Genomic DNA, 55,740 nt, shown 5'->3' on the forward strand with positions numbered 1-55,740 from the left:
CCTAAGTACATCGCATCTGGCATGGTGACTACTCACCACGATGATCCGCTTCGTGGTGAGTACAGGTCATCCGGAAATCCGACGGAGCAGGATGAGGATGCAGGCGAGCTGGACGAAGCCCAGGAAGTTCTGGGCTTTGCGCTCATCTCGTGTCCGAACACGCCTAAAGGATTGCAGCCAATAAGGTCGTGCGTTCCACCTTCCAGCGTCGCTTGTAACGACGCAGTGGTCGTCCATCCTGCGTCTTTTTCTTCCGGTTCTTGCGATTCGGCGCGGGTCATCTCGATCCCCAGGGCAGCAAATTCAGCATCCAGAGGATCACTGTCATACGCCTTATCCCCGATGAGTCGTTTGGGGAAGTCCATGCCACAAGAGGCTTCCAGGGTGTCGTGCACCAGGGTCACTTCGGCAGGACTCGCACTTTCAGTATGAACAGCGAGCGGTATACCGCTCGCGTCCACCATGATCATGATCTTGGTGCCTTTGCCTTTCTTCGTGGGACCGACATCAGCGCCCCCTTTTTCGCGGCACTGAAGGTACCGTCGATAAAAGCTTCGCGGAGATCAAGCAGCGCTTGATCCTCCAATAATTCGTATAAACGGCCCAATACATTGGGAAACACGCCACGTTCATTTAAACGGCCCAATACATTGGGAAACACGCCACGTTCATTCCATTCTTGAAAGCGCTCAAAACACGTGGACTTCGGAGGGTAATCGGGGCGAGGAAGTTCTGCCCACTGCGCTCCTGTTCTTAGCACCCACAACATGTCTTCAAGCAGTTCTTTATCTCCCCGACGCGGACGGCCGCTTCGGGTTTTCTTTTCGGGTGGAGCTCAGTACCTGACAGGTTGATGTAAATGTCGTCTAGGACGTAGAAAAGCCAGAAAAAGGGCGGCAAATGGAGGTGTGATCCGTCCCAGTGCCGCCCTTTCGCATGTTGACACGTTCGCCGCGTACCTCAAAGAACGCCTCCCGCATCACCGTTCCGACACCCTCCGTCGCCTGACGGAGGTCCTGTTCGGCATCCTTCAGGCCGAGTCCACGCTGCACCGTAAGATCGCCGTTCATATCCACCGTGACGCGACGCCGAGCTCCATTCTCCGCCTAGTCGCTCGGACGTTCCACGAAACGGACCTCACGCCGCAGGACGTCACGGACGTCCTGCTTCCACTGCTCCCGACGGGCAAGCTCACCTTCGTTCTGGACCGCACGAACTGGAAGTTGGGTCAGCGCGACCTCAATCTCCTGGTGCTAGGCGTTGCCCTCGGGGATGTGGTCCTCCCCCTCATGTGGAAGGTGTTGCCGCACGGCGGTAACAGTGACATGCGGGTCCGGATGCTCCTGGTCGGTCTGCTTCTGAAGCGTCTTCCCGCTCGACGTTGGGCGGTCCTGATCGCCGACCGGGAGTTCGTCGGGCAGGAGTGGTTCAGTTTTTTGCGAGCGAGGCAGATCAAGCGATGTATCCGTATCCGGGAAAACACTGTATTGGACGAAGATCCTGCACGCCACTACTTCCAGAATCTCAAGCCGGGAGAGGTTCGTGAACTGCTCGAACGGGTCTGGGTGTACGGCAGTTGGATGCGCGTAGTGGCGACGCTCTCCCCACAGGGAGAGCGCCTCCTCGTCGCCTCGGATTTGTCCCTCTGGAACACACTGACGACCTATCGTTTGAGGTGGGGCATCGAATGTGCGTTCTCAGCCATGAAAACTCGGGGTTTGAACCTCGAGCAGACCCACATGACCCAGCCAGATCGCCTCTCCCGCCTCTTTGGGCTGCTCAGCTTGGCACTGGCCTGGATGGTCCGCGTTGGGGCATGGCGGGCGGGGCAGCAGCCTATATCTACCAAGAAGCATGCTCGCCCGGCGATCAGCCGGGCGAGCTACGGGCGGGAACTCCTGTGCCCTGCCCTTCGGTGGGGAAAAACCACGTTCTACACGTACCTTGACCTGCTTAAGTCCCCTTTTCCCGCTCCTGAACGGCAAAAAACCTAACATGTCAGGTACTGAGCGGGTGGAGGTAACAAGGGAGCGAGGATGGACCATTGCTCGTCTGTCAGTCGCACCTTTTTAGCGTGCCACACGGTCCTCAGCCAAAACAGTGACCTATTTCCGGATGACCTGTAGTAGGTTTTTTTCATACACAATACCCATCTCATGACACCAAGCTATAAAATCAGTATCATTTGAAGAAAACAAACCTTGTAAGTCCAGAACTTCAGATACTTGAAATCTATCATCTACCGTTACGCTAGATTCAATCCAAGTTGGCCCTTTCGAATCCATGAATAAGCATAAGTTTCGATCATGCACTTGGTACGCACCATACTCTTCTGGTGGATACACAGTGTAATCACCAGGATACAAAGTCCTAATCTCATCAAGACTTGTTGCTCTGTGAACCCTACAATCGTTTGTCAAGAAGTCCGATAGTTTTAGCTTCATTCCTCACTCCATTCTATCTCCCAGAAATTATTGAGTCGTGCCCTTCGAGATATGCCGCCTTCCCAACCGAGAGGGTGGGCTGTGTGCTGTGCCGGTACGGCCACAGCTCCCCTCTCGGCTCTTATTGATCTCGGCTGAAGTTTAGGACGGAAGGTAGCTGTGGAGGAGGCGAGCAGGGAGTCGGACATACCGGACGCGCGCCCATCTAACCTTGAGGCGCGCCTTCAATTCCTTCAGTGTCCGTGCACAGAAGTTCCCCAGGACGTTGCGCTTGACATAGGCCCACACCAGTTCAATGGGATTGAGTTCCGGAGCGTACGGCGGGAGATATTGCAGAGACAGCCGTGCTTCACCTGTTGCGAAGGCCGTGACGGCCTTCGATTTGTGGATGCCGGCGTTGTCGAGGACGACCATGACCTCTCCTGGAACGTGCGTCAACACGTGCTGCAGGAAGCGAATCACGTCCGGACTCTTGAACGCGCCGTGTTGCGTGTGTTGCAGGAACTGGCCGGCAGTGGTGAGTGCACCGATAGTCGACACCTTGTCCCAGCTGGCTTTGCCATACACCACGGGCGTGTGGCCGCGCAGCGCCCAGGTGTGCTTCACCGTGCCTTTCAGGCTGAACCCCACCTCATCCAGGAAGACCAGGGTCGCTCCCGCCGTTACTTTTTTTTGATCTCGGGCAGGACGGTCTGAATCCAGGTGGCCACCGCTTCGGGATTCTGTTCCAGCGCGCGTTGATCGGGCTTCTGGCGGGAGAAGCCCAACTGGTGCAGGATTCTCCGCACGTGGTCGCGATGATGCCAGATGTCGAAGTGACGACCGATGACCTCCCGGACGCGCGGGGTCGTCCAGCTCGCGTCGGGGAAGCCATGCACCTGTGCGCCTTCGTTGAGCAGTCGCTTCAGGGTCTCTCGCTGCTCTCCGGAGAGTGCTGGCACTCTCCCCGTGGTGATGGTGGCCTGCAGTGCACCTGGACCCTGGTGCCGCAGGAGGTGCCTCCAGGTGCGCAGAGTACTCATGGAGACACCCAGAAGCTCCGCGAGTTCCTTGCTGCTGTATTGCCCAGTTTCGAGCAGCTTGAGGAAGTGCAGTCGACGTTCTTCAAGTTGAGCTCGCGTCAGGCGCGAGGGCAGCCAACGGTCCGTCATCCACCCATTCTAACGTCCGCAACTTCAGCCGGTATCAATAACCGCTTGACGACCAACACAATTGCTGAGTAGTCACCTATAAAGGTAAGCTATGCGGTGGCAATTTGCCATCTTTTCGAGTCAATATGGTGGCAGGAGGGTGTATGCCGACCAAAGCCTTGTCCCGTGTTCAAGCCCTGATTCAAGGCGTCCTCGAAGAGCGCGCCGCCCGTGGTCTGGGGAATGAACTCCCCGAAACCAAAGTGACCCTGCGATTGAATGCCGCCGACGCCTTCTGGCTTTCTCAACTCGCCGAGTTGATGGACGCCAGCCGCACCCGTGCCGCCTCGCAACTGCTGTCCGCCGCTGTCCGCGACGCGGCCCACGCTGCCGGGCTTCCTACCGAAGGGGAGGCGTTCAAGACTCAATTGAAAGCCTTCCTCGACGCCGAACTCCCTCAGGAGACCCCGCCGATTCACGATAACTGACCTCAGGAGGTTCCATGCTCTACTCCGCGCCCGACCTGATTTTCTTTCCTAACCTCCCCTGGCCTGGACCAGGTTTGCCGCTGTATCGGAAAGGTCCGGGATGAACCACGCCAACCCCATTGACCTACCCATCCTGATCGTCTCGGCCCTGCTGCTGCTGGGCCTACTCGCCAGCAAAGTCGGTGGTCGTCTCGGGGTCCCTGGACTGGTGCTGTTCCTCGTCATCGGAATGCTGGCGGGCAGTGAGGGTCCCGGCGGGATTGAATTCGAGAACTACGGCCTCACCCAAGCGGTGGGCATCATCACCCTCGCCTTCATCTTGTACTCCGGGGGGCTGGAGACGAACTGGAAGCACACCCGCCCCGCCCTACGCGGCGGCCTGGCCCTTGCTACCCTGGGCGTGCTGCTTACCACTTCGCTGGTCGCCGCCGTAGCCCACGTGTTGCTCGATCTGCCCTGGCTGACAAGCTTCCTGTTGGGGGCGGTGGTCTCCAGCACGGACGCCAGCGCAGTCTTCTCGGTGCTCAAGGAGCGCGCTTTGGGCCTGAAGGGCCAGATCAAGCCCCTGTTGGAGTTCGAGTCCGGCGTAAACGACCCAATGGCGATCTTCCTCGTCATCGGGCTCACGTCCCTGATCGGGCATCCGGAGACTCCGTGGTCGGAGATGCTGCTGCTGTTCGTCAAACAGATGCTGTTGGGAGCCGCCTTCGGAGCGGGCCTGGGCTGGTTGGCGGTGCGGAGCTTCAACCGGATTGATCTCCCCTCCGAGGGGCTCTACACCGTCCTGTCCGTCGCGTTGGTCGGCCTGGTTTATGCCGTGACGGCGCTGGTGGGCGGCAGCGGCTTTCTGGCGGTGTACATCGCGGGTGTGGTCCTCGGGAACAGTACTTTCGTTCACAAGCGCTCCCTGCGCCACTGGCATGAGGGACTCACCTACCTGCTGGAGATCGGGATGTTCCTGCTCCTGGGGCTGCTGGTCTTTCCTTCCCAAGTGGTGGGGATCGCCGGTCCGGCCCTCTTGATTTCGCTGTTCCTGATGTTCGTGGCCCGCCCGGTCGCGGTCTTCGTGAGCCTGGCTCTGACCCGGATGCCGGTCCAGCACCGGGGCATGGTCGCCTGGGTAGGGCTGCGTGGCGCGGTCCCGATCATCCTGGCAACCTTTCCGCTGTTGGAGCATCTGCCAGGCTCGCAGACGATCTTCAACGTGGCGTTCTTCATCATGTTGACCAGCCTGTTGATTCAGGGCACCACCCTGCCGTCGGTCGCGCGCTGGCTGAGGGTGGAGGAGCAGGCTTCCGGCCCAAACACCCAGCGCCTGCTGTTCACGCCGACCGGGGCGGGTAAGAACGACTTGGTGGAGGTGGTGGTGCCGCCACAGTCCCGGGTGGTGGGTCAGCGCATTGTCGACTTGCGCTTTCCGGCCGAAGCGCTGATCCTGCTAATCCACCGGGCAGGGGAGTACATCGTGCCGAATGGCTCGACGATCATCCAGGCGGGAGATGAACTGCAAGTGCTGGGGAGTCGCGAATTCTTCGATGAGGTCCGGTCCCGAATTGAACAGCAGGGCGCTCAATCTGCCTGATGGACTCCCTGGGCCTGATGACTCCCGGCTGCATCTCAGCCCGGAGTATCTTTTTCTACGGGTGTACATTAGACCTCTTGCGAAAGTCCTGGGCTAAGGTGGGAGTGTGGAGCGAGACCGTCTGACACGCACGCCAGGGATGAGTCGCAAGCAATTTCGTTGACGCACCGGGGTCTACCCGGAGACCTTAGCCGAGATGGAAGAGGTGCTGACGCGACGCGCAGGAAGGAAGAAGTCTGGCCGCCACGCTGAATGCGGCGTGGCGGAACAACTGCTGCTGACGCTGGAGTTATGGCGCGAGTACCGGACCTTCGCGCACTCGGGTGACGACTGGGGCGTGCATGAGACCACCGTGCGATGCACGGTGGAACGCGTGGGCGAGTCACCTGGACCACACGCACCTGGACGGGACACTTTAAGGCTGGCAGATCACCATGCCTTGGGCAGCTCGGAGTGTGACTTCACAGCTGCGGGTATTGTCATCCGACTTCAAAGTGGCCGGAGTATCGTCGGGAACCCGAGCAATCAGCCCATTGCCCTGGTCGTCGAGAATAGATTAGATCGGCGACACGCAGCCTCCCATAAGCTGCAGGTTCACCAAGTTTCCAGAAGAACTGCACGTGGGGGGTCCCCTTTCAGCTCGGAATGCACCACCAGCCGCGTCCAAGACCAGGGAATGAGTGCAGAAGTCACGCTTGACCCAGCCACGGGGTTTTCAAAACTCTCACCTTTCCTGCCCAATATTTGGACACATCAGTATCAACAACGGTCCGTCCAGGCATGGTGCTACAAGGACGTCATGGATACCTCTTGGCGAACGACCCGTGTGGAAACAGGGCAAGTGCGCATGTCGTACAGCACCACCAACTGGGGCAGTCTGACGTTGCGCGTGGGTTCGAGCGAAGGCGTCGAGGCTACGACGCTCCAGCAGTGGCGGGAACAGACAGGAGCGGAGGTCACTGAAACCTATCCCCTCAGCATGCGCTGAGTCCCTGTCCTGGAAAGGCAAGAGCAGCGTGTTTGTGTCTGGATACTTCCGGTGTTGCTAAGTCAGCGTGGGCGCGCTTCGATTCCTATAAAACGAGTTGGCGTGATGCCGCATCATCGTCGGGCCTTGGGGAGGGTGGAGACGCCTTGGTCAGATCGAATGCCAGATGGTCCAGCCTAGAGTATTTGACATAATAAGAGGATGAAGAAGCGGGTAGGGGCACGCGGGTACAGCGTCGATCTTCGAGAACGGATTGTCGCAGCGGCGCTGAAGGAGAAGGACCATCAGCGGGTGGCCGAAACGTTCGGGGTGGATGTGCGAACCGTTGGGTTGTATCTGAAGAAACACGAGGCGGGCACCTTGACGCACGTCAAGCGTCCAACAGGGCGTCGCCCACGGGTGCAGAGCGAGCATGAGCAAGTCCTCCTCCAGCAACTGGAGGAGGACTTGGATGCCACACTCGAAGAACATGCCCGCAAGTTGGAAGCCGCGACGGGACTGAAGATTAGCTACCGAACGGTAGACCGAATCTTCCGTCGGCATGGCATCACCTACAAAAAAAACGCGGGTCGCGTGCGAACAGAAGGAGGAACTGCGTCAGCAGTTCCTGAACGACCTGAAGCCTTACCTCCAGACCCCAGCCCGTCTGGTCTTTCTTGACGAGAGCGGCTTCCACACTGCCATGACTCGAGGATATGGTCGCGCGCACCGGACACGGCGTGCGCTCGCTTCCGTGCCCCGAAACTGGGGACGGAACCAAACGCTCGTCTGCGCGCTGCAGGTGAGTGGTCCCTTCGCTCCCCTGATCCTGGACGGTGCAGTCAACGGCGTGAGTTTCGAGTGGTACGTGCAAAACATTCTGTGCCCTGCACTGACCCCAGGACAGGTCGTGGTGCTCGACAACCTCTCGGCACATCACCGTGCGTCCGTTCGGACGCACATCGAAGCCCGCGGTTGTATGGTCCTGTTTCTGCCTCCCTACAGTCCCGATTTCAACCCGATTGAAGGCATGTTCTCTAAAGTCAAAGCCCTCGTCCGCGCAGGTGAATGGCGAGACCGGACCGCTCTGCTACAGGGGATTGGGGACGCTCTGAACGCCGTTTCGGTACGAGACGTTTTCGGCTGGTTCACCCACGCCTTCCCAGACATCTTCTTATGTCAAATGCTCTAGGCGTACGCGACGGGCCATGAAGTTGTTCCTGGCTCTCGTTATCGTGGCGCTGCTTGCCCTCGGCTTGACCGGCTGCGTGAACAGCTCTTCTTCACCTTTTTCTCCGCCTGGTACCAACAGTGGTGGGGTCAATGGCAGCATGGTTGAGCTCGCTGTGCCGCAGGGAACCACCCGCACGGGCACGGTTACCATCAACTACGGTCCGGTACCCACGGGCACGCCGCTGATCTGGAGCAAATCCAACGAAGCCGCGGCCCAGAACCCTGATCCCAACGTCATCTTCGTCTCCCCCGAAGGCATCACCTACACCGTTCCAGCACGGACCTTTACCACCGGCCCTTCCCACACCACCACCGTGAACGTGATGGTGCCCTCCACTGTTGCCGCTGGCATGCGCTCCACGGTCATTCTGGACCTGACGCGCACCGACGTGCCTGCAGTCCCCCGACCTGTCGCTTTCGTCATCACCGTGACGGGCTCCTAAAGCATTTGTCATAATAATAGCATGATTCCTGCAGGGAAGACGCCTGCGGACTACAAGCGGGTCACGACCACCAACGCCAGAATTGGGACGTTGGAGAGCAGACAGGCGTACCGCGCCGCCTTTATGAGAGGCTGCCGTTGTGTCGTGCCCCTGTCGGCGTTCTACGAGCCGGACGGCACCCACACTGCCAAGAAGGGCGAGCGTAAACGGTGGCACCGCCTGACACGTCCGTATGGACTGCCCCTCCTCGCTGCTGGCCGCTGGGAACTCACCCAGACCGATGACGGTCCATTGGAAACCGTGACGGTGGTGACGCGAGATCCGGTGCCGGGCCTTGAAGGGGTGCATGACCGGATGCCCGCCCTCCTCATGACCGAGGACCTGCAGACCTGGCTGCACGGCCATGCGCAAGAGGCCCGGGAGGTTGCGATGACGAGCTGGCCGACGGGCTTTCTTTAGTGGACGACCTCCTGAGCCATAAGTCAGGGACGGAGTAGCTCTATTGTGACTTCTCAGCACAACAATGGTTTTGCCACGGGTGTGCTCAGCGCCCCTTGCCTACCCTGACCACACCCGTGGCCGTCCATTCACCTATCGAGCGCACGGTTGGATGGGAGGTGGGCGAGGGGCGGAACCGGGAAGTTGTTTCCCAGTTCCGCCCCTGCCTGTTCGCCGCTTCTCGTGCCCGGTGAGGGTCAGGGGGTGGGCTGGGCCACACCGGAGATGGAGACGGCGACCGGCGTGGTGCTGATGTTGGTGGTTCCGTTGCCCAGTTGTCCAACGATGTTAAAGCCCCAGGCCTGGACCGTCCCGTCGGCCTTCAGGGCCAAGCTGTGATTGCTCCCGGCCTGGAGGCTGACCACATCCGTGAGGCCGGAGACGGTGACCGGCGTGCTGCGGTTGGTGATGGTTCCGTTGCCCAGTTGCCCGGAACTGTTGGAGCCCTATGCCCGCACGGTTCCGTCCGCTTGCAGCGCCAGGCTGTGGGAGGTGCCCCCGCGAGGCTGACCACGTTCGTGAGGCCGGAAACGGTGACGGGCGTGCTGCGGCTGGTGGTGGTGCCGTCGCCCAGTTGTCCGGTGCGGTTGTCGCCCCAGGCCCGCACCGTGCCGTCTGTCTTCAAGGCCAGGCTGTGGCCCCCTCCCCCGGCGATACTGGCTGGTGGGGCGGAATCTGGACGATGATGCCTGGCTTTCGTACTTCCAACTCTGTGCCCGACATGCCCTGTGTAACACGCACCTGCTCCGGGAGTTACGCTTCCTCCACGAACAGCTGGAACAAGGCTGGGCTGGGGAACTGCGGACCGCACTCCAAGGTGTCTGCCATCAACACAAGGCGGCCACTCTCACTCCAGCGGAGAAAGCCGCGTTCCTGGTTCGCTTTGATGCACTCGTGGAAGCGGGGTTGGTTTCCAACCCCGCAGCGGAGCCGGTTCCGAAGCAGCGGGGACGGATGAAGCAGTCCCCGGGGCGTAACCTTGCGCTTCGTTGTCAGAAGCACCGAGACAAGGTGTTACGCTTTCTCCTCGAGGAAGGTGTCCCATTTGACAACAATCAAGCCGGCCTTCAGGTACTTGCGGCCCAGCTGGCGCGGATCGACACGGATCGGCAGGAGTGGTCAGAGCTGCACAATCCGGCAGCGCTGCTCACGGCCCGCTGTCGGCCCGCGTGACCTTCGGCGCAAAAAACGCACCGAAGGCCCCACAGTCCTCCACCGGCCTTGAAGCGAAGGGACCAAGTTAGAGTGACTGCTATTAAAAAAACAGCCCTTTTCTTTGTAATGTGCTTGTCTTATTATTTCGTAATGTATGCACTTCCTCAATTATTTAAAGTGAGTGACTCTGAAATAAGGGAGGTGATTGATAGATCTACAAAAATACAATTGAAAAATTGTATAGCTCTAATAGAAAAAGTGGAATCTGAATCATCTGGTTGCCGAGTGCCAGAATCATATAGTAATATAGGAATTTTTGTAGAATTATATCATAGGGGTGATGATTATTACTTTGTATATCCCAAATCCAACAAACTAGAATTACTCCATTTAAATAGAGGTGATTTTCTTGAGTATCTCAATAAGTAGAATAATCATAACAATTATAGTCGGGATAGTCTGTGTAGTTTCGTCTGTTGAAATTTCTAGAAAAATCGGACTTTACTTAATCGCCTATATGGAAAAAAATGAAATCAATAGAATAAAAATACTTATGGTCCAATGCCTTAAAGAAGAGGAATGTAGAAACAATGATATAACATACTTCCACGATGATAATATTAAAATCGCTTATACCACCTGGAAATCAAAAGCGATTATATATAATGGGGAAGAGTTCAAAATACATAAAATCAGATAGTGAATTCAATTCATAAAAACTATTATTTTTTCATACATAAACCGACTTAGGTAAGATGACTTTTGTAAAAGTTAAATCCGTCTAGATTGATGATCTTGTTAATGCTTGATAATCGCAATCAGGATTTAGCACTAGAAGCTTCTCAACGCATCTACGCACATCGCTAATTAATTGCATGACATCTATAAATCGATATCTTTCAAGATTGTCTTCTCTGTCAAAATAGGGTCCAGCGCTAAATAGATCTAGGACATCTTCGCTGGTTCTCCTAAATACGTCATAATTAAAACTATATGTGCTGCCGACCGATAAATTTTCGAGTTCTTGCTGAAGTTCATCTAATCCATCTGGCATAAAAGGTTCAAATAGGATTGGAAACATATGCGAATATTTTACGTACAAAGAGATGAATGAGTTGGCGATTTCATGGGTAGTTAAATCATATCGACGCTCTATACTAACAAAAGCTTCAATATCTCTGACTTTCATTTTGATCTCCTAAGGCTGCTCGGATGTAATTGACCTGATGACTAATAATGGATTTTATCCAGGAGAGCAGAGGCAAATGACTAATTCTACCCGGATAAAACCCTCTAATTTTGTCTTACCTAACTCCAATTAGAGAAGAAAAATTGGTGGTGGAAAGGTCGAACTATCACTACCTGAGCACGAATCTTGATCTGGGCAAGGAGCCCTGTCGGTGGGGGCTCATAGACTGGTAGGTATGGAGCCACCGTATCCCCGAGTGGTTATTCGCGTTGAGCGCTATGACCCAGAGGAAGTAGGGACCATTCAAGCTTCCACGCATCCCGACACTCCTGAGGGAGCCATAGTGCGAGCCGTCTACTATCAAGAGCTTGAGGCGACTGGGGAATTGGACGTGTACAAGCTTGAAATTGGCTCTAAGGGCTATAAAGGAGAACCTGATGAGCAGGATTCACAATGGTCGCGGTCCTGCCTAGTGCTCCGTATCGTCCACCTCTGGCCAAAACAATGGGACGAAGACGGCGAGACCTTGCTCGATAGGGTAGGTATTTAAGTAGTGCTAGGACGCTGGGCTCCCTTCTTCTCTAAGCCCAGTTAGGGCTGAAAAGAGGAAGCTACTATTGCACAAGTTCGCGGCAGAACGGCCCTTTGAGGTGTGGTGGTATCGGGCTAGCCACAGCCAACTACTCTTGCGAAGCTCTAAATTTTTGGAAGATGTGCCAGACGTTCAACGCACAGATATCTGGTTCAAGGGCGTAGATGCATTGGTCTTACAGGCGACAGCGTTCAGCGGAGAGCTTCAGATTGTGCGGCTTCACGACCCCGAACTGCATCTTCAGCATGTAGGCATACGGCCCCAAGCAGCCCAGTTCAGTACGTTGTTCGCCTTGGATTCGGCTGAGGGTCGATCACTGGTTGTTGCAGGGGCAGTGTTCGTTGCTGAAGACACAGGTTCCCTCTTCGGACCTACCTTCTGGGAGCGGGAGGCAGGGCAACGCGCCAACACATCCAACGAGTGACAAATTCCTCTCAGCCCTAAGGGTATTTAGATTAGAACCGGCACAGCCGACTGTCGCCCAAAGATTCCGGCACTAGGCTTTATAGGTGTCTGAGTCTCCCCCCTTTCCTGCCAAGGCGTTAGCGCTTGCTGAACAGCTCGCGCGTCCGGTGACATTCCTCCAGTTCGAGGGGGAGGGGGAGCCCATAGCTGCCTGGAAGGGAGTGCCAAGTGTGCCTCTGCCTGAGCATCTCGTGGTGACAGATGAGGACCAAATCGAGGATGGCGACTTCTTCGAGCATTGGATCAGTGTCGATGCGAGGAAGCTGCCACACGCGCTACCGGGTTGCCTCAGCGTGTATCTCCGGGCAGGAGGGGATCAGATCGCGCTTTATGACCCTGAGGCGGTCCTGCATGTGGACGAAGGGCAAGCACTCTATGGGTTTCCAAGTCAGCAAGTGCCTCACCTGGATGCCCTCTTCCGACATGGTCCCTCTGATCTTCAAGGATGGGTGGCACAAGAATTAGGGACGCCTGCCGAGGAGATGCTGGAGTGGAGTGAGTTGCCGTTGTGGAAGTCTCCAGTTCTGACGGATCTCGATCAGCAATTGCGGAGTGAGCACCCCATGTGGGCGGACGAGCGTCCGGTTGCGCAGCTGGGTGGCTGGTGCTGGGGCTGGCCAGATCAGACCTGGGACGAACGAGAGAAGCTGAATCAACAGTTGATGCTCGTCACGTACGAGGACAGTGAACCTTGGGTCGAGCTGTGGTGGACTGGCCAAGACTTTGAAGTCGTAGAGCATCTCACTTGAGCAGCCTCAAAAGCTCGCAAACGTGAAGTGATCGAGCCGCTTTCAAGCCCGCCCGTGGGTGGGCTTTTTGGCTGCTCCTCATACCGGATTCTCTGCCCTGGAGAGCTCGCCACGCAAGAAAAGCGCCCTGCGGTCGCTGGCGTGCGGGCATCAAGAACTGACTCGGTCAGGAACCAGCACAGTGCCTGGAGCCAAAAGGAGAAGGCGACCCGGAGGCCGCCTTGATTTCTCTAATATAGGGCGGTATTCACAGGTTGTCAAATCATGCAGCCGAATCTGAGGTGGGTGATTTTTGCCTGTCCAGCACGCGTTTGACTTGTACGGCGTTCCAGGGGCCGCCTTTGCGGGTTTTGAAGCTGTGGGCTTCGAGCTGGACGGCAACGGCGCGGAGGCTAAGCCCCTGCCCCCGGAGTGCACCTGCATACGCGGCGGCACGGCGTCCGTGGTACGGGTGTGCGGCCCTGAGGCAGGGCGCATCACGCAGGAACTCACAGCACAGGGAAAAAAGCTGAACACGAACGTGCGCTGGGTCGAAGTCTACCGCGTGCGCCGCTGGCAATCGGCCTTCCACGACAGCATCTACCAGCTTCGGACGCAGGGCTTCAAACAGGACACCTACCGAAAGTTTCAACTGCAGGGGTGGGACGACGCAGAGACCCTCGTGTACACGAACAGCGCTGGCAAGTACGTGGGCATGATCTCCAGGGGAACCTCCGCAGACGGAGCCTCATCCATCTTCGCGCTGTATGGCAACTAAAGCGCCCTTCGTCCTGGCCCTGGCACCTGATGGTTGCAAATGCCGTCTTTGAAGGGTTTTTCCTGGAAGACGACCCATACCCGATGCATGTCATTGACTTCGCGTGCATTCGGCGCTAACTTAGAGAAATCAAGGCGGCCTCTGGGGTCGCCTTCTTCTTTTGGCTCTCCGCTCCTTCAGGGGTCCTCTCCTCTGTCCTTACCCGGTGCGGTAGCACCTGTCACTCCCCCTCATCCTTCAGCCATGGCGTGCGCCGGAGCGTGGCGCTGCTCGCGTGCTGGGACTGCAGGGGAACCGGGAAGAAGGTGCGGCGGTGAAGCCCAGACCCTACAACCTGGACGCGGACGTCAAGGACACGCGCCACACGCTCGCTGCAAAGCTAGGGTCTAACCACCTCTGGATGCAGTCCGTGCGGCAACCCCTGGAGTACATCACGCTCTTCACCGCTCAGCTGCCTCGCCTCTCCCCACCGAAGCAGGCGACCTCATGCGCGAGATGCACATCAACGTTGCCCAGGCGCAATGGAGTCGCACTCGCGGGGTGTACACGTTCGATCGAAGCTCGAGGAGCCTGCTGAACCGGTGGAGGGCGAGGAGCAGTTCCTGCCTGGGGCTCTGTAAAAGCTTCAGCGCGTAGCGGTGCCGAGTGCCAGGTTCCATGGCTTGACCGGGAAAGACACGGTAACTCTTTCAGGCAAGGAGCGCTTCAAGCTTGGGCCGCTGTTGATCAAAGGTGCCATAGAAGAACTGCTCACCAATAACGGTGATGGGCGCGACACGCACGCCGTACCGCGCTTTGACCTGGTCCGCGACAGCGGGATCCGTCAGGTCACGTTCCTCGAAGGCGATCCCTCGGTGACCGAACCAGAGGCGCAACGCGTGGCAGTCCGGGCATGTGGGCGTGGCGTACAGGATGACCTTTGGCATGCGGAACCTCCAGAGAGCAGGGGGCAGACCCGCTTTCGCCCCTTGAAAATAGTTGCGCACGTGACTTCAGACGTACTTGAAGACGTCCATCAGCTCATCAACGATGGCCTTCTCGTCACCGCGTGTTGCCGCGGTGGCCACATGTGCTTCAAGGTGGCCTCGCAGCACTACCGCTGCAGCGCCGTCCAGCGCACCCTGGACCGCCTTGATCTGCCGCAGGACGTCAACGCAGTACACGTCCGGATCTTCGAGAGAACGGCGGATGCTCTCGAGATGGCCGCGGGCGATGGCGAGACGGCGCGCGGCGCGCTTGCGGCTGTCCTCTGGCATACAGAGGTGATGACCTGTGGAGCAGTGTTCCCCCTCCCCGGGGGTTATGTCCAACGGTTCGGCAGTTGTCCCTTTGGCCATTACGGGTTCGCCACCTGGGCAGCGTAGCCTTCCTCGACGACAGCCGCAATAAGCTGTTGGGGTTCCACGTTGCCCTGTACGACGGCCTTGCCGGTCTTCAGATTCACCTGCGCATCGACGACACCGGGAACACTCTTGAGGGCCTGGGTTACGCCCGACTGGCAGTGGCCGCAGGTCATGCCGGTGATATCCAGTTCAATCTTGGTCTGAGTCATGGTCACCTCTCCTGACATAAAAATATATCCTCCCCCCAGGGGTGTCAACGGTAAACAGAAGAATCCGCGCAGAATAAGGCGAATGTCTTTATGCCTACTTGCCAATCCCCCTCCCTGGGATCTATGATCCGACTATTAGTAATCCTCCCTAGGGGGATAGGAGGAAAGATGATGACAACGATCGAACTCGGCGTGCAGGGCATGACTTGCGCCAGTTGTGTGGGACGGGTTGAACGCGGCCTGAAGAAGGTGGAGGGCGTCGAGAGTGCCAGCGTGAACCTCGCCACCGAGCGCGCCACCGTCACGTATGACCCCAGCGTGACCACACCGCAGGCCCTGCTGGACAAGGTCAAAGACGTGGGCTACGAGCCCATGGTCAGCAGCCTCGAACTCGGCATCCAGGGCATGACTTGCGCGAGCTGCGTGGGCCGTGTGGAACGGGCCCTGAAGAAAGTTGACGGCGTGCTGAGTGCCAGCGTAAACCTCGCCACCGAACGCGCCAGCGTGACTTACCTGCCCTCCAGTGTCAGTCCCGGGCAGCTCAAAGCCGCCATCCGGGAGACCGGGTATGAGGTTCTGGAAGAACAGGCGGGCCTGAGCCGCGAGGATCAGGAACGTGAAGCCCGCGCCCAGGAAGTCGACCATCTCCGCCGCCAGGTACTGTTCAGCACCATCTTCGCCGTGCCGCTGCTGCTGATCGCCATGGTGCCGATGGTCATCCCGGCCGTGAACGACTGGCTGATGAACACCTTCGGCCACGGCGTCATGAGCACGTTGAACTGGGTCATGCTGGCGCTCGCCCTGCCCATTCAGTTCGGCCCCGGGCGGCGCTTCTACCGCCTGGGTTGGAAGAGCCTTAAGAACCGCTCCCCGGACATGAACGCCCTGGTGATGATCGGCACCACCGCAGCATTCCTGTACTCGCTGGTCGCCACCGTGGCCCCCGGCATTTTCCCGGAAGGCACTGCCCACGTGTACTACGAAGCATCAGGCGTGGTCATCACCCTGATCCTGCTGGGGAAATTCTTCGAGGCCATCGCCAAGGGCAGAAGCAGCGAAGCGATGAAAAAGCTGCTTAGCCTGCAAGCCAAGACCGCGCGTGTGGTCCGGAACGGGCAGGAGCTCGAACTCCTGACCGATGAAGTGCTGGTCGGTGACCTAATCTCCGTCCGCCCTGGCGAGAAAATCCCCGTCGACGGAGACGTCGTCCACGGCGCCAGCTTCGTGGACGAGTCCATGATTACGGGTGAGCCCATTCCCGTCAGCAAGCAGCCTGGTGCTGGCGTGGTCGGCGGCACCATTAACCAGAACGGGGCCCTTACCTTCCGCGCCACGCGCATCGGTGCCGATACGGCTCTCGCGCAGATCATCAAGTTGGTCGAGACGGCCCAGGGCAGTAAGCCGCCAATTCAGGGCCTGGCAGACCGAGTCGTCGCCGTGTTCGTGCCGGTTGTGCTGGGCATCGCCGCGCTAACCTTCCTGCTGTGGCTGATCTTTGGTGGTCAGACCGCCCTCAGCTTCGCCCTCATCACGACCGTCGCGGTGCTGATCATCGCCTGCCCCTGCGCGATGGGTCTGGCCACGCCGACCAGCATCATGGTCGGCACCGGCAAGGCCGCGGAACTGGGCGTGCTGTTCAAGGGCGGTGGCGCCCTGGAAGGGCTCCAAGACGTGCAGGTGGTCGCCATGGACAAGACGGGTACCCTCACCAAAGGCAAGCCCGAACTGACCGACCTGGTCGTGGCCGAGGGCTTCAACCGCGAAGGCGTTCTGCGTCTGGTGGCTGCCGCCGAGGAGCAGAGCGAGCACCCGATTGCCCGCGCCATCGTTGATGCTGCCAAGCGCGCGGGTGTAGCCCTGCTCAAGCCCGAAGCGTTCGAAGCGGTGCCTGGGTATGGTCTGGAAGCGCGCGTCGACGGGCACCTCGTCCAGGTTGGTGCCGATCGGTACATGACCCAGTTGGGCCTGGACATCAAGGTCTTCGCAGCGCAGGCAGAGAGACTCGGCGACGAAGGCAAGAGCCCCCTGTACGCGGCGGTGGATGGTCAGCTGGCCGCCGTGATTGCCGTAGCCGATCCCATCAAGGACGGAAGCCTGGAAGCTGTGGACGCCTTGCACCGTATGGGCCTGCGGGTCGCGATGATCACGGGGGATAACGCCCGGACGGCGAACGCAATCGCCCGGCAGCTGGGCATTGACGAAGTGCTGGCCGAAGTGCTGCCCAGCGGCAAGAGTGACGCGGTGGAGGCTCTCCAGGCGAAAGGTCAGAAGGTGGCCTTCGTGGGCGACGGCATCAACGACGCGCCCGCGCTCGCCCAGGCGGACATCGGTCTGGCCATCGGCACCGGCACCGACGTTGCAGTCGAGACGGCCGACGTCATCCTAATGAGCGGCGACCTGCGCGGCGTACCGAACGCCTTTGCCCTCAGTCGCGCGACGCTGCGCAACATCAAGCTCAACCTCTTCTGGGCCTTCGCCTATAACATCGTCCTGATTCCCGTCGCAGCTGGCGTGCTGTACCCGACTTTCGGCGTCCTGCTCAGTCCGGTCCTGGCGGCGGCCATGGGATTTTCCAGCGTCTTCGTGCTCAGCAACGTGTTAAGGCTGCGCCGCTTCAAGCCGCCCGTGAAGTCTGTCACCGTCACGGCTCAGCCCCTCATTCCCGCTCAGGCCTGACAGCCTCTGCGCAAGGAAAACATCATGCCCCAAGATCTCAAGCCCTCCCCAGACCCTGCCAACCGCCTTGGTCTCGCCCTGCTCGTGATCGCCGCCGCCCAGCTGATGCTGGTCCTGGACGACTCCATCGCGAACATCGCCCTGCCCACTATCCAGAACGAGCTGGCCCTCTCTGCTTCCAACCTGCCGTGGGTTGTCAATGGCTACATCCTGACGTTCGGCGCCCTGCTTCTCTTCGGTGGTCGCGTGGGGGATCTCTACGGCCGCAAGCGCGTCTTTCAACTGGGCCTCGCTTTGTTTACCCTCGCCTCCCTGTTCGTCGGCCTGGCGCCCAATGGTGAACTGCTGATCGCCTCCCGCGTCCTGCAAGGCCTCGGCGCCTCACTCACCGCCCCGAACGCCCTCGCCCTGATTGCCACCACTTTCCCAGCTGGAGAAGCGCGCAACAAGGCCCTGGCCATCTATGGCGCCATGTCAGGCCTCGGGATCGTCGCCGGCCTGCTGCTGGGTGGCGTTCTCACCGGCACGGTGGGCTGGCGCTGGGTGTTCTTCATCAACATTCCCATCGGGCTGCTGGTCCTGGCTGGCACGCGCACGCTGGGGGACGCGGGACGTCATCCCGGACGGCTGGATCTTCCCGGCGCCCTCACCAGCACTGTAGGCATGGCGGCCCTCGTCTACGCCATCACCCGGGGGGGGGAGCACGGCTGGACCGACCCGCTGACCCTGGCGTTCCTCGCAACCGCGGCCACCCTGATTCCGCTGTTCCTGTGGATTCAGACGCGCAGTGCCCAGCCGCTGCTGCCCCTACGGGTGTTCCGTGACCGCAAACCGCTGGGGGTCCTACCTCGGCATGCTGCTGCTCGCTGTGGGCCCCATGGGCACCTTCTACCTGGTGACGCTCTACATGCAGCACATCCTGGGGTACAGCCCCATGCGCACCGGGCTGGCATGGTTACCCTTCGCCGTGGGCATCGCGCTCTCCTCGGGCGTCGTGACCAAGCTGGTCACCCGCATTCCCCCCCGCGTGCTGGCCCCTGTGGGCATGCTGATCGCCAGTGCTGCCGTCTTTTGGCTGTCCACTATGGATCGTGACGCCAGTTACGCCCTGCACCTCCTTCCGGGCATCTTCTTCACGGCCTTCGGGTTCGGAATGGGCTTCGTGCCTCTGACCCTCACCGGAGTGCACGGCGTGGCGTCCCAGGATTCCGGAATCGCGTCGGCGCTGCTGAACGCCGCGCAGCAGATCGGCGTGGCGCTGGGCTTGGCGCTCCTGGCCACAGTGGCGGTGACGACCACTGCCCATCAGTTGCCGGACGCCCTGGCTGCGCTGTATCAGGGTCGGACGAGCGGGAATGAGGAACTGGTCACCCGGGCCAGTGACGCGCTGGTCCAGGGCTACAGCAGCGGACTGGCGGTCGGGGCCCTCATCCTGGTGGTTGCGGCGGTCATCACCGCGCTGGTCATCAACGCCCGCCCCCAACCGAGCGCTGAGGAACCCACTCAAACGCCCACCCACTGACACCCGCCCTGACTGCACCCTTCCGGGATCTCAGTGCTTGTCACTGGGATCCCGGTTCTCATGGTGGTAGTCGAGGATCACCTCCCGTGCCCGTTCCTTCGGCTCTTTCCGGAAAGCCTCCAGGGCGTTCGTCACGCACCTATGCAGGTCCAGCAACCGGCGTTCGAGCCCCTTACTCATGCTGTCACCCGGGTTCCAGCCCTGCTCCAGCAGCGCGCTCGGCGCGAGCAGCTCCGCGAGGTCCAACGCCCGGAACAGCACGTCCCCGAGCCCCGGTTCCTCGGGGTGAGGTCCGACTCGTCGTCCGCCTCCACGATCTCCGAGTGGATCAGCGCGATGTACCCGGGCACGTCGCCGTACGTGAACTCCAGGCCCCAGCCGTTCGCGGCGTTGACCTGGCGAGCAATCCCTGCGATTCCACCCAGGGAAAGGTTGAGGAAAGGACTTCTGCGCTCGGCATGGTGTGTTCCGTCATACGTACCTCAGTGGTGGAAAGAAACGGTGAGCGGTGCGCCCTGGACCGCGCCGCGTGCACGAGGGCCACAACCTCCACCCACAGGCGGTCTGCACGTTGGCTGGTCAGGCGCCCCCGGCCCTCCCCGCATCGGTAGGACCAGAGCATCAGGTCATCCACGCCCGAGGCCACGGCCGTTTCCAGCCCTCGCAGGACGTGCATCTCATACGCGGGCGTCACGCCGAATGCCCGCAACCACAAGTGGGTGCCAGTACGTGTGCCCGTCACCTGGGTTTGCAGTTCTGCCGCGGCCTGCAGGTTCGCCTCCCCCTGCTCCTGCGGCGTGCCCCGTCAGTCGTAATCCGACGTCCCCCCAGCAGCGGGACCACCGACGCGGGCGGTGTGCGATGCCGCTGCTGCGGATGGCCCGGCCAATGGCTTCTTCGTTCAGGTAGGTGGTGGCCGTGTCGATCAGGCGGTAACCAGCCTCAAGGGCATCTGTGACGACGCGCTCGCACTCCGCTGCTTCGGGAATCTGGTAGACCCCGAAACCGAGAATGGGCATGAAACGTTGTTGTTGAGAATGACAGTTCTCATGGTGGAGAACCTCCTTAGAGGATTCGAACAGGAGAGAGGCCACGGGGCTGACCAGTACGGCACGTCTCCCCGGTGCATGACCTTGCAGCGCGGTCAGGTATTTTCAGAGAGTGGCGAGCGGCTGACCTCCGGGTTCGCGTAACCGGGCGAGATCCTGTGAGGGGGTAGACCCGAATAGCCGGCCGTACTCCCGACTGAATTGCGAGGCACTCTGGTAGCCCACCTGTCGACTGGCGGTCGTGGCATCGACCGGCGACGACATCAGCAGGCGGCGGGCTTCCTGGAGTCGTACGTGCTTCTGGAATTGCAGTGGACTCATCGAGGTGACGGCCTTGAAATGGGCGTGGAAGGTCGAGACGCCCATGTGCGCCAGTTCGGCGAGGGCCTCGACTTCCAGTGGTTCGTCGTAGTGCGCCTGAATCCAGTCGATGGCCCGGGCAATTCGCCCCACCCGTGATTCAGCCTGCCCCAGTTGGGCCACCTGCGCGCCGACCGGACTCATCAGCAGGCGGATCAGGAGTTCGTCCACGACCAGCGGACCAATCAAGGCCGCTTCCCGGTCGTTACCCATCACCTCCAGGAGCCGGCTTGCGGCGTTCACGACGGCGCCATTCGAGTGGGTCTGGTGAACGCCACGGTTCTCCTGAACGCGGTGCACTCCGTCCGGGAAGATTTTCAGGCTGAGGCTGGCAATCCGCCGGGGGTCCAGGTCCAGTTTGAACGTGAGGAACGGTTCCGCCACACTGGCCTGCGTGACCTGAAACGCGACTGGCAGCTGAACGGAGTACACCATCAGGCGCTGGGGATCGTACTCGTACTTGTCCGGGCCAATCCGCACGCTCTTGTTGCCCTGCGCCACCAGGCAGAGGGCCGGCTGCTGCACGGTGTGCTGAAGGTGTTGGTTCACATGGGCGGAGCGGGCGACCGCCACCCCCGGCAGCCGAAGGGGGAAGTCACCGTCATAAGGGGCGTATGTCCTGATCAGGCCCGCCAGGCGAGACAATTCTTCAGGTGATGGGGCCAGATGCACGGCTGAAGGGGTCATGGAGTCTCCCTGTTCACGGCCCCTGGTACTCCTCATCAGTGACGTGCTCCAACCATTCGACCGCTTTGCCGTCCAGCGCTTCCTGAATGGCGATGTGCGTCATGGCCGTCGTGGGTGAGGCCCCGTGCCAGTGCCGCTCGCCAGGCCCGAACCACACGACGTCCCCTGGGCGGATCTCCTCAATGGGCCCCCCATCGCGTTGCACCCACCCCATACCGGCCGTGACGATCAGCGTTTGGCCGAGGGGATGGGTATGCCAGGCCGTGCGCGCGCCAGGTTCAAAGGTCACAGCGTTGCCAGCGGCGCGGGCGGGCTCATGGGCCACGAACAACCCGTCGATCCGGACCGTTCCGGTAAACCAGTCAGCAGGGCCTTTGTGAGAGGGTTGGGTTCCGACACGTTGAATGTTCATGGTGGCTCCTGGTCCTCAGGTGGCGTGGTGAACGAATGGACTCCCGAAAGGTAAGCCGTCCGTGTTAGGGGCGCAGCATGGTTTTGATGGCGCGGCGCTCATCCATCGCGCGGTAACCCTCGGCCACCTGCTCCAGTGGCAGCGTCTGGTCGAACACCAGGCCGGGGTTGATCTGGCCCTTGAGCACCAGGTCGATCAGGTGCGGGAGGTAGCGGCGCACAGGCGCGGGGCCACCGTGCAGGTGCACGCCGGAGAAAAACAGCTCCAGTCCGGGCAGTTCCACACCGTGCGACACCCCGACGTACCCGACGTGCCCACCAGGACGGGTGGCGCGGATAGCCTGCATCATCGACTCCTGGGTGCCAACCGCCTCAATCACCGAGTGCGCGCCCAGGCCACCGGTCAGCTCCTTGATCTGGGCCACGCCTTCGTCGCCGCGTTCGGTGACGATGTCCGTCGCGCCAAACTTCAGTGCGAGCTGTTGACGGGCTTCGTGTCGGCTCATCATGATGATCCGCTCGGCACCCATCTGTTTGGCGGACAGCACCGACAGGAGGCCCACCGCGCCGTCCCCGACCACGACGACCGTCTTCCCAGGTTTGACCCTCGCAGCGTCCGCTGCGAACCAGCCGGTGCCCAGCACGTCAGAAGTCGCCAGCAGACTCGGCAGCAGGTCATCGGCCGGGACTTCCGGTGTGGCGACCAGCGTGCCGTCAGCCAGGGGGACACGCAGCAAGGGAGCCTGCGCGCCCTCAGCGCCGATCGGGCGGGCGTCCACGCAGCGGCTCTGGTACCCGTCGTTGCAGATGGGGCAGGTGTTGTCCGAGGCGAAAAAGGAGCCCACCACGAACTGACCGGGTTTGAGGTGACGTACGTCGCGACCGACTTCCTCAACAATCCCGCAGTATTCGTGGCCCATCGGCATCGGCTGATCGCTCACGTCGTCGCCCCGGTACGGCCACAGGTCGGACCCGCACACGCAGGTAGCGCTCATGCGAATGATGGCGTCGGTGGGCTCGATGATGGTGGGGTCAGGGCGGTCCTCAAAGCGGATGTCCCGGGGGCCGTACAGCATGGTTGCTTTCATGGTGAATCTCCTGGTTGTTGAATGGTTCCCCTGGCCTTCGGGCGAGGATCAATGGCCTTGCTACGGTCTGTGATGCAGGGGAAGTGCATCCAGGTGTGGCCATCACGTGTTTGGGGCAGCGCTACCTCAGCGTGAAGGTGATGGTGACGTCCCCGGAGCCCGGGGCCACAGCCAGGCCCTTGGGATCATGGATGCGCTCAAGGCGCGTATAGCTGTAACGGGTTGGGAAGGTCCGGTAGAACAGGACGACGGTGCGGTCGCCGTACAGCATCAGGTCGCCCTGACGGATGGTGGCGGGATGGACGGCTCGGGTGGGCAGCCCCACCGGTAGGTCAACGAACTTCTCGTTCTGGTGCAGATCGCTCATCCTGAGCGTGAGGGGCAAGCGGGCTTTGAACGCTTGGCCCGTGGGCGTGTCATCCAGGGTCGCGGTGAAGGTCGCGGTACCGATTTTGATGTTCATCTGTTGGCTCCTCGGGGCAGCGCCAGCAGAGAAGGCCAGAAGTGTGATCAACAAAAAGGAATTCATACGTGGACTTCTTGCTGGCGAGTCCTTTTTGCGGTGGCGTGAGACCGGGCTCCTACCCAAGCGAGGAGTGCCGATGCGGCGAGCATGGCCGCACTCAGGGCGAAGGTCATGCGGTACCCACTCAGGTCGTACAACACGCCGCCCAGCGTGGCGCCTAGGGTAATCGCGAGCTGAATCACCGCCACCATCAGGCCACCTCCCGCCTCGGCGTCGTCGGGAAGCACCCGGCTGAGCCAGGTCCACCAGCCGACGGGCGCGGCTGTGGCCAGCAGTCCCCAAACAGCCAGCAGGACGCCGACGAGAATGGGTACGTTGCCAAACACCATGAGTGCGATCGCCACGACAGCCATTGCCAGCGGGAGCACGGTCAACACGCTGTACAGCCGGGTGCGCAGCACCGTGCCAATCAGGACCGTGCCCACCAGACCAGCCACGCCGTTAATCAGCAGGAGCAGGGAAAGCGTGGAGACATTGACGCGCGTGACGGTTTCCAGGAAGGGGCGCAGGTAGGTGAACAACGCAAACTGGCCCAGGAAGAAGAGCAAGACGGACAGCATTCCGAGAGGCACCAGGGGCCGGCGCAGCACCTGAAACACCGAATGACCCCCTGGGCGGTGCTGGGAGGGCATGGAGGGCAGGCGGGCGAGCAGCCAGACCAGGGTTAGGGTCGCGGGCGGGACCACCGTGAAAAAGGCGCCATGCCACCCGATGGTCTGCCCGAGAAAGCTTCCCAGTGGCGCAGAAAGGACTGTGGCCAGTGCGTTCCCGCCATTGAGCAGGCCCAGCGCGCGCGGAACGTCCTGTTCAGGAACGAGGCGCATGACGGTTGCGGCCGACATCGCCCAGAACCCACCGATGACAATGCCAATCAGAGCGCGGCCAAACATGAACACGGTAACGTTCGGCGCGAATGCCACCATCATGCCAGACGCCATCATCAGCAGGGTCAGCCCGAGCAGGACCGTGCGGCGGTCGATTCGGCGCGTGGCCGAGGAGACCATCAAGCTGGTCAGGACGGCGAACAGCCCGGAGATGGCGATGGCCTGGCCAGCTCTGCCCTCACTGATGTTCAGGTCGTTGGCAATCGGCGTGAGTAAGCTGACCGGCATGAACTCGGACGCGATCAACGTCGCGACGCACAGGGTCAGGGCGAACACGGCACTCCAGTTCGGGGTGGTCACGCTGGGGAAGGTGCGCTCTGCAGCAATTTGGTCAGCCATAAGGCCTCCTGTGAGCGCCTGAACGGGCGCCGTAGCCCGGCGTTTGAGGGACAAGTTACGGAGTGGACTTCAGGTTCTCGGAGAAGAAGCCTTCAAGGCGGTCAAACGGAATGACCTCAGTGCGGTCATACAAGTCGATGTGGCGTGCGCCGGGAACAACCACAAGCTCCGAGTGTCCGGCCGCCTGCTGGTGGATGGTCTCGCTGAAGTACCGGGAGTGGGCCTGATCACCAGTGATGAGCAGGATGGGGCGGGGCGCAATGTCTCCGATGTGCTGGAGGGCGCCAAAGTTGATGTGTGCCGCAGCGCTGGTCACGGTAAAGCCGCCGATGGACCGGGGATGGTGTCCACGATCAGCGACGTAATACTCGAAAAACTCGCTGGTGATGGGGTCGGGGCCCTCAGCTGGAATGTCCGCGGGGAAGGTCGGCGTGAGCGCGGGGTGTCCAGCGTCAACATCCGCCCAGCGCTGCTGTGCCACGCGGGCCAGGTTCTGGCGGCGGTCGTCGTCGGTAGCGCTGCCTTGCCAACCGTCGCGGTTCACACCACTGATGTCGTACATGGCGGTGGTGGCGACCGCTTTGATACGCGGGTCGACCTGGGCAGCGCTGAGCGCGAACCCACCGCTGCCGCAAATGCCGATCACGCCGATCTGCTCACGATCAACGTAAGGGAGCGTACCCAGGAAATCCACGCCAGCACTGAAATCCTCAGCGAAGAGTTCGGGGGACGTGATGTGTCTCGGCTCACCGCTGCTCTCGCCGTTGTAGGAAGGGTCGAAAGCAAGGGCTACAAAGCCGCGCTGGGCCATTTCCTGAGCGTAGACGCCCGGGCCCTGCTCTTTCACCCCGCCGTGAGGCGGGCCGATCACAAGTGCCTGGTACTGGGCAGCTTCGTCGAAATCCTTCCTCTGGTACAAGTCAGCCGCAAGCTCAATGCCGTAGCGGTTCTTGTACCGCATGGGCGTCCGCGTAACTTCGGCAGCAAGGGGAAACGTGTAGTTGTCTGGTTGTAAGGGCATGGGGTCTCCTGGGCTTTGTCGTCTCTGACAGGTGCGGACTGGGGTCAGCCGCGTAAGGGAAGTTTATGAACCCAGGGGGGCGGGCGCTTGCCTAAAACTCTGAATTTCTGTCCTAAATCTCTTGATCGGAAGTGGAGGTCTGACCTTTGGTCAGGTCGTCCACCTTCGAAGGTCTTCACTGGAGGTGGCGCTGCGGTTTTCGTCTTCCGCGTGGGTGGCCTTCACTCCCCCCGTTGGCTTTTTATTGGTACTCCGTTGGGTCTGGAACTGCTGGCGAAAAACACGGTGGATTCCCACTCTTTGTGTACCGCGCTGACCCCAGAAACAGGGGCGCCATCCATCAGGTTCCCGCCAGTCAACGGAGTACCATTATTGATCTCGGCTGAAGTTTAGGACGGAAGGTAGCTGTGGAGGAGGCGAGCAGGGAGTCGGACATACCGGACGCGCGCCCATCCAACCTTGAGGCGCGCCTTCAATTCCTTCAGTGTCTGTGCACAGAAGTTCCCCAGGACGTTGCGCTTGACATAGGCCCACACCAGTTCAATGGGATTGAGTTCCGGAGCGTACGGCGGGAGATATTGCAGAGACAGCCGTGCTTCACCTGTTGCGAAGGCCGTGACGGCCTTCGATTTGTGGATGCCGGCGTTGTCGAGGACGACCATGACCTCTCCTGGAACGTGCGTCAACACGTGCTGCAGGAAGCGAATCACGTCCGGACTCTTGAACGCGCCGTGTTGCGTGTGTTGCAGGAACTGGCCGGCAGTGGTGAGTGCACCGATAGTCGACACCTTGTCCCAGCTGGCTTTGCCATACACCACGGGCGTGTGGCCGCGCAGCGCCCAGGTGTGCTTCACCGTGCCTTTCAGGCTGAACCCCACCTCATCCAGGAAGACCAGGGTCGCTCCCGCCGTTACTTTTTTTTGATCTCGGGCAGGACGGTCTGAATCCAGGTGGCCACCGCTTCGGGATTCTGTTCCAGCGCGCGTTGATCGGGCTTCTGGCGGGAGAAGCCCAACTGGTGCAGGATTCTCCGCACGTGGTCGCGATGATGCCAGATGTCGAAGTGACGACCGATGACCTCCCGGACGCGCGGGGTCGTCCAGCTCGCGTCGGGGAAGCCATGCACCTGTGCGCCTTCGTTGAGCAGTCGCTTCAGGGTCTCTCGCTGCTCTCCGGAGAGTGCTGGCACTCTCCCCGTGGTGATGGTGGCCTGCAGTGCACCTGGACCCTGGTGCCGCAGGAGGTGCCTCCAGGTGCGCAGAGTACTCATGGAGACACCCAGAAGCTCCGCGAGTTCCTTGCTGCTGTATTGCCCAGTTTCGAGCAGCTTGAGGAAGTGCAGTCGACGTTCTTCAAGTTGAGCTCGCGTCAGGCGCGAGGGCAGCCAACGGTCCGTCATCCACCCATTCTAACGTCCGCAACTTCAGCCGGTATCAATAAGGGGTAGTTTCCTTGGTGATAAGCGTGGGAAGGGTAGTCGTCACCCGAGATGTTATTTTGTGACCACCCAACTTCCTTCGTATTGGTTGCCACCCTCGGCTGAGAGAATAGAGTACTTTGATCCAGGTGCTTTTTTGTCTTGATTGTACGTTTCTATGAAATGAACCATATTCCATCCAGGTTTTAGTGCAATGTCGACGGTGTACGTTTCCGTAAATCCATTCGAGGACTTGCATTTTTTCGCTACTCCCTTCATGCTACCAGGTTGAAGGGCAAACATGAATGCGTAGTGAGTTGTGGTAACAGTAGACCTCTTGCGAAAGTCGTAGGCTAAGCTGGGAGGGTGGAGCGAGACCGTCTGACACGCACGCTGAAGATGAATCGCAAGCAGTTCCGTCGACGCACCGGGGTCTACCCGGAAACGTTTGCTGAGATGGAAGAGGTGCTGACCCTACGCGAAGGACAGAAAAAGAAATCAGGCCGCCCCGCCGCGCTCAGCGTGGCGGAACAACTGCTGATGACCCTGGAATTCTGGCGCGAGTACCGGACCTTCGCCCACCTGGGTGACGACTGGGGTGTGCACGAAGCCACCGTGCATCGCACGGTGGAACGCGTGGAAGCGGCTCTGATTGCCAGTGCACGGTTCCAGCTGCCCAAGAAACGCGTGTTTCAGGAAGCACAACTCGTGTACAGCATCGTCGCGGTCGATGCTTCCGAAGTGCCCTGTGAACGGCCCAAAAAAAGCAGCGCGCGTGGTACAGCGGCAAGAAAAAGCGGCACACCCTGAAATTTCAGGTGCTGATGTGCACAGTGACGCAGCGCATCCTGGGCACCGCCACGAGCGCTGGGGCGGTTCATGACCTAAAGCTGTTTCGTCAGTCAGGCGTTCGTTTTCCTCACCAAACGGCGCTTATTGGAGATGCAGGGTATCAGGGCCTGTGGAGAAGCCACAGGCACGCCCTTACCCCCCATAAGGCGACGCAGGCGTCGCCTCTGTCCGCGGAGCAGCGCCAGGACAACCGTGTCCTCGCGCATACCAGGCAGGCAATCGAGCATATGATCCGTCGCATGAAGATCTTCCGTGTGCTGAAGGGCGTGTACCGACATCGGCGGCGTCGGTTTGCACTCCGGGTTCAGCTCATCGCAGCGCTGTGCAACCTCACCCAAGCCTGCCGATCGTGACTTTCGCAAGAGGTCTAGTACTGTCTATTTTGACCGTATTGCTTTGCACATTAATATATCTTGTCTTCCCCTCACTATCAGTAAACGTAAGGTTGCCGATATGAGCGTAGGGGGTATTATTAACAATTATTTCGCTGGTATCGCAAATACTTGAAAGTCCTTCCTTCAGTCCAGCCAAAGTAGAACTCATAACTGATTTGGCAGCCTCGGAGGTCACTTGTACGTTGATGGTATTATCTGACTTGATAGTACCAACATCACTCCACTCTTTACTAAAGCGAATAGGATAATCCTTGTCCGCGCTATATCCCTCTACGGTACCTTGACCCATGAAGCTCAGCGTAGTGGGCGCCACGGGCGAGTTCGTGCTCCCACAGGAAGTGGCCAGAAGGGTTGCGGCGAGGGTGCCCATCAGCATTTTGGTCTTGATATTCATGGTTATCTCCTTGAATTGCTGAAGGGCAGGAGGTTTGCGTCCCGCTCTCTTTGCTTAGGACAACATTAGGAAAACGGCCGTGAACGACAGATGAACAGGCGGGTTTCTGGAAGTTATCAGGTACTGTGGGAGGATGAAATATATACGATAAGTTATTTCTCAAGGCCCCCTTGGTCCTCTCGGCCGCTTCCCTCCCCTGCCCCGAAGTGTTCCAAGCCCCACGTCCCCGGCCTGTTCGCATCTCTCCGTCAAAGCGTTCGCTTAATGCGCGTGCGGGCGAGTTCTGGATGGCCTGCGCCTATGCTCTTGGTCCCGGAACCCCAGACGAGGGCCTGCCTGCGCCTTCATGCCAGTGACAGTAACAGTACGATTAATCGTGACGACCAAACATAGCCTTGTGTTGCTCCCCGGAGCGCTGCAGTCCAGTGCTTTGCTGGCTCCATTGGCCTCCGCCTTGGCCCCTTTTGCCGATGTGCTGTCCTTGGACCTTCCCGGTCATGGAGGCCAGCCCATCCCGGATACCTTGAATGCCCACGAGCTTGCTCAAGCTGTCAAGGTTGAACTGGACGCCCGGAACGTGGCGCGGACTCACGTGTTCGGGTACAGCTTAGGTGGGTACGTGGGACTGCTGCTTGCGCAGGCCCATCCTGACCGGGTGGCTGGCGTGTTTGCTCACGCCACAAAACTCTCCTGGACTCCAGAGGTGGCTTCACGTGAGGTCCGTGGGCTGGATCCTGACCGCATCTTGCAGAAAGCCCCAGCCTTCGCCGCTACGCTGGAACAGGTACACGCTCCTCAGGACTGGCGGCTACTCACCCGGCGTGTTGCCGACCTCTTGACGCAGCTTGGTGACAACCCGGCAGTGACCGATGCTGTTTTGCGCGGCCTGACAGTTCCCGTACAGCTCTCCGTCGGAGACCATGACCGGATGGTCACTGTGGAAGAAACCGTAGGCGCTTACCGGACGCTGGCGCGGGGTCGCCTACTCGTACTGCCGGACGTGACGCACCCCCTTGAACACAGCGTGCAGGAGCGCCTTGCGCCGGAAATACACACGTTCCTCCAGGCTACAGGCGGCCACACGTAAAGGATGAAGTTCCACCTACCACCTTCATTCCGGTTGCTGAGGACACAGGTCTGATTATTCCGGTTGGGCAGTTCGTTCTACGCAACACTGACGACCGCGCCAACGGCGCTCATCTGGCGTGACCGACTCTCCGGGGCAGAGAATCCAGTATTGAGAGCAGCGAAAAGGCCCACCGAGAGGCGGACCTATAACTCGCGATTCTTCAGTTTGCAGTCTGAAAGAAGTCCTAACAGCCAAACCAAAAGACCATCCTCAAGTGGCGCGGATCCTCCACTCGAGACACCAGGTAAGGCAGGGTACGTTGAGAAAACGGAGCCGTCACTTCGGAGCACCGGACCGGAGGGTCGTAGCCATCCACATCTTCGAGCCATTGCTCCCAATCAAAGGCAAGGAGTTCATCCAACGTGACCCAAGACGGTGCCGTGATGCTCGGATCATCGCGCACAGCCTGCCAACGCGTCCGCACCTCAGGGCTTGCGTCTTCTGGTATGCCACGGCAGCAGGCAATGGGATCCAAGGTATACGGCCCACCACGGGCAAGAATGGCGAAGAAGGCGGAGTTGCGATGGAGTTCGGCAGGATGCCACCTCTCCCTCTGCATGTACTGAGATGGAACAGGATCAGCAGCGAGATCAATGTAGGTCCACCGCCCGTCAAGGCAGATCTCATAGCTTTCAAGAATGTCCAAGCCCATGATTCCGTCTCCTCCTTTCCCGTACTGCACAGCCTGCTCCCTGCTCTAAATACCCTTTGGCCAAAGGGAAGGACAGTGGATCAGAGGTCGGCAGCGGCACGAACGCCACGCGCGATCAGCTGAGGATGACTCACCCCAGCTCGCCCGCTGACGCGCTGTCCCGTAATGAACTTCCCCTTGTAGAGACTCACCAGATGCTGATGGACAGTCTGTACGTCAATGACCTGACCCTTCTCGACTGCCTGTTGAACAAACCACTCGGCGAAATCTTCCCGTGTGTCAGTTTGAGCGTATAGCGTCAGCAGGAGCGCCTCGGGTAGATCATTCATACCCTCAAGTGTGCTGCACATAGCAGCCCAACCTGGCGGGAGCTTCTCCGCCCTAACTGGGCTTAGGGGTGAGTCCTCCTCATCTTTCCGAGCGCAGCAACAGAACAGGATGAAGACTGTCCTATCAGAAGCTTGAAGGCTACAAAAAGACCCCTGCACACTGAGGGGATGAATGAGGGTGTGGCGGTGGTCGGATGGGGCTGGGATTTGGAGACGCTGGAGGAGAGGAGAAAGCATGCTCATGTACTGCTTGAGCAGGTAGTGCTGATCAAGTCGCGCCAGATGGAGTGGGAGGTGACCCGCGAAGAGAGGAAATGGCGAAAGTTGAACCAGCGCCGGAATGCTGACTCTCTGTCCTAATTGGCCTTAGGTAAGGCATAATTGAGGGTTTTATCCGAGTAGAAGCTAGAACAAATTCTCCTATTGTGTGTAGGCCGAAGTGGTGAGTAGCACGTCTCCGAACATTCCTCGCCAGTGTCACTGGTGTTGGTTTAATGACAGGACCTTACCAAATTCCCCAGCCTCATGCACGCGTGGACCGTCTGGCTCGCAGGTTTTAGGACTCCCGTGTACGCCATGAATCTCTTCGGCTGGGATGATCCGCTCAGGTAGGTGATGTTCGGTGATAAAGAGTGTCTCACGCAGGCTAGAGGGTGAAAAGTGCCCATCCAAATAGAAGGTCTGGTTCTGTGACGAGCGAACAAACAGGCTGAAGAAGTATGTGTAGGACGTTTGTTGATGACGAGGTAGCCGCACTCCCTGTTCCGAGATTCCAAACCCAGCCTGGCAGCAGAGAGCTGGGAAGGGTGCTCGAAGTTGACCAAAGGTTTCTCCGCTGACCAGCAAGAAAACAGGCTCTGGGTTGAGTGTTTACGCAAATACCACAATCAGGTCGTTCAAGTTGGATTGTGATCTTGGTAGCCTCTACACCCTCACAGATGAACATGGACGAAATCCTGAACTCTCTAGCCCTGGAGCTTTTTGGAGCACTACGGTTGAAGGAGGAACGCAAAGCTTGAGCGGGGGATTTGTGACGCCGCTTCTCCTGTAGGTGTCTGGCGCATAGGCCACGGCAGAAGCGGGGAAAAGAGGAAAGACCACGAGGGAAGAAGGGGCACGAGGGCTTTTCCTTTCGTATATATTATTTTTGACGCTTACAGTGCGCCTGTTTGAGGTTTATGCAGCACACCGACGCACATTTCATCCAGTGGCGCAGATCCTCGATGAGGAGGGGAGCAAATTTGATGTTCCACCGCCGAAGGGTCTCGTGACTGACCCGAATACTGCGTTCGTGGAGCAAGTTCCTGAACATCACGTTGGCTGAGGGGGAAACGGTGGCGGTAGCGCTTCCGGTCACTCACAGCCCACCAGCCTACCGGCGTTAAGTTGCCGGAACCCTGGAGATGCCGTCTGGATCGGACCGTCACGTCGAGTCTACCGTACGACCGGGAATACAACCCTGAGATGCAGGAGGGATGGCATGAAGAAGTGTTGCAACCATCAACGTTTTTCTGAATCAGACCACTAAAGTGCGTCTGAAGCAGGTCAGGGTGGCCCCTTGGCCAAGCGGTGGACCATCAAGCGGATCATGGATCATCACCTCGTAGACAAGGTTCTCCGCTGTCTCCGGCAGCGCTTCATCGTCCTTGGCCATGCACCTGGATTTTCCCAGCCAGGCAAAGGTCCGCTCTACCACCCAACGCCGTTTGGACACCACAAAACCCTTGGGCACCTCCACGTGTCGTGGAGGTGCATCTTTTGGTGCCCAGGTGCTCTGCTGTCCTGACCAGGGATGCTTCACGATCTCCAGCGTCCAGCCGAGAAACGTTCCCTGTTCTCCTGCCAGTTTTCCGGTGTATCCCGCATCTGCCCACAGGTGCTTCATTCGCGGAAAGACGTTCGGCGCCCCCTCGCAAGAGGAGGACCGCGCCTGCGCGGGGGAAGAATGTCCGCTTCATGTACTTTGATCGCCATGACGAGGCAGGGCGTATCCACAAGCAGATGACGCTTCCGTCCGTTGACCTTTTTACCGCCATCGTAACCACGTAGTCCACCTGCCTCTGTTGTTTTGACCGATTGACTGTCTATGATTCCAGCGCTTGGTGTCTCAGGATGTCCTTCTCGCACTCGGACCAACTCACGCAATTGGGTATGCAACGCTTCCCACACGCCTTGCAGCCTCCACATCCTGTGGTAGTGGTAGATCGTCTGCCAGGCCACGGCCTCCGCGGAGGACGGAGAAGATGCTGTCCAGAATCTCCCGCAAAGACCACTTGCGGGGCCGACCCACAAGAGACTCAGGAGGGGTCAGCGGCTGAAGGACGTTCCACTCGGCATCGGTGAGATCGTTTGGGTACGGACGCCCCAGTCATGCGCGCACCACCTCCGCCCTATCATCCCTCCTTCCTCTAATCAGGCAAAACCCGCTCCCACACGTTTTTCAGACGCACTTTAGGCCTGCGCCAGGCTGACGCTGCTTCACTGCCGGCCCTCCAGCAACTCGTCCAGCCGGTTCACTATCCGCCGTCTGGCGAAGACGGTGGCCCGGATGATGGGGCTGGGTTGGGCTGAAGCCTCTGGGCCCCTCAGCTTACCCGGCAGACATATTCGCCGTCGTCGAGCTTGAAGCGCATGCCCAGCAGTCGCCAGAAGCCCAGCAGGGCGTTGAGGCTCAGCCCGCTGAAGGACTCCCCCCGCACCACATAGCGGTTGTAGTAGTTCTGGGTGGTGGGGAACTTGCGGCCCTCGTCCAGCACCTGCTTGGCCTTCTCGTTGAGTTCCATGCGCCCGACGCGGTACAGTCCGCGCTGCTCGGTCAGGTACACCTCGGCCAGCGTGTCGGGCTTGCCGCTCGAGACGCACGCCACGTGCTTGACCGTAACGGGCAGGCCGGTCATGTCGTGAACCTGCTGCACGTACTCGCGCGCGGTCTGGGATGAGGACGTCCTGGGGATGCTCTGCGCGCTCACAGCCCCCAGCATCAACGTGAGCGCCAGCACGCCGCGCTGGGTCCAGCGTTCAGCGCACGTTTTCCCCCTGCCCGAACACGCCCGGCTGCCCCCTAACCCAATTTCCCAGGACATTTCGAGGCGATTGTCTCACAGACCGCGTCCACCAGGGTCTGAGCGTGCGGAGCAGCAGCGGAGCCTGGCCTTGAGCAACCCTTTCGGAAACGGGGTGTTCCCCGTCCGACTCGGGCACGTCTCCCCTGTTTACCACGTCTGAAGGGCGGGGCCCAGGGCGAAATTTTGGCTCAAACCCCGCTATCCTGGGCCGCAAGTACGGAGGAGGCGAAAGGCATGAGATACGAACCCGGCAGCCGGTTCTTCGATGAGATGTTGGCCCCCGAAGGGACCGTGCGGCCTCACTATCAGGGCGTGCAGGCGTATATCGACCGCCAGGGCGTGGGCGAATTCGAGCGCCGCCGCCAGTTGCTCGACCTGGCCTTTCGCAACCAAGGCATCACCTTTACTGTGTACGGCGACGCTCAGGGCACCGAGCGCACCTTTCCCTTCGATCCGGTGCCGCGCGTCATTCCCGCCTCGGAGTGGGCGCACCTCGAAGCGGGCCTGACCCAACGGGTGCGGGCACTGAACGCCTTTTTGCGCGACATCTACAGCGAGGGGCAGATTCTGGGTGACGGGGTGATTCCGGCGGAACTGGTCTACACCTCCGCCCACTTCCGGCGTGAGGTCCACGGGGTAAAGGTGTCCCAGGACCTCTACACGCACATCGTGGGCACGGACCTGATCCGGGACGAGCGGGGCGAATACCTCGTGCTGGAGGACAACCTGCGTTCGCCCAGCGGCGTGTCGTACCTCCTCGCCAACCGTCAGGCCATGCGGCGCATCTACCCCGGCATGTTCGAGGGCCAGGGGGTCCGGCCCGTGGGGCACTACGCCACCGCGCTGCTCTCCCTGCTTCAGTCGGTCAGCCCGCGCGAGAACGGCACGGTGGTGGTCCTCACCCCGGGCATGTACAACTCGGCGTATTTCGAGCACGCCTACCTCGCCCAGCAGATGGGTGTGGAACTCGTGGAGGGCCGGGACCTCTTCGTGGACGGCAGCCGGGTGTGGATGCGCACCACGGGCGGGCGGCGGCAGGTGGACGTGATCTACCGCCGCATCGACGACGACTTCCTCGATCCGCTGACCTTCCGCCCTGACTCGGCGCTGGGGGTGGCGGGGCTGGTGGAGGTCTACCGCCAGGGGCGCGTGGCCATCGCCAACGCCATTGGCACGGGTGTGGCCGACGACAAGGCCGTGTACGCCTACGTGCCCGACATGATCCGCTACTACCTGAACCAGGAACCGCTGCTGAACAACGTGCCCACTTTCCTTGGCTGGAACCCGGACCACCTCGAGCACATGCTCGCACACGCCGACGAGCTGATTTTCAAGGCGGTCGGTGAGGCGGGCGGATACGGGATGCTCCTGGGGCCGTATTCGGACCGTGCGGCGATCGGCGCGTATCTGGACAAGGTGCGCGCCAGCCCGCGCGACTTTATCGCCCAGCCCATCGTCGGTTTATCCCGCCACCCCACCTTCTACCCCGACACCCGGCAGTTCGAGCCCGCCCACGTGGACCTGCGGCCCTACATCCTGTGCGGCCCGGAGGTCACCATCGTGCCCGGGGGCCTCACGCGGGTGGCCCTGACGCGCGGCTCGCTGGTGGTCAATTCCAGTCAGGGCGGCGGCTCCAAGGACACCTGGGTCCTGGACCACGACGGTCCCCCCACGCCCCAGGGCATGAGCCAGTTGTGGCACGGAGACGGGGGGCAATCTGCCGAAACGGTCCGGCAAGGCCAGAGCCAGTACCAGGGCGGCCTGGGCTCGGCTCCAGGCGCGGAGCGGGAAGATCAGGCGGAGCGTTACGGCGACGTGCGCGAAGCGGCGGAAGAGGGCGGGCCCACCCCCGACGCGCCGCCGTCCCCCGACACCCCAGGCCAGCATTCCTACCAGCAGGAACTGGAAAAAAATGAACTGGAGGGCGAGTAATGCTGCTGCTCTCGCGCCTGGCCGAGAACCTCTTCTGGATCGGGCGGTATGTGGAACGCGCCGAGAACACGGCCCGCCTGCTGAACGTGAACTACTCCGCCTCGCTGGAGATGCCGGGCCGGGCGCGCGACTCGTGGCGGCCCCTGCTGGAACTCACGGGGGGCGAGGCGCAGCTGCGCGCCAAGTACGGCCGGGTGGACACCCGCACAATCAGTGCGTGGCTGTCTTTTGACCGCGACAACCCCTCCTCGATCGCCAGCAGCGTGGCCCGCGCCCGCGAGAACGCGCGGGGCCTGCGCGACCGCCTGCCGTCGGAGATGTGGGAGGCAATCAACCGCACGTACCTGGGCCTGTGCTTCCAGAACGAGGACCTGCTCTCCAGAGACGGACTGACGGAATACTGCGACTCGGCGCGCGACGCGTCCCAGTTTTTCTTCGGCATCGCCTTCGCCACCTTTCCGCGGGACGAGGGCTGGTCGTTCCTGCGCGCCGGGCAGATGCTGGAGCGCGGCGACAACATGCTGCGCGTGCTGCAGAGCACCCACCGGGGCGAGGACCGGCAGGCCCTCTCGGACCCCAAGCAGCACGCCGTGCAGGACCTGCGCTGGGTGAGCGTGCTGAAGGGCGCGAGCGCTTACGAGGCCTACCGCAAGCGGGTTCACACAGGCATCGTCCCCGAGCGCGTCGAGGAATTCCTGCTGCTGGACGAGTTCTTTCCCCGCTCGGTGCGCTACAGCGCCGAGAACCTGGACGACGCTCTGGCGCAGATCGACCGCCACCATCCCGGCGATCACCCCGAGATTCTGCGCCTGTCGCGCTGGCTGGTGGCCCGGTTGCAGTACGCCCGCGGCACAGTTTCGGCAGGGGTGGAAGGGGAGGAACGCCTGACCCTGGAGGGCCTGCTGGGCGATTTCAACCGGGTGGGCGGAGCGATTCACGCCGCCTACTTTCAGGAGGAGTGATTCGCTGCGTCGGGAGCGTGTTGCCCTCTCGCCGAGCCGTTTCGGTCCCGTCAGGCTGTACCCGTCACCCCGGCGGCTGTCCCACGCCGGGAGAGGGGCGAGCTGAGGGCAAAGCGCCGAAAGCTCCCTCCTGACCTTTTCCCCCGCCCATCTGTGGCAGACTGCCCATTAGCGGCTTTGTGCCCCGAGGCTTTCCTATGCGCTGCGAGATCCGACATATCACCGAGTACCGTTACCCCAAGCCTGCGTGGGACTCGTTCAACGAGGTGCGCCTGTATCCGGCGTCGGGTGAGCGGCAGACGGTGCGGTCCTTTCACCTGCTCGTGGAGCCGGAGGCCGAGGTCTATACCCACCGCGACTACTTCGGAGCGCTGGTCCACCACGTGCACGTCCACGCACCGCACACCTTCCTGAAGCTGCAGGCCGAGGCCATCGTGGACACCCACGCGGTGCCGGACCCCGGGCCTGTTCCCTTCTCGGCCTTACGCGAGGTGAGCGGCGTGGACCGCGAGTTCCTGACCTTCACCGCTCGGGTTCCGGCAGGCGACTGGCCCGAGGTCTTCGGGGTCAAGCGTCCCGCACCCGGCGATGACCTGCCCACCTTCCTGATGGACCTCACCACCCACCTGCGGCAGCGGTTTACCTACTCGCCGGGAGCGACGGCGGTGAACACACCCCTGGCCGAATTCGCCACGCATGGCCGGGGGGTGTGCCAGGACTTTACCCACGCCATGCTCGCCATCACCCGCCGGCTGGGGATTCCCGCCCGCTACGTCAGCGGCTACCTGTACAGCGGCGGTGAGCTGCGCGGGGCCGAGGCGACGCACGCCTGGGTGGAGTGCCTCGTGCCCGGTGTGGGGTGGGTGGGTTACGACCCCACCAACGATTGCCTGGCACGCGAACGCCACGTCAAGATCACCCACGGACGCGAGTACACAGACGTCTCCCCGGTGCGCGGCACCTACTACGGCGGCGGACGCGGCGAGCTCGACGTGGACGTGCGGGTGTACGCCGAGCAGTAGTCAGGCTGCGACCGGGTGGTTGGACCCGCGGCGCTGTCCTCAACGGGGCGGCAGCGCCCGTCAGTAAAACGTGACGTGATTCGCTGCGCTCTCCAGGGCCCGGTACGTGAAGAGCTCCGCTCCGTCCGCCGATGATCCGTGTCCGCTGAGGTGCCAGGTGCCCAGGGGGACGCCGGCAAAGCCCCGGGGATCGGCGGGGGCCTGGCTGCCGCGCGTACATTTGACCGTCACCGACTCGGCCGAGACGCTCAGGGGAACGCAGACCGCCTCCACGCGGAGCGTGAGGGGCGCGGTGGTGGCCGACGCTCCGGTGCCGAGCAGGGCGAGGATCAGCAGCGCAGAGAGGCGTTTCATGCCCGTCAGCGTAAAGGGGACGTTCTGAACATTCTCTGACGGACGGCGGGAGAAAACCGCGCACGTGAGTTTGAGGCTGCCGGGCAAGGCCCCAGCAACGCCCCGGACTGAGGTGTGCACGCCGCTGCCAGGCTGTTAACGGACCGTTAATGCCAAGAATCTTACAGTTTCGTCACAGCAAAGAAACACCGACAGGCACAGGGCCGAGCGGGGAAACAAGTTCTTGGCTGCGGGGAGAAGACCATGAAAAAGACGATGATGATGGCGGGCGTTCTGGTATTCGCGGGTGTGGCGGGAGCCGAGTCGGGCAGCGGCAAGGGCACCATCACCGCGCCCCTGCAGGTGGGCGTCGGGAACGTGTGCGCCTACATGCCCTCCGAGTTCGACCACAGCGACCTGAACGGCGCGAACTTCACCCAGACGAACAACGGTGACAGCAGCCGCCCCATCCTGAGCGGCAGCTACTACGCCACCAAGGACCTCTCGGGCGCGGCCACCCTGCGGATCCGCTGCACCAAGGGCACCCAGGTCAAGCGCAGCTTTCCCGCCCAGGTGCTGCTGCTCAAAGATGGTCGGGGCGGGGGCGACTACCTCAGCGTGAACGTCAGCGAGAGGTTCACCCTGCTGGGCTCCAGCGGCCACCTTGTCCCCGACGTGCACCAGAGCGCCATGACCTTCAAGATCCCCGCCGGACAGTGGGGAGCGAGCAAGGGCAACTACCTGGGCAACTTCGTGATGACCTACGAGTACAAGTAAGCGCGCAGAGGAGGCAGGCCCATACCGCTTTGGGGCCTGCCCCCACCCTTTGAGAGACACCACCCAAACGCAGAACTTTTTTTGGAGGACATCAGGTATGGCAAGCATCTGGAGGCGGAACATCACCCGGGGCGCGGCGGCACTGCTGGCGCTGCTCGGCGCGGCGGGCGCGTGCGACGTCCAGACCGGCCTGGACCTGAACTACCGGGCAGACCGGGCCGAGCGCGGCCACCTGTGGATTCGGGTGCGCTGCTCGCCTGGAGCCGCTCCCTACCGCCTGTCGTTGCCCACCACCCACTTTCAAGGGGGCGACTGGGCGCTGCAACTCACGCGCGGAGGGCAGGCGCTGGACCTGCGCGTGCTGGCGGTCCGGCCGCTGTTGGGCGACGCCCTGTGGCCGGGCCAGGTGCTGCGGGGCGATCAGCAGCTCGTGTTCGAGGTGGACGCGCCCGGCGGGCAATGGGCCTCGCCCGCCGGGGAGTACCGGGGGGACCTGATGCTCTCCCTGCAGCCAGAGGGGCAGCCGTGAGGCGGGGCAGATGGACCGGGCGTCTGGCCGGACTGCTGGGCTTCGGGCTCCTCGCCCTGGGGAGCGGCGCACACGCGCAGCAGGGCTTCAACCTCAACCCGGTGGTGGTGAACCTGGACCCGGCGCGCACGCTCAACGGAGCGCTGACCTTTACCAACACCAGCACCGAGGCGGTGACCGTACAGGCCAGTGTGGTGGAGTGGCAGATCAGGGACGGCGAGGACGTGGACCTGCCCACGCGCGACGTGCAGCTCAACCCCACCCGCTTTACGGTGGGGCCGGGCGAGAGCCAGGTCCTGCGCTTCGGCCTGCGCCGCAAGCCCACTGCCGGTGAGCTGACGTACCGGATCGTCCTGGCCCAGCAAGCGCCCGAGGTGAAGGCGGCCGGAGTCAGCGATCACGAAGTCGGGGACCCCACGCGCCCCGATTCGGCCCCCGCCCTGTCCATCCAGCTCAATGAACTCTTTCTGGTGCGCCTGCCCCTCTACGTCACGCCCCAGGGCACGTCGGCCCAGATGGGCTATACGCTGGAGCGTCAGGGCGACGTGCTGCGCCTGCGCCTTACCAACACCGGCAACCGGCACCAGACCCTGTATGACCTGACCCTGCGCCGGGGCGACCAGGTCCTCGACTTCCCGCCCAACGCGGTCCTGTCAGGCGCGCAGCTCACCTACCAGCTGGCGGGCTGGGGCGCCCTGGGTGGCCCGCTGGACGTGTCGTACCGCAACCAGGACGGAGAGCAGATCCGTGTGCAGCCGCCGCTTCCCTAGGAAGTCCGCTCCCCTCCGGGCGCTGCTGGGCCTGGCCCTGCTCGTGGGGACCGGACAGGCCCGCGCGCAGGCGGCCTCCGACGCGGCCCTGTGTGCCCAGGACGCCGAACTGCTGGACGTGAGCGTCGGCGGTCAGGCCCGGGGTGTCCACGAGGTGCGGCGGGGCGCGGGAGGCACCTTGCTGGACGGCACGGCCCTCGTGGACGCGGAGGCCGGATACGTCGCCCGGGAAGTGACCTGCGACGGTCAGCCGTTTGTGCGTCTCAGGGACGAGCTGGACGTGACCTACGATTCCAAGGCCCTGAGCCTCAGCGTCGCGGCGCGGCTCTCGCTCCTGCCGGGCGGGACGCTGGATCTGGCCGGGATGGGGGCCGCGGGAACCCCCAACGCTCCGGTGTTCGGCGTGGCCTACGCCCTGAGCGCCTCCCACGCCTGGGCGGGCGGAGCGGGGCGGGACCTGCTGGCCCTCGACGCTTACGGGGCCTTGGGGCGCTGGAGCGGTTTCGCCGGAGCGGTGGCCCGCCGAACCGTCGGCGAGACTGACGGCGGGGTCGAGCTTCAGCCGCGCGCCGCGCTGACCTCGGACCTCTCTCCCGAGTGGCAGGTCAGCGCGGCGTACGGCACCCTGCCTTTCACCGACCCCGGGCGGCTGTCGGGCGCGGACTTCTGGGGGGTGGGCGTGCAGGGGGGCAATGCGCAGCGGCGGCTGGAACGGTTGTCGGTGCCGCTGCCGCTGGACGCCCGGGTCACGGTGGCGGTGGACGGGGTCCCCCTCGCCACCGTCGACGCGCGGGCAGGCGAACTGCTGCTCAAGAACCTGCCCCTGGACGCCGGGCTGTCGCAGGTCACCGTGACGGTCACCGACGCCAACGGCCAGCGGGTGCTCGAACGTGCCCAGGACGCCCTGCCCGGTGCCCTGCCACGCGGTGCCTACGGGGTGCAGCTGATCGCCGGACACCAGCCGGAGGGCCTGACCGTCCGGGGGGCGGGCGTCTACGGGCTGAGCGAACGCTGGACGCTCGACGCCTCCGCCCACTGGCTTCCTGGCGACTGGTCCGCCCAGATCGGCGCGAGCAGCGTGCGTGAGGGGCGGCAGTTCTCGGCCAGTGCCCAACTGGCCGGCGATCGCCTGACCGGCGTTTCACCCGGCGCCGCTGGGCAGACGCCGGAGCTGACCCTGCGGGGGAGCTACGCGCAGGTGGTGGGGCAGCTGGCGCTGGGCGGTTCGGCCGAGGTTCCCGTGCAAGATCCCCGCCGCAGCCGCGTCACCCTCAGCGCTCTGGGAAGTTGGGACAACACGACGCTCTTTTTGCGCTCCTCTTTCGCGCCAGGACGGGAGGCGGAACGGTGGGCCGTCTCCGCGGGAGGCTACCGCCGGCTGAATGAGCGGTGGACCCTCAGCGGCCTGCTGCAGGGCCAGCCGGGCGGCTGGAGCGCGGGCCTGCACCTCACCTGGACCCCACAGGCGAATCTCACCGTCAGCGGCGGTGCCGGGTGGTCCCGGACGGCGAATGCGGCAGACGAAGCCGACAGCCCTGCCTCGCGCGCCGAGGGTGACTTCAGCGTGCAGTACCGCCCGGCACCCGGTCACACCCTGGGAGCCAGCGTGGGTGCGCGCACCTGGCAGAACTCGCGCCTGAGCTACGCCTACGAGGGCCCGGCCAGCGCCGAGGTGAACCTGACGCCCAGGGGGGCAGACGTGAGCGCCTCGGGCGTGGTGGGCCTGATCGGCGGCTCCCTGATTCCCGGACGAGAAGCGGGCAACCGCAACCTCCTGATCCGCACGGGGGTACGCGGTGTGCCCCTGCGGGTCAACGGTCTGCCCACCGTCACCGACGCGCGCGGCGACGCCCTGGTGGCCCTGCGCAGTGGCGAGCGGCAGGTCAAGGTCACTGTGGACAGCGACGACCTGCCGCTGAACGTGGCCGTGACCCAGGACAGCGCGGTGCTGAGCGTGGGGGGCAACGGCGTCGCCACGCTGAACTGGCAGACCAACTTCGAGGTCAGCCGCTGGGTGCGGCTGTACTGGAAGGCCGGGGAAGTGGCTGCCGCTGCGGACCTTCACCTGGACAACGCGGTGTTGCCCGCCGACCCCGACGGCTACGTTCTTCTGGGTGGTCGCCAGAACACAGCGGGTGCGCGCATCGCCTCGCAGGACGGCACCCGCTCCTGCCCCGTCACCATCACCCCGGCGGAGGTGACGGCGTGTATGCCCTGACTCCAGCGCCCCCCTTTCCCAACGGGGTGTCCTGGCATGGGGGAACGCTGGGCATCTGCGGAGACCGGCTCGTGCTGCTGACCCCCGCGGGCGCGCTCACGCTCTACCGCTTCATGCCGCTGCGCCTCGCGCTGCTGTGCGGGCAGACCGTGCCCTTCGCCTCCCACTGGCCAGAACACCTCAAGCCCTTCGTGTACGGCTACACGCCGCTGCCCTGTCCCCCACCCGGGGCCAGCATCGGTGAAGCCCTGCGCCTCCACCTGGGTCAGCGGGTTCGTCCCCGCAGCGGCCTGCGCCCCTGGGACCAGGCCACCTACCGGGGCTGGCCGCTCTACCTGTTCGCCGGAGACCGGCCCGGCACCCCAGCTGGCGGTGAGGTCGAAAATCTGTTTCACTGTGTGCCGGAGAATGTGCTACCCCTCTCTATTGGAGGAGGGGACGGTTTCGGTCCCTGAACATCCGTCTGCCCCACCCTCCCCATGCACCACCTCAAGGAGAACCCATGACCGATTCCAGCGCCACCGCCCCGAAGATCATCGCCGTCACCACCCTGGACGGCTACCTGTACGCTGTCAGCAAGGCGGGCTACCTGCTGCCCCTGTACTTCTACGGCCCCATCCTCAGCCACCTCGACGGCGGCACCACACCCCCCGTGTTCGACGTGCCCTTTGTGGATGGCTGGCCCCCCTACACCCAGCCCTTTGCCGAGGGCTACGTGCCCGTGCCCAAACTGAACAATAAGGTTCTGCCCGACGACATCGAGACGTTTTTTACGGAGCAGGAACGCTCCCAATCCAAGCGGAACTGGCAGCAGCTGGTGTTCGGCGGCTACCCCCTCTATATCTTTGGCAACGGCGAACAGCCGGACCCCGTTGGAAGTGATGTGCGCGAACATCCCACGGCCCTGTTCCGCCAGGTGAAGGTGGATTTTCGACATGGACCGATTACTGGGGTGAAGGATGGACCTACTATGCCCCCGGCGTATGTTGGACCGTAACAATTTACTCTAAAGCTTATGTTTTTAAATCTTGTAGCAATTTTATTAAATGCATAGCTATATCTTTAAGATCATTAAATTCAATCTTATCGTGTGAGTCCCTCTTTAGTTTATCGGCCCTGGTCTTCAACGACGCATCGGCCTCATTGTTACTGCATAATTGTAAAATGTAGGAATTTATGGTGTCGGGGAAGTAGTTGGATAAATCTTCTGCGCATATAATGAGACCCTTCCATATATTCATATTATTATTATTGCGTTGTTCTAAGGCAATTTTTATACCAGCTTGAACCCTAGATCTAGCTTGTGGAGTTCGTCCTAGGGCATATAGAGCTTGTGCTTCAAGAAACATTGTATGGATGGTATTGTCCAAGTACTGATGATCTCGCGTAAGATCGGTAATTTGGCGTGTACATATCAGGGTCTTTCGAGGCTGTCCTATGCCTAGATGAGCCATTCCTAGATATAACAATACCTGCAGTTTAGAAAAAAGGTTTCCTGTGTTTTGAATTCTGCTTAATAGTACGTTCGCCTCAGACAATATATTCTCGTAATTCGGGGAAGGCATTTCTAATTGAACCCATAGCAGTGTTTCCCCTAAAGTTAAGCTTGAGCCGTGCGGAAGGAGTTTTTGAGCTTCGGGTAACAATTCCAAAACTTCTTCGAACTCTCCTAGGCGGGTTAGCCCGCCCAGGAGATTCGTAAGGTACCCCGCTTGTCTATTTAAGTCTTTAGTGTCTCGTGCTATCGCTAGGGCTTCCCGTGTAAGGGAGACTGCTATGCGGAGTTGCCCTTGCTCGCTACGAACTACTGCCAGCGTATTCAGCACCCGCATCCTGTTTCCTCGGTCATCCGCCAGCGGCCCGCTTAAAAACCTCGTCGCCAACGTTTGGGCATCCAGTAACCTGCCCGCCCGTTGTGCCAACCACATACAGGCGATCTGCCCGGCGGCCTGCACCTCGGGTGGAGCCTGCACGTCCTCGATCAGGTCACACAGGCGCTGAAAGACGTCCGTGCCCGTCACCGCCAGAGCCAGCCCGTCGTAGTGCGACATCAGGTGGTAGAGCAGCCCAGCCTCCAGCGTGCCCGCCTGGAGTGCGGTGCGGATGGCGCGGAGCACGTTGCCCGATTCCTCCGCCACGGCGGGATCGGTGGGCGAACGCGACCCGAACCACTCCAGGTAATGCCGGGCGTGCTCGCCGCGCGCCTCCTCCAGCAGCGCCGCGTGCACCGGACCGTGCGTGTGCACCAGGCTTTCCAGGGCAGGGTAAATGCGCAGCCGCTCGCTGCCAGGCCGGTGGGCTTCCAGAAAGGAGTGGTCGAGCAGGGCGTTCAGGTCCGCCTCGGGAATCCCCAGGGCCAGGGCATCCGCTGGGTCGAAGTCCGCGAACACGCTCAGGCGCAGCAGGGCCCGCTGCTCGGACGCCTGCAGCAGCGCCCACGAGCGCTCCGCCACCGCTGCCAGCCCCCGTTTGCCGCTGCCCACGTCGTGCAGGGTGGCGCCACTTTGCAGGATGCGCACGTACACGTCTTCCAGCGGCTCCACCCGCAGCCAGGAGGCGGCCAGGGTCAGCGCGAGTGGGTGCCCTTCCAACCGCCGGACAAGCCCCGAAAGCAGCGCCGCGTTGGCAGGCGCCACCGCAAAGCCCCGCTGAATTCGCCTGGCCTCCCGCACGAACAGGGCCACGGCGGGACTTTCCTGCACTTCGGGGGCTTCGGCCTCGGGCGGGGGGCACTCCAGCCCGCCCAGACGCAGGGCCAGCGCCGCCGTACCGGATTCGAGGGTGGTGGGGGTGGGACCCGCCAGACCGCGCGGCAGGCCCAGCCGCCGCCGTCCGGTCAGGACCCAGCGCACGTCCGGCAGGCTGCGGCCCACCTCGTGCAGCAGTTCGGGCAGGTCTTCCAGGGCGTCCAGACCGTCGAGCAGCACCACCGGGCGCTCGCCCAGCACGCGGCCCGCCGCGGCCCAGCCCGTGGGCGCGGCGTGGCCTGGGGCACGCACGGCGGCCAGGCGCGAGAGCAGTTCGCTGCCGTAAAGCGCGCCCTCGGCGTCCACGTGGGTCACGTCACGCCCCAGCGCCTGCAGCTCGCGCAGCAGCTCGCGCCCCAGTGTGGACTTTCCGATGCCGCCGGGACCGCTGACCGCAGCGACGCCCCCACCCGGAAGCGTGGCCCAGGCCAGCAGGGCGTCGAGTTCCACCGCCCGGCCCAGCATCCGCCGGGTGCGGATCGGGGTTGTGGCGGCGCCCTCTTCAGGGTCCTCGAAGCCCTGGGCCTCAGCGCGCAACTCGGTTTCCAGTGCGCTGCCGGGCAGGCTCAGGGGCAGCAGCCGCCGCAGCATTTCCGGCTCGGGTGGGGGCGCTCCCGGCAGCCGGAAGACCTGCTCGGCCAGCGCAGCGGCCCGCGCAGGTTCGGCCCGCTCGGCGTCCGTCAGCAGTTCGGCCTGGACGTGCCGCGCCAGCCGCTCGCGCTGGGTCAGCACCCATTCTTCGAACTCGGCGGAGGTGCCCTGCAGGTCCACCCCATGCAAAAAGGGGCCCGGGTACGCCGCCAGCACGTCGGGCCCGCTCAGGGTCAGCAGCCGCGCCGCGTCGCAGGGCAGGCCGCTGTCCACCGGGTCCTCCGAACGCAGGGCGCCCGCGTTCCGGTCGCGCAGGGCGTGCAGGGCCACCCGCAGGCTGGAATCGGGCTGCTGCGCGCCGGGCCAGAGCAGCTCGGCCAGCCTGCGGCGCGGCGTCGGGCCTTCGAGGGCCACGAACGCCAGCAGCAGCAGGGGTTTAACCCGCCGGAACGTTCCCAGTCTCAGTCCCCCCAGCGTCTGGAGTACGGCCCGTTCCTCAGCTGTCGCCACGGCGTTGGTCATGATTGGCCAGTATGACAATTCTCACACCCCTCATGGACAGACCTCAGCGTACTGTCCCCAGCAGCGTCAGCCTTGAGCAGGCGCACCGCCAGGGGCAACATGCCGGTGGGGTCGTGTCGGGAGCCTCGGGCCAGTCTCGACCTCCACCCCACCGCCACGCTTTCGCCGCGCCGGGACCCCGGCCTGGAGTCCTCCCCGGCACGCCTTGAGGTGGTGGGTTCGGACGTCCCCCATTCCTTTATCTTGAACGCGTGATTTCTGTAGAACAGCTGGCGGAGAATCTGCCCGAAGGGTTCATCGCCGTGGATTCGGACTGGCGCGTCAGGTATGTGAGCGCCCGCGCCCGCCACCTGCTCCGCAACTCCGGGCTGCAGCTGGGGACCGATCTGCACGACCTGTTGCCCGACGCGCCCGGCACCAAGGTCTGGTCGGAACTGAACCGGGCCCACCAGAAGCGCGTGATGGTGGAGTTCGAGGTGTTCTACCCGCAGCTGTTCGTGTGGCACGAGGTCCGCGCCATTCCGGACAGCGAGGGCGGGCTGGCCCTCCTGTTGCGGGACGTGACGGACCGGCAGTGGGTGATTCAGAAAGACGCCGAGCACGCCTACTTGCGCGGGCTGTTCGCGGACGCCCCCCTGGCCATTTCGATTCTGCGGGGCCCCAAGCACCAGTTCGAGTACGCCAACGACTTTGCGCGGAATCTGGTGGGGGGACGGCACCTCGAAGGCCTGACGGTCCGCGAGGCCTTTCCCGAATTGCAGGGACAGGGCTTTTTTGAACTTCTGGATCAGGTGTACGGCACGGGCGTCCCCTTTCACGGATCGGAGTTGCCCGCGGTTCTGACGTCCCCCGACGGTCAGACGCCCCAGGACCTGATCGTCAACGTCTCCTACCTGCCGCTGCGCGGATTTGACACCGAGGTGAGGGGGCTCCTGTCCCTGTCCACCGATGTCACGCATTACGTGGGGAAACGCCAGGTGGCCCAAAGCTAAAGCGGAACCCCCGGTGCGCCTGAGCGCTCGGCCTTGCTCCAGTGGCTGGCGTCAGTCACGGGTCGCCCTCAGAACGCTTGGTCTCCAGCCCACCCACGAGGGCGTGAGGGCCTGCAACCGGCCACTTCCGGCTTCAGAACACCCGCGGCTTCGGCGGATCGTCCAGCGTGGTGCCCTCCCCCGTCTCGTCCGCCCAGACTTTCATATGGGTCAGGCGGGCCGCCCCAAAGGTGGTGGTAAACGCCACGTCCGAAGCGTCGCGCCCCTGGGCGATCAGCAGCCGCCCGGCGCGGGGCTTGTTGTGACGGGCGTCGAAGGTGCGCCACTCGCCTCCCAGGTACGCCTCGAACCAGGCGTGAAAATCCATGGGCACGGGGTCGGGGGTGATGTCGATGTCGGGCAGGTAGCCGCACACGTAGCGCGCGGGAATGTTCAGCGCCCGGCAAAACGCCACGCCCATGTGGGCGAAGTCCCGGCACACGGCCCGCTTGCTGTCCAGCGCCTGCCGGGCCGTGGTCGTCGACGTACTGCCCGAGCCGTACACGCATTCGTCGTGCAGGAAGTCGCTGATCGCCTGCACCTGCGCCCACCCACCCGCGATGTGCCCGAAGCGCTCCCAGGCCTCGCCGCTCACCAGGTCGCTGTCCACATAACGGCTGGGCAGCAGGTACTGGATGGTTTCGTCGGGCAGGTCCTCGACGCGGTGCTTGGGCAGGTCCGGCAAGATGGGGTCCGGGCGGCGGGTAACTTCCGCGATCAGGTCGTGCCCGACTGTAAATTCGCCCGGCTGCGCCAGCGTGCGCCACACCCTGTTGCCGTGAATGTCGGTGTAGCTGTGGATGCCCTGCGCTGCGCCCAGGGGCCGCTCGTCCACGATGCGCTGGCGGGTGCCGGTGGGGTAGAGGCGATCTACGGGTTGCACCACGAACAGCATGGGCGTGGGATAGGGCACGTCGAAAGTCAGGGAGAAACCGGCGCGCACACGCACGGGCTGATCGATGGAACTGGGCACCGCTGGAGTCTGCACCATGCGCCTCAGTCTGCCGCGTTTGCCCGTGCCTGTGAAGGCCACCCGGGTTCTGGGTCTCGCAACCTCAGGGTTGAGGGGGCTCAGGGCGAGGGCCGCGCGGGCAGCGTGACCGTGAGGCGCGCGCCGCCCAGAGGACTTGCCTCCGCGCTCGCGCCGCCCCCATGCGCCCCGGCCAGCGCGCGCACAATCGACAGCCCCAGGCCACTGCCCCCGGTGTGGCGCGAGCGGCTCTCGTCCAGGCGGGTAAAGCGGGTAAAGACGGCCTCGCGGCTGGCGGGCGGAATGCCGGGACCGTCGTCATCCACGTGCAGCCGCACCACTTCTCCGCCCGGCTCCACCCGCACGTCCACCCGCGAGCGCGAGTGAACCAGGGCGTTTTCCACCAGGTTCAGCGTGACCTGGCGCAACCGGTCCGGGTCCGCGTGGAGCGGCGCGGCGGGGCCTTGCAGCTGCAGCGCCACTCCGCGCGCCGCCGCCCGGTCCTTCAGGTCGCGCACGACCTTCTCGGCCAGCGCCGTGAGGTCCGTGGGGCGCAGGTTCAGCCCCAGGCGGCCCGCGTCGGCCAGGGTCAGCGTCCGCAAATCTCCCACCAGCCGCGTCAGGAGTTGCGTCTGGGTGCTCAGCAGTTCGATCTGCCCCGTGTCCAGCGGGTACACGCCGTCTTCCAGGGCGTCCAGCCGCGCCTGCATCACGGCGATGGGGGTGCGAAGCTCGTGGGCGATGTCGGCCACCGCCTGCTGGCGCTCGCGCTCCAGGGTCTGGAGGTTGGCGGCCATCTCGTTGAAGGCCCGCGCCAGGTCCGCCACCTCCCGGTCTCCGCGCCGCACAGGCGCGCGTGAGCCGAGGTCACCCTGCGCCAGCCGGTTCGCCGCCTGCGCCACGGCGCTCAGGGGCCCGGACACCCGCCGGGCGATCAGCAGGCTCAGCAGGGCGGCCAGTCCCGCAGCCACCAGCCCGCCCTGCACCAGGCTGCGCTGGACGTCACGCACAAAGCTCTGGGTGCGTGGGCTCAGCACCGCCGGGAAGTGGCCACCCCGGTTGCGCCGGGCGTCGTTGCGCCGGGCGTCGGCGGCTTCGGCTTCGGCCGCCCGCTCGCTGTGGGCCCGGCTGGGCGGCGGTGGGAGCCGGGGCAGCGGCTCGCCCTTGCGCTCGGCCTCCTGCCGCGCCCGCAGGTACGCCTGCACCTCGGGCGGCAACCTCTCGACTTCGCGCCGCACCGCCAGGTTCGAGAACGCGAAGGTCAGGCCCACCGACAGCGCCACGAGCAGCAGCATGGACGCCAGCAGGGTCAGGGCCAGGCTGGTGCCGCCCCCGGAAAGGCGCCGCACCGCGTGAGGCCAGGCCCACCTCAAGGCGAAACCTCCAGCCGGTAGCCCACACCGCGCACCGTGCGCAGCAGCCCGGCGGCCCCGCTGCCGTCAAGCTTGCGCCGCACGCTGGCGAGGTGGGCGTCCACCACCCGTTCCAGCGCGTCGCTGTCGGGCAGGGCCGCCGCGAGCAGGTCCTCCCGGGTAAAGGCGCGGCCCGGGGCCTCGGCGAGGTGGGCCAGCAACCGGAACTCGGCGGGCGTCAGGGCCAGGGGCCGCCCGTCCACCCGGGCCACCACGGCGCGGCGGTCCACCTCCAGCGGGCCCACGCGCAGGGGCGGCTCACCGTCTTGCAGGGCGGCGCTGCTGCGGCGCAGCACGGCCTTGACGCGCGCCATCACCTCGCGTGGGCGAAAGGGCTTGACCACGTAGTCGTCGGCCCCCAGTTCCAGACCCACGATCTGGTCCGTCTCCTCGGCGCGCGCCGTAACCAGAATCACCGGCGTGACCCCATCCGAGCGCACCACCTTCAGCACGTCCAGGCCGCTGCGTCCGGGCAGCATCACGTCCAGCAGGATCAGGTCCGGCTGCACGGCGCGGAAGGCGTGCAGGGCCGCGTCGCCGTCTCCAGCCCGCTCGGTGCGGTAGCCCTCCTGCCGCGCGTAGGCTTCCAGCACCTCCGCCAGTTGCGGCTCGTCCTCCACGATCAGGATCAGGGCACTCATGGCCGTATGGTAGGCCGCGCCTGTGAAGACGGGGCGAAGACCGAAAGACGTCTTTTCGGGGAAGACCGGGACGTTTTTGGCGTCCGGGCAGCGCTCAACGCGTCTTCGACAAATCTTCAAAGAAGCTGCGCCCCGTCTTCGACATCGCGCCGCAGACTCGCTTCATGCGAGCCGCCCTCCACCCCCTTCGCCTGCCCCGCGCCCTGGCACTGAGCGCGGCCCTGAGTTTGTTCGGGGTCAGCCTGGCCCAGGGAAGCGCTGAGCTGACCCTGGACGCCGCCCTCGCCCAACTGGCCGGGGCCCCCAGCGTGACCCAGGCGCAACTCAGCGTGGTGACCGCCCAGGAAAACCTCAACGCCGCCCGCAGCGCCCTGGGCCTGACCGTCAGCGTGACCGGCAACGCGAACTACGCGGGGGCCACCACGTCCGTGGCCGCGAACGGCACCTCCGCCGACACGCCCGCGAGCCTGAGCGGCAGCGCGGGCGTGAACGTGTCGCTGGGCCTGCTCCCCTGGGCCAGCAGTCAGGCCGGGCTCCGCAGCGCCGAGCGCAACCTCGCCTTGGCCCGCGTCCGGCTGACGGAGGCGCAGGCCACCGCCCGCCTGAACGCCGTTCAGCAGTACCTCGCGGGTGTCCTGGCAACGCAGGACGTGGCCCTCGCGGACCAGACCCTGGCCCTGCGCCAGCGTCAACTGACCGTGACGCAGACGCAGCGGGAGAACGGCAACGCCACCGCCGAAAGTGTGCTGAGCGCCCAGGCGAACGTGCAGAGCGCCCAGGGGGCCCAGCTTCAGGCTGCCGCCAGCCTCGACGCCGCCCGCCGGAGCCTGAGCGCCGCCCTGGGCACCGATGTGGGCGGCCGCACCTTCATCACCGCGCCCCAGACCACCTTCACCCTGCCCGACGTGGCGGCCCTCGTCACCCAGGCCCGGACCCAGCGCCGTGAGGTGCTGGAGGCCCAGAACACCCTCGCCGCCGCGCAGGAGGCCCTGGAGACGCAGAGGCGCGAGGCCACGCTGCCCGACGTGACCGCCAGCGTGCGCTACGGGCCGGGTACAGGGGGCCTCAGCGCCAGCCTCAACCTCAAGCAGGGGACGGTGGGGGCGGGGTACACCCTGCCTGTCGGAACGTCCACCGGTACGGCCAACCGCGTCACCGCCAGCGTCACGGGCACCTACGTGATCTACTCGCCCGCTGTAAAAGCGGAGTTGTCGGCGGCGCAGGCCACCGTCACGCAGGCGCAGCTCTCGCTGAACGTCGCCCAGCAGAACGTGGAACTCGACGTGCGGACGCGCCTGAGCACCCTGCAAAGCAGCCTGATCGCCCTGCAGAGCCGCGCCACGCAGGTGCAGGTGGCCCAGATTTCCCTCGACGCTGCCCGTACCCGGGTGGAGGCGGGCACGGGCACCGCCGACGACGTGGCGGCCGCTGAACTCGGCCTCCTTCAAGCCCAGCGTGACCTCCTGAGCGCGCGCGTTACCGCCCAGACCAACCTCATTCAACTGCAAAACGCCGCTGGAGGCCCTGCGTGAAACTCCTCTCTGCTCTCTCTTTGACCACCGCCCTGCTCCTGCCCACCGCCTCCGCCCAGGGCACCGTCAGTCTGGGCCAGGCCGTGACCGCCGCCCTGACGAACAACGGTGACGTGAAGACCGCCCAGGCCAACCTGCAAAAGGCCCAGGCCGCCAACAAGGCCGCGCAGGCCGATCCCAGCACCCTGGCCGCCGCCAAGCTCACCGCGCGGAGCAGCGAGGCGGAGGCCGAGGCACAACTGCACTCGGCGCGTCTGGGCACCCTGCAAAACACCATGACCGCCTATACGGCCCTGCTCGAAGCCCAGGAGAACGTGGAGCTCCAGACCCTGCAGGTGCAGGTGGACCAGAAGGGGGTGCAGGTGGCGCAGGTCAAGCTCAAGGTGCAGAATGCCACCGCCCTGGACGTGCAAAACGCGCAGAACACCCTCTCGGGCAGCCAGCAGAACCTCGCGGACGCGAAAGCCCAGGTCAATCTCGCCAGCGCCAAACTCGCCACGCTGACCGGGCTGGGCAGCGGCGTGCGGGCCGCGGGCATTACCACCGTCCCCAAACTGTCTACCACCCTTGCCAAGTTGCAACAGGGTCTGCCGGACCTCGCCAGCGTGATCTCATCGGCCAACGATGTGGCCGCCCAGCAACTCGCGGTGAAGCTCGCGGACAACGACTTCACGCCTGCCCGCACCTTAAGTGACGCCCGCACCGCTCTCTCCAACGCCCAGCGCAGCCTGGACAGCGCCCAGAAGGGAGCGGGGCAGACCCTTGCCAGCGCGTACCAGAGCGCCCAGAACAGCTACGAGCTCCTCAGCGTGGCCCAGAGCCGCGAGGCGGCCGCCCAGAAGACCTACACCCAGGACGCCGCCCGTCTGAAAAGCGGCACCATCAGCGCCGTCGAGCTGCAGGGCAGCCAGCTGGCGCTGAAAAAGGCCCAGTACGCCCGCCTGCAGGCGCAGGACAACGTGCTTGAAGCCCTCGCGGCGCTGTCCGTCGCCGCCGGGCAGAACCTGACGGGCATCGGAGGCAGCCTGTGACCACGCCCGCCGTCACCACCCGGCCTTCCCAGACCCGGCGCCGCAAGCGCTGGCCCTGGGTGGTGACCGGCCTGCTGCTGCTGGGCGGTGTGGGCGGCGGGGTGTATTACAACCGCGCGCACACCGCGGAGGCGACCACCACCGAGACCGTGACCACCCAGACCGTCCAGCCCGGCACCATTCGCGTCAGCGTGAGTGGTCCCGGCACCCTGGAGGCCAACGCCACCCGGACGGTCGGCGCGGACCTCACCGCCACCGTGGGTCAGGTTCCGGCGGTGGGTGAGCGGGTGCAGAAGGGCCAGCTCCTGACCACCCTGAGGAGCGACGAGGTGGAGGAAAACGTCCAGACCGCCGAGCTGAGCCTCCGCAAGGCCCAGGCCAGCCTCGACGCCACCCGCGCCAGCCAGGCATCGGGCCGCGCCGGGCGGCAGAGCAGCGTGACCCAGGCGTTTGGCAACGTGACCGACGCCCGTCAGGCCCTGACCGAGGCGGCGCACACCCTGAATGCCCAGCAGCAGCTCTATGCCGTCGGTGCCGTGAGCGGGCAGGCCCTGACCGACGCCCGCACCGCCGCGAGTAAGGCCCGCTCGGCGCTCCAGAGCGCCCAGGCCAGCCTCGCGGCGGCCCAGACCCAGGCGGCGACGGGCAACGGCAGCGACGCCGAGAACCTCCGCAGCGCGCAGATCGCCGTGCAGCAGGCCCAGGCAGCGCTGACCACCGCCCAGAAGGCGCGAACTGACCTCAAGGTCTACGCCCCCATCAGCGGTGTGGTGAGCGCCGTAAACGCCACCGAGGGCACCGTGGTCCTCAGCGGCGCGACGCTGCTCACCATCATCGACGACACCACCCTCAACCTGCCCGTGCAGGTGGACGAGACCGAAATCGCGGGCGTGAAGGTGGGCCAGAAGGCCGAGGTGACCCTGGACGCCTACGACGGTCAGACCTTCGGGGGCAAAGTCATTCGCGTCTCACCCGGGGCCACCCAGTCCAACGGCATCAGCGTCTTTACCGCCACCGTCAGCCTGAACAACGCCGGCGGGCAGCTGCGCAGCGGCATGACCGCCGAGGCCGAGATCATCCAGAGCGAGGCCCAGGGCCTGCTCGTGCCCACCAAGGCCGTCGAAACGGTGCGCACCCGCAGCTACGTCGAGGTGCCCGGCCAGGGCGAGGGAGCCGGGCCCGAGCGCGTGCGCGTCCATACGGGCGCGACGGACGGCACGAACACCGTCGTGACCGAGGGGCTGGAGGCCGGGCAGGAGGTGATCGTTCCAGGCGGTACGAGGAGCAGCGCTGGAACGTCGGGCACGTCCTCAAACCGCCGGAGCGGGGGCTTTGGCGGTGCGGGGGGACCTCCCGCCGGCGGCTTCGGGGGCGCGCCGTGACCTCGCCTCCGCCTGTGGTGGACATCCGGGACGTGCGGCGCGTCTACGCGCAGGGCGACGTGGTGTTTGAGGCCTTGAAGGGCGTCAGCGTGCAGATCGCTCAGGGTGAGATGGTGGCGCTGATGGGCCCCTCGGGCAGCGGCAAGACCACCCTGATGCAGATTATCGGCCTGCTGGACCGCCCGAGCAGCGGCGCGTATCTCCTTGGCGGGCAGGACGTGACGGCCCTTACCGAGAACGAACGCGCGGAGGCCCGCAACGTCGAGATCGGCTTTGTGTTCCAGGCGTTCCACCTGCTGCCCCGCCTCACCTTGCTGGAGAACGTGGAGGTGCCCCTCACCTACGCTGGAGTGCCCCCCCGGGAACGGCGGGAACGGGCCATGGACGTGCTGGGCCGTGTGGGCCTGGAGAGCAAGGCCTCAAACCTCCCTTCACAGATCAGCGGCGGGCAAAAGCAGCGGGTGGCGGTGGCGCGCGCGCTGGCGGGAAGCCCCCGGTTGCTGCTGGCCGACGAACCCACCGGCAACCTCGACACCCGCACCAGTGAGGAGGTGATGGGCCTGTTTTCCGAACTGCACGCCGAGGGCACCACCGTGGTCCTCGTGACGCACGAGCCCGACATCGGAGCCTATGCCGAGCGGGTGGTGCGGGTGCGGGACGGCCTGATCGAGAGCGATACGCGGCAGACGCCCCGCCGCGCGCTGCTCCAACCGGGACTGGAGGCCCCGGCATGACCGTGACCCGTTCTTCGCCCTCGGTGGGGGCCTCAGCAGGGGCCTCGCCGGTACGCCGAAGAGGCGGCATCGGACTGGGCGGGGCGCTCACGATTGCCTGGCGCGCGATCACGGGAACGCCCATGCGCTCTGTCCTGACCGCCCTCGGCGTGATTATCGGTGTGGCCGCCGTCGTCGCCCTCACCGCCATCGGGCAGGGCAGCACGGCGGGCGTCACGCGCAACCTCCAGTCGCTGGGCACCAACCTGCTGACCGTGCAGAGCGCGCGCGGCGGGGGAGGCGGGAGCCTGGTCCGCTCCGGTCCGCGGCAGACCATCACGGTAAAAGACGCCGCCGCCCTCGCCACCGCCTTCGGCTCCCGCATCGCGGGGGTGGCCCCCGCCGCCCAGAGCAGCGTGCAGGCCAAGCTGGGCAGCAGCAACACCCAGGTCACGGTGCTGGGCACCTGGCCCGCCTATGAGACGGTCCGCAACAGTCCCGTGGCCTCGGGCAGCTATTTCACCCAGGCGGAGGTGGACGCGAGAAAGCGCGTCGCCGTGATCGGCGCGCAGGTGGTGACCGACC

At 63.2% G+C, this 55,740-nt stretch carries 55 protein-coding genes and 7 pseudogenes (1 of these 62 running past the window's edge); 34 read left to right on the forward strand and 28 right to left on the reverse strand.

The window, feature by feature from the left end; all coding sequences use genetic code 11:
* Window positions 1–66 precede the first annotated feature (66 nt).
* Window positions 67–829, reverse strand: a pseudogene (locus tag B9A95_RS02605) (IS5 family transposase); the annotation flags it as partial.
* Between the two features lie 79 nt (window positions 830–908).
* Between B9A95_RS02605 and B9A95_RS02610 the strand changes: the two are divergent.
* Window positions 909–1,994: an IS4 family transposase gene (locus tag B9A95_RS02610; protein WP_425429904.1), complete on the forward strand. Its 1,086-nt coding sequence runs from the start codon at window positions 909–911 to the stop codon at window positions 1,992–1,994.
* Between the two features lie 591 nt (window positions 1,995–2,585).
* Here the strand turns inward: B9A95_RS02610 and B9A95_RS34430 are convergent.
* A protein-coding gene (locus B9A95_RS34430) for an IS630 family transposase (protein ID WP_425429905.1) occupies window positions 2,586–3,595 on the reverse strand; the annotation gives its coding sequence in 2 pieces (ribosomal slippage) (window positions 2,586–3,121 and window positions 3,121–3,595; 1,011 coding nt in all).
* A 143-nt stretch (window positions 3,596–3,738) separates the two neighbouring features.
* On the opposite strand from B9A95_RS34430, the gene B9A95_RS02620 reads away from it, so the two are divergent.
* The 7 genes and pseudogenes from B9A95_RS02620 to B9A95_RS02645 all read left to right on the forward strand — a co-directional run bounded on the left by B9A95_RS02620 (window position 3,739) and on the right by B9A95_RS02645 (window position 8,746).
* Window positions 3,739–4,062 (forward strand): hypothetical protein, encoded by a 324-nt coding sequence (locus B9A95_RS02620; protein ID WP_245808105.1) that lies wholly within the window; start codon window positions 3,739–3,741, stop codon window positions 4,060–4,062.
* Window positions 4,063–4,162: 100 nt separating this feature from the next.
* Window positions 4,163–5,644 carry a potassium/proton antiporter gene (locus B9A95_RS02625; protein WP_084045403.1) on the forward strand — a complete coding sequence of 494 codons (1,482 nt, stop codon included), beginning with the start codon at window positions 4,163–4,165 and terminating at the stop codon, window positions 5,642–5,644.
* Window positions 5,645–5,840: 196 nt separating this feature from the next.
* A pseudogene (locus B9A95_RS36720) lies at window positions 5,841–6,008 on the forward strand (transposase family protein); the annotation flags it as partial.
* A 435-nt stretch (window positions 6,009–6,443) separates the two neighbouring features.
* Window positions 6,444–6,632: a hypothetical protein gene (locus B9A95_RS33145; RefSeq protein WP_170928379.1), complete on the forward strand. Its 189-nt coding sequence runs from the start codon at window positions 6,444–6,446 to the stop codon at window positions 6,630–6,632.
* A gap of 201 nt (window positions 6,633–6,833) precedes the next feature.
* Window positions 6,834–7,803, forward strand: a protein-coding gene (locus B9A95_RS02635; protein WP_139806410.1) for an IS630 family transposase whose coding sequence is annotated in 2 segments (ribosomal slippage) — window positions 6,834–7,187 and window positions 7,189–7,803 — 969 coding nt in all. Because the reading frame shifts where the segments join, the coding sequence is not laid out codon by codon here.
* 16 nt (window positions 7,804–7,819) lie between these two features.
* Window positions 7,820–8,287, forward strand: a complete 468-nt coding sequence (locus tag B9A95_RS02640; protein ID WP_084045404.1) for a hypothetical protein — start codon at window positions 7,820–7,822, stop codon at window positions 8,285–8,287.
* A 21-nt stretch (window positions 8,288–8,308) separates the two neighbouring features.
* The gene (locus tag B9A95_RS02645; RefSeq protein ID WP_084045405.1) at window positions 8,309–8,746 is read left to right on the forward strand and encodes an SOS response-associated peptidase family protein; all 438 of its coding nucleotides are present in this window, start codon (window positions 8,309–8,311) and stop codon (window positions 8,744–8,746) included.
* 236 nt (window positions 8,747–8,982) lie between these two features.
* Here the strand turns inward: B9A95_RS02645 and B9A95_RS36525 are convergent.
* Window positions 8,983–9,219 (reverse strand): annotated as a pseudogene (locus B9A95_RS36525) (hypothetical protein); the annotation flags it as partial.
* On the reverse strand, window positions 9,108–9,440 hold the full coding sequence (locus B9A95_RS36725; protein WP_425429908.1) for a hypothetical protein: 333 nt from the start codon (window positions 9,438–9,440) through the stop codon (window positions 9,108–9,110). The gene B9A95_RS36725 and the pseudogene B9A95_RS36525, both read right to left, overlap by 112 nt.
* Before the next feature lie 29 nt (window positions 9,441–9,469).
* Here B9A95_RS36725 and B9A95_RS02655 point away from each other — a divergent pair.
* Both B9A95_RS02655 and B9A95_RS31490 read left to right on the forward strand, forming a co-directional pair.
* A pseudogene (locus B9A95_RS02655) lies at window positions 9,470–9,847 on the forward strand (IS66 family transposase); the annotation flags it as partial.
* A 183-nt stretch (window positions 9,848–10,030) separates the two neighbouring features.
* On the forward strand, window positions 10,031–10,369 hold the full coding sequence (locus B9A95_RS31490; protein WP_139806411.1) for a hypothetical protein: 339 nt from the start codon (window positions 10,031–10,033) through the stop codon (window positions 10,367–10,369).
* 352 nt (window positions 10,370–10,721) lie between these two features.
* Here B9A95_RS31490 and B9A95_RS31495 read toward each other — a convergent pair whose 3' ends face one another.
* Window positions 10,722–11,129: a hypothetical protein gene (locus B9A95_RS31495; protein WP_139806412.1), complete on the reverse strand. Its 408-nt coding sequence runs from the start codon at window positions 11,127–11,129 to the stop codon at window positions 10,722–10,724.
* 1,101 nt (window positions 11,130–12,230) lie between these two features.
* Here B9A95_RS31495 and B9A95_RS31500 point away from each other — a divergent pair.
* Both B9A95_RS31500 and B9A95_RS33150 read left to right on the forward strand, forming a co-directional pair.
* Window positions 12,231–12,935, forward strand: a complete 705-nt coding sequence (locus tag B9A95_RS31500; RefSeq protein WP_139806413.1) for a hypothetical protein — start codon at window positions 12,231–12,233, stop codon at window positions 12,933–12,935.
* Window positions 12,936–13,227: 292 nt separating this feature from the next.
* Window positions 13,228–13,692: a hypothetical protein gene (locus B9A95_RS33150; RefSeq protein WP_170928388.1), complete on the forward strand. Its 465-nt coding sequence runs from the start codon at window positions 13,228–13,230 to the stop codon at window positions 13,690–13,692.
* A 689-nt stretch (window positions 13,693–14,381) separates the two neighbouring features.
* On the opposite strand, the gene B9A95_RS02690 is transcribed toward B9A95_RS33150, so the two are convergent.
* The 3 genes from B9A95_RS02690 to B9A95_RS02700 all read right to left on the reverse strand — a co-directional run bounded on the left by B9A95_RS02690 (window position 14,382) and on the right by B9A95_RS02700 (window position 15,244).
* Complete coding sequence (locus tag B9A95_RS02690; protein ID WP_084045411.1) at window positions 14,382–14,618, reverse strand: glutaredoxin family protein; 237 nt, start codon at window positions 14,616–14,618, stop codon at window positions 14,382–14,384.
* Window positions 14,619–14,684: 66 nt separating this feature from the next.
* Window positions 14,685–14,948: a metal-sensitive transcriptional regulator gene (locus B9A95_RS02695; RefSeq protein WP_084045412.1), complete on the reverse strand. Its 264-nt coding sequence runs from the start codon at window positions 14,946–14,948 to the stop codon at window positions 14,685–14,687.
* A gap of 80 nt (window positions 14,949–15,028) precedes the next feature.
* The gene (locus B9A95_RS02700) at window positions 15,029–15,244 is read right to left on the reverse strand and encodes a CopZ family metallochaperone (RefSeq protein WP_084045413.1); all 216 of its coding nucleotides are present in this window, start codon (window positions 15,242–15,244) and stop codon (window positions 15,029–15,031) included.
* Between the two features lie 168 nt (window positions 15,245–15,412).
* Here B9A95_RS02700 and B9A95_RS02705 point away from each other — a divergent pair, with 168 nt between their 5' ends.
* From B9A95_RS02705 to B9A95_RS36055, 3 genes and pseudogenes are all read left to right on the forward strand, one after another.
* Window positions 15,413–17,920, forward strand: coding sequence for a heavy metal translocating P-type ATPase (locus B9A95_RS02705; protein WP_084045414.1), 2,508 nt, complete (start codon window positions 15,413–15,415; stop codon window positions 17,918–17,920).
* 24 nt (window positions 17,921–17,944) lie between these two features.
* Window positions 17,945–18,625, forward strand: a pseudogene (locus B9A95_RS36050) (MFS transporter); the annotation flags it as partial.
* Between the two features lie 172 nt (window positions 18,626–18,797).
* Window positions 18,798–19,442 (forward strand): MFS transporter, encoded by a 645-nt coding sequence (locus B9A95_RS36055; RefSeq protein WP_281255799.1) that lies wholly within the window; start codon window positions 18,798–18,800, stop codon window positions 19,440–19,442.
* Between the two features lie 30 nt (window positions 19,443–19,472).
* Here B9A95_RS36055 and B9A95_RS02715 read toward each other — a convergent pair whose 3' ends face one another.
* From B9A95_RS02715 to B9A95_RS34450, 9 genes are all read right to left on the reverse strand, one after another.
* Window positions 19,473–19,703: a hypothetical protein gene (locus B9A95_RS02715; protein WP_084045415.1), complete on the reverse strand. Its 231-nt coding sequence runs from the start codon at window positions 19,701–19,703 to the stop codon at window positions 19,473–19,475.
* A gap of 416 nt (window positions 19,704–20,119) precedes the next feature.
* Window positions 20,120–20,461, reverse strand: coding sequence for an aldo/keto reductase (locus tag B9A95_RS31505; protein ID WP_139806415.1), 342 nt, complete (start codon window positions 20,459–20,461; stop codon window positions 20,120–20,122).
* Between the two features lie 135 nt (window positions 20,462–20,596).
* Complete coding sequence (locus B9A95_RS02725; protein ID WP_084045416.1) at window positions 20,597–21,538, reverse strand: AraC family transcriptional regulator; 942 nt, start codon at window positions 21,536–21,538, stop codon at window positions 20,597–20,599.
* 13 nt (window positions 21,539–21,551) lie between these two features.
* Entirely contained in the window at window positions 21,552–21,950 is a 399-nt protein-coding gene (locus B9A95_RS02730) for a (R)-mandelonitrile lyase (RefSeq protein ID WP_084045417.1), read from the reverse strand.
* Between the two features lie 64 nt (window positions 21,951–22,014).
* Complete coding sequence (locus B9A95_RS02735) at window positions 22,015–23,037, reverse strand: zinc-dependent alcohol dehydrogenase family protein (RefSeq protein WP_084045418.1); 1,023 nt, start codon at window positions 23,035–23,037, stop codon at window positions 22,015–22,017.
* A gap of 121 nt (window positions 23,038–23,158) precedes the next feature.
* Window positions 23,159–23,500, reverse strand: coding sequence for a cyclophilin-like fold protein (locus tag B9A95_RS02740; protein ID WP_139806416.1), 342 nt, complete (start codon window positions 23,498–23,500; stop codon window positions 23,159–23,161).
* 62 nt (window positions 23,501–23,562) lie between these two features.
* Complete coding sequence (locus tag B9A95_RS02745; RefSeq protein ID WP_084045420.1) at window positions 23,563–24,786, reverse strand: MFS transporter; 1,224 nt, start codon at window positions 24,784–24,786, stop codon at window positions 23,563–23,565.
* Between the two features lie 55 nt (window positions 24,787–24,841).
* Window positions 24,842–25,807 (reverse strand): alpha/beta hydrolase, encoded by a 966-nt coding sequence (locus B9A95_RS02750; protein ID WP_084045421.1) that lies wholly within the window; start codon window positions 25,805–25,807, stop codon window positions 24,842–24,844.
* A gap of 389 nt (window positions 25,808–26,196) precedes the next feature.
* Window positions 26,197–27,206, reverse strand: a protein-coding gene (locus B9A95_RS34450; RefSeq protein ID WP_425429906.1) for an IS630 family transposase whose coding sequence is annotated in 2 segments (ribosomal slippage) — window positions 26,197–26,732 and window positions 26,732–27,206 — 1,011 coding nt in all. Because the reading frame shifts where the segments join, the coding sequence is not laid out codon by codon here.
* Between the two features lie 417 nt (window positions 27,207–27,623).
* On the opposite strand from B9A95_RS34450, the gene B9A95_RS02760 reads away from it, so the two are divergent.
* Both B9A95_RS02760 and B9A95_RS02765 read left to right on the forward strand, forming a co-directional pair.
* Window positions 27,624–28,034, forward strand: a complete 411-nt coding sequence (locus B9A95_RS02760; protein WP_084045069.1) for a transposase family protein — start codon at window positions 27,624–27,626, stop codon at window positions 28,032–28,034.
* Between the two features lie 8 nt (window positions 28,035–28,042).
* Entirely contained in the window at window positions 28,043–28,429 is a 387-nt protein-coding gene (locus B9A95_RS02765) for a transposase family protein (protein ID WP_245808063.1), read from the forward strand.
* Here the strand turns inward: B9A95_RS02765 and B9A95_RS31510 are convergent.
* A complete protein-coding gene (locus B9A95_RS31510) occupies window positions 28,407–28,865 on the reverse strand; it encodes a hypothetical protein (protein ID WP_139806417.1) in 459 nt (152 codons plus the stop codon). The two genes, B9A95_RS02765 and B9A95_RS31510, sit on opposite strands and share 23 nt — an antisense overlap.
* 376 nt (window positions 28,866–29,241) lie before the next feature.
* On the opposite strand from B9A95_RS31510, the gene B9A95_RS02770 reads away from it, so the two are divergent.
* Entirely contained in the window at window positions 29,242–29,952 is a 711-nt protein-coding gene (locus B9A95_RS02770; RefSeq protein WP_170928389.1) for an alpha/beta fold hydrolase, read from the forward strand.
* 226 nt (window positions 29,953–30,178) lie between these two features.
* Here the strand turns inward: B9A95_RS02770 and B9A95_RS02775 are convergent, their stop codons facing one another.
* On the reverse strand, window positions 30,179–30,646 hold the full coding sequence (locus B9A95_RS02775; RefSeq protein WP_084045423.1) for a hypothetical protein: 468 nt from the start codon (window positions 30,644–30,646) through the stop codon (window positions 30,179–30,181).
* 80 nt (window positions 30,647–30,726) lie between these two features.
* Window positions 30,727–30,975 (reverse strand): hypothetical protein, encoded by a 249-nt coding sequence (locus B9A95_RS02780; RefSeq protein WP_084045424.1) that lies wholly within the window; start codon window positions 30,973–30,975, stop codon window positions 30,727–30,729.
* 168 nt (window positions 30,976–31,143) lie between these two features.
* On the opposite strand from B9A95_RS02780, the gene B9A95_RS02785 reads away from it, so the two are divergent.
* Window positions 31,144–31,335 (forward strand): hypothetical protein, encoded by a 192-nt coding sequence (locus B9A95_RS02785; protein ID WP_084045425.1) that lies wholly within the window; start codon window positions 31,144–31,146, stop codon window positions 31,333–31,335.
* A gap of 847 nt (window positions 31,336–32,182) precedes the next feature.
* Here B9A95_RS02785 and B9A95_RS34980 read toward each other — a convergent pair.
* The 3 genes and pseudogenes from B9A95_RS34980 to B9A95_RS02800 form a co-directional block, all read right to left on the reverse strand.
* Window positions 32,183–32,336: pseudogene (locus B9A95_RS34980) on the reverse strand (IS6 family transposase); the annotation flags it as partial.
* A 155-nt stretch (window positions 32,337–32,491) separates the two neighbouring features.
* Window positions 32,492–33,343 (reverse strand): annotated as a pseudogene (locus tag B9A95_RS02795) (IS5 family transposase).
* Window positions 33,344–33,560: 217 nt separating this feature from the next.
* Window positions 33,561–33,974, reverse strand: coding sequence for a hypothetical protein (locus B9A95_RS02800; protein ID WP_084045426.1), 414 nt, complete (start codon window positions 33,972–33,974; stop codon window positions 33,561–33,563).
* 300 nt (window positions 33,975–34,274) lie between these two features.
* Here B9A95_RS02800 and B9A95_RS02805 point away from each other — a divergent pair, with 300 nt between their 5' ends.
* The 3 genes from B9A95_RS02805 (at window position 34,275) to B9A95_RS02815 (ending at window position 37,956) form a co-directional block, all read left to right on the forward strand.
* Entirely contained in the window at window positions 34,275–35,972 is a 1,698-nt protein-coding gene (locus B9A95_RS02805; protein ID WP_084045427.1) for a circularly permuted type 2 ATP-grasp protein, read from the forward strand.
* On the forward strand, window positions 35,972–36,934 hold the full coding sequence (locus B9A95_RS02810) for an alpha-E domain-containing protein (RefSeq protein ID WP_084045428.1): 963 nt from the start codon (window positions 35,972–35,974) through the stop codon (window positions 36,932–36,934). The genes B9A95_RS02805 and B9A95_RS02810 overlap by 1 nt, the downstream gene beginning before the upstream one ends.
* Before the next feature lie 197 nt (window positions 36,935–37,131).
* Window positions 37,132–37,956, forward strand: coding sequence for a transglutaminase family protein (locus B9A95_RS02815; protein ID WP_084045429.1), 825 nt, complete (start codon window positions 37,132–37,134; stop codon window positions 37,954–37,956).
* 60 nt (window positions 37,957–38,016) lie between these two features.
* Here the strand turns inward: B9A95_RS02815 and B9A95_RS02820 are convergent, their stop codons facing one another.
* Window positions 38,017–38,310 carry a hypothetical protein gene (locus B9A95_RS02820; RefSeq protein ID WP_139806418.1) on the reverse strand — a complete coding sequence of 98 codons (294 nt, stop codon included), beginning with the start codon at window positions 38,308–38,310 and terminating at the stop codon, window positions 38,017–38,019.
* Window positions 38,311–38,553: 243 nt separating this feature from the next.
* Here B9A95_RS02820 and B9A95_RS02825 point away from each other — a divergent pair, with 243 nt between their 5' ends.
* The 6 genes from B9A95_RS02825 to B9A95_RS02850 all read left to right on the forward strand — a co-directional run bounded on the left by B9A95_RS02825 (window position 38,554) and on the right by B9A95_RS02850 (window position 43,580).
* Window positions 38,554–39,066, forward strand: a complete 513-nt coding sequence (locus tag B9A95_RS02825) for a hypothetical protein (RefSeq protein WP_084045431.1) — start codon at window positions 38,554–38,556, stop codon at window positions 39,064–39,066.
* 97 nt (window positions 39,067–39,163) lie between these two features.
* Window positions 39,164–39,595, forward strand: a complete 432-nt coding sequence (locus B9A95_RS02830; protein WP_084045432.1) for a hypothetical protein — start codon at window positions 39,164–39,166, stop codon at window positions 39,593–39,595.
* The gene (locus B9A95_RS02835) at window positions 39,592–40,365 is read left to right on the forward strand and encodes a fimbrial biogenesis chaperone (RefSeq protein ID WP_170928390.1); all 774 of its coding nucleotides are present in this window, start codon (window positions 39,592–39,594) and stop codon (window positions 40,363–40,365) included. Before B9A95_RS02830 ends, B9A95_RS02835 begins: the two co-directional genes overlap by 4 nt.
* Entirely contained in the window at window positions 40,343–42,583 is a 2,241-nt protein-coding gene (locus B9A95_RS02840) for a TonB-dependent receptor (RefSeq protein WP_084045434.1), read from the forward strand. The genes B9A95_RS02835 and B9A95_RS02840 overlap by 23 nt, the downstream gene beginning before the upstream one ends.
* Window positions 42,571–43,038, forward strand: coding sequence for a hypothetical protein (locus B9A95_RS02845; protein ID WP_084045435.1), 468 nt, complete (start codon window positions 42,571–42,573; stop codon window positions 43,036–43,038). The genes B9A95_RS02840 and B9A95_RS02845 overlap by 13 nt, the downstream gene beginning before the upstream one ends.
* A gap of 47 nt (window positions 43,039–43,085) precedes the next feature.
* Complete coding sequence (locus tag B9A95_RS02850; protein ID WP_084045436.1) at window positions 43,086–43,580, forward strand: hypothetical protein; 495 nt, start codon at window positions 43,086–43,088, stop codon at window positions 43,578–43,580.
* 16 nt (window positions 43,581–43,596) lie between these two features.
* On the opposite strand, the gene B9A95_RS02855 is transcribed toward B9A95_RS02850, so the two are convergent.
* On the reverse strand, window positions 43,597–46,443 hold the full coding sequence (locus B9A95_RS02855; protein WP_084045437.1) for an ATP-binding protein: 2,847 nt from the start codon (window positions 46,441–46,443) through the stop codon (window positions 43,597–43,599).
* Between the two features lie 251 nt (window positions 46,444–46,694).
* On the opposite strand from B9A95_RS02855, the gene B9A95_RS02860 reads away from it, so the two are divergent.
* The gene (locus B9A95_RS02860; protein WP_084045438.1) at window positions 46,695–47,435 is read left to right on the forward strand and encodes a PAS domain-containing protein; all 741 of its coding nucleotides are present in this window, start codon (window positions 46,695–46,697) and stop codon (window positions 47,433–47,435) included.
* A 133-nt stretch (window positions 47,436–47,568) separates the two neighbouring features.
* Here B9A95_RS02860 and B9A95_RS02865 read toward each other — a convergent pair whose 3' ends face one another.
* The 3 genes from B9A95_RS02865 to B9A95_RS02875 form a co-directional block, all read right to left on the reverse strand.
* Entirely contained in the window at window positions 47,569–48,465 is an 897-nt protein-coding gene (locus B9A95_RS02865) for a transglutaminase-like domain-containing protein (RefSeq protein ID WP_084045439.1), read from the reverse strand.
* An 80-nt stretch (window positions 48,466–48,545) separates the two neighbouring features.
* Window positions 48,546–49,793 (reverse strand): sensor histidine kinase, encoded by a 1,248-nt coding sequence (locus B9A95_RS02870; RefSeq protein ID WP_245808107.1) that lies wholly within the window; start codon window positions 49,791–49,793, stop codon window positions 48,546–48,548.
* 20 nt (window positions 49,794–49,813) lie between these two features.
* On the reverse strand, window positions 49,814–50,497 hold the full coding sequence (locus B9A95_RS02875; RefSeq protein ID WP_084045440.1) for a response regulator: 684 nt from the start codon (window positions 50,495–50,497) through the stop codon (window positions 49,814–49,816).
* A gap of 164 nt (window positions 50,498–50,661) precedes the next feature.
* Between B9A95_RS02875 and B9A95_RS02880 the strand changes: the two genes are divergently transcribed.
* The 5 genes in view from B9A95_RS02880 to B9A95_RS02900 are tightly spaced (each overlapping or abutting the next) and all read left to right on the forward strand, a layout consistent with a single transcriptional unit that may run on beyond the window.
* Complete coding sequence (locus B9A95_RS02880) at window positions 50,662–52,029, forward strand: TolC family protein (protein WP_084045441.1); 1,368 nt, start codon at window positions 50,662–50,664, stop codon at window positions 52,027–52,029.
* Entirely contained in the window at window positions 52,026–53,060 is a 1,035-nt protein-coding gene (locus B9A95_RS02885; RefSeq protein ID WP_084045442.1) for a TolC family protein, read from the forward strand. The genes B9A95_RS02880 and B9A95_RS02885 overlap by 4 nt, the downstream gene beginning before the upstream one ends.
* Window positions 53,057–54,442: an efflux RND transporter periplasmic adaptor subunit gene (locus B9A95_RS02890; protein WP_084045443.1), complete on the forward strand. Its 1,386-nt coding sequence runs from the start codon at window positions 53,057–53,059 to the stop codon at window positions 54,440–54,442. Before B9A95_RS02885 ends, B9A95_RS02890 begins: the two co-directional genes overlap by 4 nt.
* A complete protein-coding gene (locus B9A95_RS02895) occupies window positions 54,439–55,176 on the forward strand; it encodes an ABC transporter ATP-binding protein (protein WP_245808108.1) in 738 nt (245 codons plus the stop codon). The genes B9A95_RS02890 and B9A95_RS02895 overlap by 4 nt, the downstream gene beginning before the upstream one ends.
* Window positions 55,173–55,740, forward strand: the 5' end (the start) of a protein-coding gene (locus tag B9A95_RS02900) for an ABC transporter permease (RefSeq protein WP_084045444.1). It continues 740 nt past the right edge of the window; 568 of the gene's 1,308 nt are visible here — the first part of the coding sequence; its start codon is at window positions 55,173–55,175; its stop codon lies off the right edge, out of view. The genes B9A95_RS02895 and B9A95_RS02900 overlap by 4 nt, the downstream gene beginning before the upstream one ends.

It is taken from the genome of Deinococcus hopiensis KR-140, assembly GCF_900176165.1.
GTDB lineage: Bacteria > Deinococcota > Deinococci > Deinococcales > Deinococcaceae > Deinococcus > Deinococcus hopiensis.

What these genes read in the sequence shown, in the direction of transcription:
- B9A95_RS02620 (WP_245808105.1), top strand. Translation starts at nt 3,739, where the DNA reads ATGCCGACCAAAGCCTTGTCCCGTGTTCAAGCCCTGATTCAAGGCGTC.
- B9A95_RS02625 (WP_084045403.1), top strand. Translation starts at nt 4,163, where the DNA reads ATGAACCACGCCAACCCCATTGACCTACCCATCCTGATCGTCTCGGCC.
- B9A95_RS33145 (WP_170928379.1), top strand. Translation starts at nt 6,444, where the DNA reads ATGGATACCTCTTGGCGAACGACCCGTGTGGAAACAGGGCAAGTGCGC.
- B9A95_RS02640 (WP_084045404.1), top strand. Translation starts at nt 7,820, where the DNA reads ATGAAGTTGTTCCTGGCTCTCGTTATCGTGGCGCTGCTTGCCCTCGGC.
- B9A95_RS02645 (WP_084045405.1), top strand. Translation starts at nt 8,309, where the DNA reads ATGATTCCTGCAGGGAAGACGCCTGCGGACTACAAGCGGGTCACGACC.
- B9A95_RS31495 (WP_139806412.1), bottom strand. Translation starts at nt 11,129, where the DNA reads ATGAAAGTCAGAGATATTGAAGCTTTTGTTAGTATAGAGCGTCGATAT.
- B9A95_RS02690 (WP_084045411.1), bottom strand. Translation starts at nt 14,618, where the DNA reads ATGCCAAAGGTCATCCTGTACGCCACGCCCACATGCCCGGACTGCCAC.
- B9A95_RS02695 (WP_084045412.1), bottom strand. Translation starts at nt 14,948, where the DNA reads ATGCCAGAGGACAGCCGCAAGCGCGCCGCGCGCCGTCTCGCCATCGCC.
- B9A95_RS02700 (WP_084045413.1), bottom strand. Translation starts at nt 15,244, where the DNA reads ATGACTCAGACCAAGATTGAACTGGATATCACCGGCATGACCTGCGGC.
- B9A95_RS02705 (WP_084045414.1), top strand. Translation starts at nt 15,413, where the DNA reads ATGATGACAACGATCGAACTCGGCGTGCAGGGCATGACTTGCGCCAGT.
- B9A95_RS36055 (WP_281255799.1), top strand. Translation starts at nt 18,798, where the DNA reads ATGGGCACCTTCTACCTGGTGACGCTCTACATGCAGCACATCCTGGGG.
- B9A95_RS31505 (WP_139806415.1), bottom strand. Translation starts at nt 20,461, where the DNA reads ATGCCCATTCTCGGTTTCGGGGTCTACCAGATTCCCGAAGCAGCGGAG.
- B9A95_RS02725 (WP_084045416.1), bottom strand. Translation starts at nt 21,538, where the DNA reads ATGACCCCTTCAGCCGTGCATCTGGCCCCATCACCTGAAGAATTGTCT.
- B9A95_RS02730 (WP_084045417.1), bottom strand. Translation starts at nt 21,950, where the DNA reads ATGAACATTCAACGTGTCGGAACCCAACCCTCTCACAAAGGCCCTGCT.
- B9A95_RS02735 (WP_084045418.1), bottom strand. Translation starts at nt 23,037, where the DNA reads ATGAAAGCAACCATGCTGTACGGCCCCCGGGACATCCGCTTTGAGGAC.
- B9A95_RS02740 (WP_139806416.1), bottom strand. Translation starts at nt 23,500, where the DNA reads ATGAACATCAAAATCGGTACCGCGACCTTCACCGCGACCCTGGATGAC.
- B9A95_RS02745 (WP_084045420.1), bottom strand. Translation starts at nt 24,786, where the DNA reads ATGGCTGACCAAATTGCTGCAGAGCGCACCTTCCCCAGCGTGACCACC.
- B9A95_RS02750 (WP_084045421.1), bottom strand. Translation starts at nt 25,807, where the DNA reads ATGCCCTTACAACCAGACAACTACACGTTTCCCCTTGCTGCCGAAGTT.
- B9A95_RS02760 (WP_084045069.1), top strand. Translation starts at nt 27,624, where the DNA reads ATGAATCGCAAGCAGTTCCGTCGACGCACCGGGGTCTACCCGGAAACG.
- B9A95_RS31510 (WP_139806417.1), bottom strand. Translation starts at nt 28,865, where the DNA reads ATGAATATCAAGACCAAAATGCTGATGGGCACCCTCGCCGCAACCCTT.
- B9A95_RS02775 (WP_084045423.1), bottom strand. Translation starts at nt 30,646, where the DNA reads ATGGGCTTGGACATTCTTGAAAGCTATGAGATCTGCCTTGACGGGCGG.
- B9A95_RS02780 (WP_084045424.1), bottom strand. Translation starts at nt 30,975, where the DNA reads ATGAATGATCTACCCGAGGCGCTCCTGCTGACGCTATACGCTCAAACT.
- B9A95_RS02785 (WP_084045425.1), top strand. Translation starts at nt 31,144, where the DNA reads ATGAATGAGGGTGTGGCGGTGGTCGGATGGGGCTGGGATTTGGAGACG.
- B9A95_RS02805 (WP_084045427.1), top strand. Translation starts at nt 34,275, where the DNA reads ATGAGATACGAACCCGGCAGCCGGTTCTTCGATGAGATGTTGGCCCCC.
- B9A95_RS02810 (WP_084045428.1), top strand. Translation starts at nt 35,972, where the DNA reads ATGCTGCTGCTCTCGCGCCTGGCCGAGAACCTCTTCTGGATCGGGCGG.
- B9A95_RS02815 (WP_084045429.1), top strand. Translation starts at nt 37,132, where the DNA reads ATGCGCTGCGAGATCCGACATATCACCGAGTACCGTTACCCCAAGCCT.
- B9A95_RS02820 (WP_139806418.1), bottom strand. Translation starts at nt 38,310, where the DNA reads ATGAAACGCCTCTCTGCGCTGCTGATCCTCGCCCTGCTCGGCACCGGA.
- B9A95_RS02825 (WP_084045431.1), top strand. Translation starts at nt 38,554, where the DNA reads ATGAAAAAGACGATGATGATGGCGGGCGTTCTGGTATTCGCGGGTGTG.
- B9A95_RS02830 (WP_084045432.1), top strand. Translation starts at nt 39,164, where the DNA reads ATGGCAAGCATCTGGAGGCGGAACATCACCCGGGGCGCGGCGGCACTG.
- B9A95_RS02850 (WP_084045436.1), top strand. Translation starts at nt 43,086, where the DNA reads ATGACCGATTCCAGCGCCACCGCCCCGAAGATCATCGCCGTCACCACC.
- B9A95_RS02855 (WP_084045437.1), bottom strand. Translation starts at nt 46,443, where the DNA reads ATGACCAACGCCGTGGCGACAGCTGAGGAACGGGCCGTACTCCAGACG.
- B9A95_RS02865 (WP_084045439.1), bottom strand. Translation starts at nt 48,465, where the DNA reads ATGGTGCAGACTCCAGCGGTGCCCAGTTCCATCGATCAGCCCGTGCGT.
- B9A95_RS02875 (WP_084045440.1), bottom strand. Translation starts at nt 50,497, where the DNA reads ATGAGTGCCCTGATCCTGATCGTGGAGGACGAGCCGCAACTGGCGGAG.
- B9A95_RS02880 (WP_084045441.1), top strand. Translation starts at nt 50,662, where the DNA reads ATGCGAGCCGCCCTCCACCCCCTTCGCCTGCCCCGCGCCCTGGCACTG.